Consider the following 55,638-nt stretch of genomic DNA (forward strand, 5'->3'; position numbering starts at 1 on the left):
CGGGAACCATCATCCTGGACGGCAGCGCCAACCAGGGCCGCCGCGCCATCAGCCTGGTCCCGGACCACCATATCTGCGTGGTGAAGGCCGCCGATATTACCGGGATCCTGCCCGAGGCGCTGGGCCGGATCGACGGGACCCGGCCCATCACGATGATCAGCGGACCGAGTGCCACCAGCGACATCGAGCTTGAGCGCGTGGAAGGCGTCCATGGCCCGCGCAGGCTGGACGTCATCATTGCCCGCTAGAGTCATCCCATGACCACTGCTGCTCTACGGCCTGTCTACTTCCTGTCGGACAGCACCGGCATCACCGCGGAAACCCTGGGGAATACGCTGCTGACGCAGTTCCCCGTGGACAACTTCGACCGCGTCACCATCCCCTTCATCACCACGGCTGAACAGGCCCGGTCCGTAGTGCGGACCATTGACGGCCTGGCTGCCAGTGGGCCGCAGCCGCTGGTCTTTTCCACCGCCGTCAGCAGCGAGATACGGCAGATCCTGGCCGGCTGCAGGGGTGTCATCGTGGACCTGATCGGTACGCATGTGGGGGTCCTGGAACAGGCGCTGGGGGCACCGGCCAGCGGCGAACCGGGCCGGGCGCACGGGCTGGGGAACGCCGCGCGCTACCAGTCCCGGATGGCGGCGGTGGAGTACGCGATGGAGCACGACGACGGGCAGAGCCTGCGTGCGCTGGAGAAGGCCCAGGTGATCCTGGTGGCCCCGTCCCGGTGCGGCAAGACGCCCACCACCATGTACCTGGCGCTGCAGCACGGGATCTTCGCCGCAAACTTTCCACTGGTGGACGAAGACTTCCAGCACGACGGGCTGCCCAAGCCGTTGCGGCCTTTCGTGTCGAAGTGTTTCGGCCTGTCCTCCAACCCGCTGCGCCTCAGCCAGATCCGGACCGAACGGCGGCCAAGCTCCCCGTATGCGTCGCTGCGGCAGTGCGGTTTTGAGCTGCGCAGCGCCGAGCAGCTGTACGTCTCGCACCGCATTCCATACCTGAACTCGGCTACCGTCTCCGTGGAGGAGATGGCGGCCACCATCCTGCAGCGGATGAACCTCAAGCACTAGCCCGGAATTTCACAAACGTGGCGTAGCGCACATCATGTGGAAAGTCCGCTGCAGACCTGAAACTGTTATCTGGATCTTTCTTCCGGCCGGCACTACCGTGCGCGGCCGGCGATGCCTACGCCACCCTCTGCAAAGGAGCAGTAAATATGACGACTGACGTTCTGTGGTTCTCTGAACTCGGACTCAAGGACCTGGACAAGGTGGGCGGCAAGAACGCCTCCCTGGGCGAGATGGTGCAGAACCTGACCTCTGCCGGCGTCCAGGTTCCGGACGGGTTCGCCACCACGGCCGACGCGTACCGCAGGTTCCTGTCCGATTCCGGCCTGGACCAGAAGATTGCCGACCGGCTGGTGGGTCTGGACACCGATGACGTGACGGCCCTGGCCGCCGCCGGCCAGGAAATCCGCTCCCTGGTCCGCGATACCCCCTTCCTGCCGGACTTCGAGGCGCAGGTCCGCGAGGCGTACCAGCAGCTGGTGGACAAGCACGCCGGCTCCGCCGACCTGTCCTGGGCCGTACGGTCCAGCGCCACCGCGGAGGACCTCCCCGATGCCTCCTTCGCCGGGCAGCAGGAAACCTTCCTGAACGTCCGTGGGATCGAGAACATCCTGCAGGCCATCAAGGACGTCTTCGCCTCCCTCTACAACGACCGCGCCATCGCCTACCGCGTGCACCACAAGTTCGAGCACGCCGAGGTGGCACTCTCCGCCGGCATCCAGCGCATGGTGCGTTCCGACGTCGGTGCGTCCGGTGTCATGTTCACCATGGACACCGAGTCCGGCTTCCAGGACGCCGTGTTCGTCACCTCCTCCTACGGGCTGGGCGAAGCCGTGGTGCAGGGTGCCGTGAACCCGGACGAGTTCTACGTCTACAAGCCCGCCCTGGAGGCCGGCCGCCCGGCGATCCTCAAGCGCGGCCTGGGCGAGAAGGCCCTGCAGATGACGTACACCAACAGCAGCGAGATCGGCCGCACCATCGATTTCGTCCCCGTCGAGGATTCCCTGCGCGCGCGCTTCAGCCTGACGGACGACGACGTGGAGCAGCTTGCACGGCACGCCGTGGCCATCGAGAAGCACTACGGCCGTCCCATGGACATTGAGTGGGGCAAGGACGGGACCGACGGCGGCCTGTACATCCTGCAGGCACGCCCGGAAACCGTGCAGTCACGCCGTGCCCCCGGCAGCATGAGCCGGTTCCGCCTGAACGACAGCGGGCCCGTGCTGGTGGAGGGCCGCGCCATCGGCCAGCGGATCGGCGCCGGCAAGGTCCGGATCCTCACCTCCATCGACCATATGGCCTCCTTCCAGACCGGCGACGTCCTGGTGGCTGATATGACGGACCCCGACTGGGAACCCATCATGAAGCGGGCCTCCGCCATCGTCACCAACCGCGGCGGACGTACCTGCCACGCTGCCATCATCGCCCGCGAACTGGGGATTCCCGCCGTCGTCGGCACCGGCAACGCCACTGACTCGCTGTCCGACGGCCAGGAGGTCACTGTCTCCTGCGCCGACGGCGAGACCGGCACCATCTACCAGGGCCTGCTGGACTTCAGTGTTGAGGAAACCGGCATCACCCAGATGCCTGAGGCGCCGGTGAAGGTCATGATGAACGTCGGCACCCCGGAGCAGGCCTTCACCTTCGCCCAGCTGCCCAACCACGGCGTGGGCCTGGCGCGGCTGGAGTTCATCATCAACCGCCAGATCGGCATCCACCCCAAGGCCCTGCTGAACCTGGACAGCCAGCCGGAGGACGTGGCCGCCGAGATCCGTGAGCGGATCAGCGCCTACGACAGCCCCCGCGACTACTACATCAAGCGGCTGGCCGAAGGCGTGGCCACCATCGCCGCGGCATTCGCGCCGGAGCCGGTGATCGTGCGCATGTCCGACTTCAAGTCGAACGAGTACGCCAACCTGATCGGTGGACCGGCCTACGAGCCGCATGAAGAGAACCCGATGATCGGCTTCCGCGGCGCGTCCCGCTACCTGGAGCCGTCCTTCCGGGACTGCTTCGACCTTGAGTGCGAGGCCCTGTCCTTTGTCCGCAACGAGATGGGCCTGACCAACGTCAAGCTGATGATCCCGTTCGTGCGGACCCTGGACGAGGCGCAGGGCGTCATCGAGCTGCTCGCCGAGAACGGCCTGCGCCGCGGCGAAAACGGCCTCGAAGTGATCATGATGTGCGAGCTGCCGTCCAACGCGCTGCTGGCCGATGAGTTCCTGGAGCACTTCGACGGCTTCTCGATTGGCTCCAACGACATGACCCAGCTGACCCTGGGCCTGGACCGCGACTCGGCCATCGTGGCCAACAGCTTCGACGAGCGGGATGCCGCCGTGAAGAAGCTGCTCAGCATGGCCATCAAGGCCTGCCGCGCCCGCGGAAAGTACGTGGGCATCTGCGGCCAGGGCCCCAGCGACCACCCGGACTTCGCCGAGTGGCTGGTGAAGGAAGGCGTCAATTCCGTCTCGCTGAACCCGGACACCGTGGTGGACACCTGGATCCGGCTTGCCGGGGCGTCGGAGGAGACGCCGAATGTCGCCGCCGCTGCCGGCGTATAGCGGGTAGGCCCCTTACCCCTGGGCCGGCTCGGGCAGCAGCCTGAGCTGGCCCAGGAGTTCCATCTGGTCGAAGTAGGCGTGGTGCGAGGTGATCACGCCGTCCTTCACCGTGGCGACGTCGCAGCTCCTGACCCTGAGCTGCCTTCCGGTGGGCGGCAGCGTACCGCCGGTGGGCAGGCTCAGCGGCCCGGTGTTCGTGCCAACGACGAAGCCTTCGACGACGGCCACGTCCCCGGCCTCGTGCGTGGCTGTCCGTTCGTACCTGACGTCCGGCATCGCTTCCCAGAAGTGTGAGTAATAGTCCGCGATGGCTTGTCGGCCGGTGATCGCGTCCTGGTCGGGGGTGCGGACCACGGCGTCCACGGCGTAACAGCCCGCCAGCGTTTCCCTGTCCTTTGCGTCCATGGCCGCCATCAGCCGGTCCATGACGTCGCGTGCCTGTCCCATTACAGCCTCCATTGATGTGCCGGCGCCGGGCCCGGTGCCCGCGTCCATGAAGGAAACGTACGACGGCGGAAGGCACCGTCGCGATCCCCTCGCCGGGGGTTTAGGGTCACGCCGGAAACCCCCAAATCAGGGGATTGCGGCGCTGGCTGCCGCGACGATACTGGAGGTATGTGGGAGGAGCGCGCGGAGCGTGCCCGGCGTGACATCGCCGCCATGGCCGCAGGCGGGATGGACCTGGCCGACCTCTACGCGGCGGCGCTGGCCGTCGTGCAGCGGGAGGTGCCGTTCGAACAGGGCTGCTGGGCCGCCGTGGACCCCGACTCCATGGTGATGACCTCCATCACCAACTGGCAGCCGTGGCCCGTGGCCAGCCATCAGTTCGAGGAATATTTCCTGCGCTTTGCCCAGTCCGAGTACACCGGGCGGGAGCCGAACACGTTCGTGGAACTGCTGCGGCGTCCCCGCCCCATCGCCAGGATCTCGGACGCGCCGCACCGGGAGGTGGTGCGCAGCGTCCGGATCAACGATCTGCTCAAGCCCCTGGGCCTGGAACATGAGCTGCGTGCCGCGTTCCGGGTGGACGAGGCGTGCTGGGGAGTGGGCAGCATATTCCGGGAAGGCGGCCGCGACTTCACCGACCGGGAGGTGGAATTCCTGGGCGCGGTGTCCGCCACCCTGGCTGCGGCGACCAGGGCGGCCGTCCGCGTGGCGCACCCAGCCGGGCCCGCCGCCGTCGGGCCCGTCATTGTCCTGGCCGGGCTGCACGGGGACCTGCGTGCAGCCACGCCCGCGGCTGCGTCCTGGCTGGCCGCGGTGGAGGACGCGGCGCCCGGCCGCTTCAGCCAAACGCTCCTGGGGGTGGTGGCGCAGGCGCACGCCGCAGCATCCGGGACGGCCCGGGCGAGGATGCGCGACGCCGGGAACAGCTGGGTGGTGCTGCAGGCCAGCCGATTGATCACCGGCGATGACCCGGAGCAGATGGTGGTGACCGTGGAACCTGCCACCACCCATGAACTCGCCAGCCTGCTGCTGATGGCGTACGGCGTCACGGCGCGGGAGCGGGACGTCTGCCTGGAGGTGTTGTCGGGCGGTTCCACCGCGGAGATCGCCGGGCACCTGTTCATCTCCCCGCATACCGTGCACGACCACCTGAAATCGGTCTTCGAAAAAGTGGGCGTCGGGAGCCGGGGCGAGCTGGTGGCCCGGCTCGTGGCGTGAGGGAAGGGAGGACGCATGCATGCGCTGGCGGATTCCATGCGCAGGCACCCGTTGCCGTGGTACTCCGCCGTGACCTTCCTCCTGTCCTGGGGAGCCATCGTGGCGGCCGTGTGGATGGTCACCGGCGGCCTGTCGCCCACACCCGAACAGTTCCAGCGCACCCTCCCCGCCACAGTGCCCGCCATGCTGCTGGGGCCAGCGGTGGCAGGCCTGGTCCTGACAGGAATCGTGTCGGGACGGGAAGGGTACCGGGAGCTTTGGGCGCGGCTGCTGATCTGGCGGGTCGAGGTGCGCTGGTATCTTTTCGCCCTGCTGGCCGCTCCGGTGACGCTGGCCGCACCCGTGCTGGTGCTCTGGATATCGTCCCTGGATTATGCGCCGCGGATTGCCACGGAGCCGGACAGGGTTGGAACACTCGTCACGGGATTGGTCCTGGGGCTGGTGGCCGGGCTCTTCGAGGAGATCGGGTGGACCGGGTTCGCCATTCCCAGGGCCAGGCAGCACTACAGCGTTCTCTGGACGGGGGTCCTGGTGGGGGTGCTGTGGGGCGCCTGGCACTTCTTCGTGAACTACTGGGGTGGTGGCGGGACGAACGGCGGCGTGCCGCTGGCGGTCTTCATGCCGCTGTGGGTTGCCGGTGTCCTGGCCGGCCAGCTGACGGCCTACCGGGTGCTCATGGTCTGGGTCTACGAGCACACGGGGAGCGTGTTCGTGGCGGCGGTGATGCACGCCAGCCTGGCGGCATTCCAGTTCATCCTCAACCCCCTGGCACCGGGAGTTCCCCAGCAGGTCTACCCGTGGGGGCAGGCGGCCACCATGTGGCTGCTGGTAGCCGCCGTGGCACTGACCAGCCGGGGCGAGATGACGGGTCCGCGGCGGTTCCTGCCGATCCACGTCCGGTCCCGGCACCGGCCGCCGCGCCGGCGGAGGTAGCCTACGGGGTCAGGCGGGTGGTGGCGGGAAGATGCTGCGCGGGATCAAACCGGTCGAAGGACGAAGCGCCAATCACGAAGATGCCGCGCTGGGGGATCCAGAAATCACCCAGCCTGGTCTGCACGGTGAGTGGCTGTGGGGTGCCGAGGTCCTCGCCGCCGAGGGTTGCCGTGCTGCGGGAGATGAACCACATGCGCCGGGGTTTGGCCCGGAAGCCCTGTTTGTTGGGGACGCTGCCCGTCAATCCGAGGTGTCCCGCGCTGAGCATGGGGCCGGCGGCGGAACCCATGGTCTTCAGGAATGCCTTACTGGATAAGAGCTTGTTGGGCAGCGCCGTCATGACTGCGCTCATGGCCGCGGTGATGGGCGTCGATCCGAGTTCCACGTCCCAGGTGAGGTCCACTTCCTGGCCGATGGTCACGGTGAAGGATGTGTCGCCGGTCCAGTCGACGCCGACGTCGCACTGGACGGCATCGGTGAGGCCGGCGCTGAAATAGCGGGCGCAGGAGACATCCGGTGCTGCATTCGCGTAGATGGTCCAGGAGCCGGAGGGCCTGCGCAGCCAGACCGAGGTGTAGCCCGGGCCCACGCTGGTCACGGGGAAGCGCCGCATGGCCAGGACGTGGCCGGTGCTGAACGTCAGCCCCATCACGCCGTATCCGGAGAACCGTTCGTCGTCGCCGGGAGCGAGCGTGGCCTGGTGTTCCGCTTCGAGGGCCCGCGTCCGGATGGTCTTCATGGCTATTCGCCTCCCCATGGATGGTGGGCTGAGTTTACGCCCGGCCCCGCGCGGCTACAACGGACGTCGAGTCCGGGTGAGTGTTACGGGGCGTAAGCTTCCTTTGCCTGGTCGCAGGGCTTATTTCATGGCGCCCGTGAGCATGCCTCCCACGTAGTACTTCTGGAGCAGGACGTAGATGACGATGCACGGGATGATGGTCACCGCGACGCCGGCCTGCAGCGCTCCCCAGTCCAACGTCCCAAAGGTGCCGCTGGAGAGCACGTTCAAGGCGACGGGAAGCGTGTACTTGGACTGGTCGGTCATCAGGATCAGCGCTGCGAAGAACTCGTTCCACGAGGCGAAGAAGGTGAACAGTGCGGTGCTGATTACCCCCGGAAGCGCCACTGGAAGCAGCACCCGGACCATCGCCCGAAGCACGCCGCACCCGTCCACCAAGGCGGCTTCCTCGATGCTCGACGGTAGCGCGGCGAAAGAGTTTCGCATCAGGAAAATGCCGAAGGGCAGATTGAAGGTGGTGTAGACGAGCATCAGGCCCAGAAGGTTGTTGGTCAGCCCAATCTGGTGCAGCACCAGGTACAGCGGCGTGATGACCGCCTGGAAGGGAATCATGAAGGTGGCCAGCGTGGCGAAGAACAGCAAGTTGCTGCCACGGAACCGCAACCTGGCGAAACCGTAGCCCGCAAGCGTGCTTAGCACGATGGTCAGGAGGGTGGCGCCGATGGAGACCATGACGCTGTTGCCGAGCTGCTGGATGAAGCCCGCGCCCCCGTTCTCGTTGCTGAAGAGCTTGGCGAAGTTGCCCCAGGAGAAAGAACCGGGGAACAGCGTCGGCGGAGCGGCCGCGGCCTCGGCGGGGGACTTGATTGACTGGGAGACCACCACCCAGAACGGGTAGAGGAACAGGGCCGCAAGGCTGACATTGATGATCCACCAGGCTGCGCGCGGCACCGGGCGAAGACTGGACTGCAGTGAAGTCATGAGGGGTCCGTTTCCGAAGTGGTGGACTAGTTGTGGTCCGAGTTGCGGAGAATGAGCATCTGGATGGCGCTGACGATCGCGAGCACGATCATCAGCAGGGCCGAGAGCGCGGCGCCGTAGCCGAGCTGGAAGCCCTGGAAGGAAACCCGGTAGATGTGGTAGACCGCGGTGATGGTCTGGTTGGCCGGACCGCCGCTGGTCATGATGTAGAACTGGTCGAAGGCCAGCAGGGAACCGGCCACCGAAAAGACCAGCACCAGGGCGAGAGTGGGCCGCAGCAGCGGCAGGATGATGTACCGGAACACCTGCGTCCGGCTGGCACCGTCGATCCTGGCCGCTTCCTCGAGCTCAACGGGTATGGACTGCAGCCCGGAGTTCAGCAGCAGCATCTGCATGCCGGCGACCTTCCAGACCACCATTGCGCATACGATGCCCAATGCGGTGGCGAAGGTGCCGAACCAGTTGTCCGAGTGCGATGCCAACCCGCTGCGGGTGAGTAAGTCCAGCATGGGCCCGATGTTGGGCTGGGCCATGAAGAGCCACAGGTAGCCGGCGGCGGCGAAGCCGACCACCACCGGCAGGAAATAGATGGACTGAAAGACCCTGGATGCTTTTCCAGGGCGCCGGATGAGCAGTGCCAGCGCGATTCCGATGACCAGCAGCAGGGGAGTCATGATCAGCGTGTAAAGCAGGGTAAACCCCGCCGCACGCAGGAAGTCCTGGTCCTGGAATGCGGTTGTGTAATTTCCCAGGCCGATGAAGCTGATCTTTCCCAGCAGCGGCCAGCGGTTCAGGGACATCCACAGCATCAGGACCACGGGCAGGAAGAAGAAGACGGTGAGGAGGATCAGAGCCGGGGTGACCACCGCGGCGCCGAGCCTGCTGCGCGAGGTGGAAAGGGTCCTCCGGCGCCCCCGGGGGCGCGGAGGCACCGACGGGCGTCTGATCTTGCCGGGCCGCGCCGTCACGATGGTGTTGTGTGCCAAGGTAGTTCTCCTTTAGGACAAGACGGGTGCTGCCGCGGTCTGCGGCAGCACCCGTGGAATGTCAGGGTCCGGTCTGGATAATCTGCTGGGCGGCCTGCTGCGCCTTCTGCTGCGCGGCCTGGACGTCGCCGCCGAATACGGCCTCGTTGATCATGGTGGCCCAGGGCCCGTTGTTGTCGTTGAACAACTTGTTTTCCACGACGCTGTATGGTGTCTTTCCGGTTTCGAGCGCCTTGCTGAAAATCTCGTTGCGGGGGTCCGCCGAGGCATAGACGCTCTTCACCAGGTCGGTCCTGACAGGAACGATGGAATTCTTGGCCAGCAGGGTCTGGGCCTCGTCGCCGGTGGCCCACTTCACGAAGTCCCATGCCGCAGGCTTGTTCTTCGATCCCGTGGTGACGGCAATGTTGTCACCACCCGCAAAGGAGGCCGACCCGCCGTTCTCGCCCGGGATCGGGGCGATGCCGTAGTCGATCTTCTTGTCCGTGTTCAAGGTCTGCGTGAAGAAGGCACCGAGCACCACCATGCCCACTTTTCCGGCCTGGAACAGGGCGGGCTGGGCTGTGCCGGAGTCGGTCTTCGCCGCCTCCGGCATCACGCCGGCGTCGTGCATCTGCTTGTAGAACGTCAACGCCTTGGTTACCTCGGGGGAATCCAGCTTGGCGGTCTTGCCATCGGCGGAGAGCACGTCACCACCGCTGGCCCAGACGCTGGGTGTGAACTCGAAGATGTTGCAGCCGCCGCATTGTCCGGCCATGGTGAAGCCGTAGGTGTCCGGTCCCAGTGCACGTATTTTCTTGGCTGCGCTGAGGATTTCCTCGTAGTTGGCCGGCGGCTTGGCGGGATCAAGGCCCGCCTTTTGAAAGAGTTCCTTGTTGTAGAACAGCACGGACGCTTCCGCCGTGAAGGGCAGGGCGTAGGTCTTGTCCTCCCAGGTGGAGAGTCGGGCGTGGGACGGGCTGAGCTTGTCCTTGTACGGCAGTTTGGATGCCTCGTCCGTGATGTCCTGCAAGACGCCGGTGGACGCGAAGTAGGGCAGGTAGACCAGGTCGATCGATGCCACGTCCGGTCCCGACCCGCCGGCGGTGGCGGTGCCGAATTTCTGTACGAAGTTTCCGCTGGGCACGATGGTCACCTGGACCTGGGCCTTGTGCGACTTGTTGTAGGCATCCGCAAGGATGTCCATGAATCCTTTCTGCGAATCGCGTGCCCAAAGCGTGATGGTCCCGCTGGGCTCCCCGCCGGAGGAGGCCTGCAGCGTGTCTGAGCCGGAAGGTCCGCCGCAGCCGGTGGCTGTGAGGGTGAGGGATGCCGCCAGCGCCAGTGCTGCGGCGAGTTTTGTGCGTTTCATATGCTGTTCCTCTTCATAGGGATGGTGTGGCGGTGCAGCTAGGCGACGGGGATCCAGACCCGCATGGCGGCCGGACCGCGGTTCGCCCAGCGGAAATACGGAATGGCAGTCAGTGCGACGGGCCGCTGCTCCACGGCATCAGCTCCGTGGGTTCGGTAGAGCGGTTGCTGCCCCGGGGTACGGGCCACTCCTGCGGCCTTGAGTATCGTTCGCACCCCCGGGATGCCGTCCGCGGGGATGATTTCCACTGGAGCGGCCGCGTCGATGGCAAGGTCTTCAAGTACGACGCCGTCTGCCTGGTCGTGTTGCTCCAGGCAATAGACGACAGGTCCACGCGCCAGGGCGACGGTTCCGCGGACGGCGTCAACACGTGGGTTAGCGCTAACAATACGGGCCGGCATGGGTAGTGTGAGCAGGACTGTGGTCCTGCCTTCCCAGTCGCGGTGCAACCGGATATAGCCCAGTGCGTCCGGCGCGGCCTCCACCGCGGAGCCGTCAATCACAACCTGGGGGTGCTCGCACCAGGAAGGGATGCGCACAGAAAGCGTCCATTCGCCGGCAGGGGCCGTAACCTCGATGCTGGCCGTCTCGTCCCACGGGTAATCCGTTGTGGTGGCAACTGATACTTCACCACCGAAAGGCTCGCCCGAAGCGCGCACCTCGCCGTCATGCAGCAGCTGAAGCTGCAGCCCGGACTCATCCTGCGTGGCCACGTAGTGGTGCAGGGACGCCACCAGTCGTGCCAGGTTCGGCGGGCAGCAGGCGCACGCGTACCAGGACAGGCGTTCCGACGGCGCGTCCTCGGTGGATCCGTCGTGGCCGGTGCGCAGCTGCAGCGGATTCGAGTAGAAGAAGCTGTTGCCCTCCAGGGAGGTCGAGGCGGCGATGCCGTTGTAGAGGGCCCGTTCCATCTCATCGGCATATTTGCCATTGCCTGTGGCGAGCAGCAGGCGCCAGCTGAAGTGCAGGCTCGCTATGGAGGCGCAGGTCTCGGCGTAGGCGCGGTCCGGTGGCAGCTCAAAGGTGTCCCCGAACGCCTCGTCCCGGTGGCGCGATCCCAGGGCGCCGGTCAGATAGGCCTTTTGGGAAAATATGTTCTCCCATAGCGATTCGGCGGCCTCCAGCAGGGACCGATCACCGTTTTCGAGGTAGGCATCGGCTACTCCGGTTGAGAGGTAAACCTGCCGCACCGCGTGCCCGGTTGCTTCCTGGGCTGCCTTGCGAATGGGAAGGTGGTCCTGGAAATACTGGCGGCCGAACCTGTCGTCGGGCAGGATGTCGTGGCCGCGCAGGTCCAGTTGCCGGACTGCCGTATCGAGGTAGCGTTTGTCTCCGGTCAGGCGGTAGAGCTCCACCAGTGCCGTTTCTACTTCCGGGTGGCCGTCAATCTTTTCGACGCCGCCCGGGCCGAAGGTTTCCACGACGCAGTCAGCAACACGGCGGGCCACCTCCACGATGGTTCCGTTTCCGGTGGTGCGGGCCGCTGCCACGGCGGCCTGCAGCAGGTGGCCGGCGGTGTACAATTCATGGCTCCATTGGAGCTTGTCCCAGCGCTGGCCGGGCTCGACGCCTTGCACCCACGTATTCAGGTAGCCGTCGGACTCCTGCACCTTGGCCAGGAGGGTGCCCACGGACTCCAGGTACTCTTCCCAGCGCGGGTCGGCCTGGCGGCCGGCCTCCCATCCCACCGCCTCCAGCGTCTTGTAGAGGTCTGTGTCCTGGAACCAGAAACCCCGGAAGGCCGCATCGCTCTCGCCGGCCAGGCGCCGGAAGTTGTCCAGGGCGCCGCTGGATTCCACATTCTCTATGCAATGGGGGATGGTGGCAGTCCGGTTGAGCTCCTGCCAGCTGCCCAGGTGTCCCTCCGGGCGCAGCCGCGCGGAGTTGAAGGCCAGCGGGCGAAGCGCGTAATGCCCGGACGCCGTCGCCCCGACTGGCCCTGCTGCGGTCCCGTTGCTGGCCCCCTGGCCGCTGGCCGGTGCCGGAATGTCGTGAACAGATGTCATCAATGACCTCTTCCATGGTGTGAATCGAAGGGTGATGCGACAGAATCCGGAAATCCGGAAACGGAAAATTAGGAAATCGTCTTCCGAAGCCCGACTCTAAGTGACCTGCGTCTCATGTGTCAACGGTTTCTGATAGGCTGCACAAGGATTACAGGCAGTTCGTGCAGTCGGGGGAGCTTGTATTCCCGGGTCAGGAGAGGGAGGCATGTCGGAAAATAGTTTCCGTAATTCCGGCATAGCGGCGGTAGCCGCGCTCGCGGGAGTTTCGACCGGAACAGTGTCAAAGGCCTTGAACGGCACGGGCCAGCTGCGGGAGTCGACGCGGCTGCGCGTCCGCGCTGCCGCGGAGGAAGTTGGCTGGCTGCCCAATGGCGCAGCACGAAGCATCCGCGGTGGCAGGACGTACACAGTGGGGGTGATCACCACCGACAGTTACGGACGCTTCAGCATTCCCATTCTGCGCGGGGTCGAGGACGCGCTCGGCCTCGGGGAGATGCTCTGCTTCCTGTGCGACAGCCGGGACGACCCCATCCGGGAGCAGCACTACGTGCGTACGCTCCTGGCACGGCAGGTTGATGGAATCATCGCCGTCGGGCGCAAGGTGGATCCGCGGACGCCGCTGGGGGAGCACCTGCCCGTACCGGTCATCTATGCCTTTGCGCCGTCAACCGATCCGCTGGACTGCTCAGTCACCGCGGACGAGCGCGGCGGCGCCCGCCGTGCCGTTGACCACCTGATCAAGACCGGCAGGCGTCGAATCGCCCACATCACCGGCCTGGAAAACCATGCGTCCGCCGCGCTGCGTGCGGAAGGTTTCCTTGCCGCCATGGCTGATCAGGGCCTGGAGCCAGTGGGGGACATCTGGTATGGAAGCTGGAGTGAGGAATGGGGCCACAACGGGGTCCGTGCGCTGCTGGCCAACCACCCGGACGTGGACGCCATCTTCTGTGGCAGCGACCAGATCGCCCGGGGCGCCGCCTATGAACTTGAACGGCACGGCCGGTCGATCCCCGACGATGTAGCACTGATCGGCGTGGACAACTGGTCCCCGTTCACCGATGGGTACCGGCCGCATCTTTCCAGCGTGGACCTGAACCTTTCCACGATCGGCCGCCGCGCGGGGGAGGCCCTGTTGTCAGCCCTGGACGGGGTCCCGCGTCCAGGGGTTCACATTGTGGACTGCGACCTCATCGTCCGGGAGTCCTCAGGTCCGCCGAGGTGACCTGCGGGACAAACCGCAGCGTCACGCCCGCGGGGCCGGGGGCCGCCGGTGCCGGTGGTGGAGTTCGTAGTGGTCGAACACGTCGGAGGACGTGTCTCCCACATGGCCGAACTTTCCGCGCAGCACTTCTGCCAGGTCATCCAGGGCCGCGTAGAGCATCCGCCCGGCAAACCGCAGTTCAGGGTTGTCGCTGGCCTGGGCTTCCGAGGCCAGCTGGTGGGCGTAGGCAAGGGTGGCCGGCAGCGATCCCCGCTGTTCCACCTCGTGGAAGTAGTAGGTCTCGTGGAAGGACAGGAGATCGATGCTCACGGACGCCACGTTTTCGGCCATCGCCTCCAGCAGTCCCGCCGCATGACCGGCTTCCAGCGCCGCGATGCCGGAGGTTCCCGCCGCTTCCCGGAACAGGTTGAGCCGGTGGGCAAGGGCACGCCGCCGGCTCAGCGCCGGGTAGGTCTGCAGGATCCAGGAAACCGTGGCGGTGAGCAGGCCAAAACCTGCCACGGCCTGGAACGCCATCACCAGCCGGAGGACCGGATGGATGGCCACGATCTCACCGAAACCGGCGGTGGACAGGGCCACCAGCGAAATGTAGAGCGCCTCGGCGAAGTCGGCCTGCCGGGGGATGTCGTTCGAATAGGAGAAGCCGGCCGGCAGGTGGGGGAGGTACAGGAGCGCCCAGCCCACGGCAGCCAGGGTGGCCCAGGCAGCGATGACCGCAGCCATGGCCAGCGGTGCGGCGACTGATGAGGCGCCGCCCCTGAGTTTCCTGGACAGCAGCCAGAACCCGCGCATGATGGTCCGTCCCACGGGACCCGAGCCATGCGGGTAGAGCAAGGTGTGGAAGACGTCGGCGATCATCAGCAGAATCAGCGCCGCGCCAACCGCCGTCAAAAGCACGCCCTCGAAGTCCATGCCTCATCTTAAGTGCCGCGGAGTGCCGGTCCGCTGGCTAGGCTGGCGCAATGGACTTTCGACTTCGCCAGGCCACCCCGGAAGACGCCGAGGCCGTGGTGCTCATGCAGACGCTGGCGCACGAGGAGTGCTACCCGCACCTGCTCTCGCCGGCCTTCTTCGAGCGGCGCCGGGCCGGCATCCCGGAACGGGTGGAGCGGCGACGGGCGTTCCTGGACACCCGGGAGCCGCGGATCCTCGCCTTCGACGCCGACAACCAGCTGGTGGGCTACGCGGACGCCGGCCCCGGGCGGGAGGACGACGCTCCTGAAGCGCTGGAGCTTTACTCGATCTACACCCTCAGGCGCACCTATGGGAGCGGCCTGGGGGCAGCACTGGTGCGTGCCGCCGTCGGCTCCGGTCCGACGTACCTGTGGGTGCTGGAAGACAACCCGCGCGCGCTTGCCTTCTACCTGAAACAGGGGTTCCGGCCCGACGGTAAACGCAACACCCTCCCACCCGAATGGGAGGCACTTCCCGAACTCCGGCTGGTCCGGAGGGCCAAGGAGGCAACGGAGCGTTGAGGAGGGCCTATGCCTACTTCGCCGCGCTGGTGGGCATCATCTGCGTGGCGTTCATCCTTGCCATGCTCTTCCTCCCGCTGAACCGGACCGTCCGCAGCGATGTGCTGCAGGGCTTCCTGATCGGCTTTGGCCTGGCTTTCGTCACCGCCCAGGTGTACGCCAGGATCAAAGCCGTCCGGGTGAACGGGTGGATCACCATGCCCGGCCTGGGCGATCCCGGCAACGGCGTGCTGCTGCGCGCTGCCTGCGCCCAGCTGTTCCCGGGCCCGGTGAACACACCGGAAGAAGCGGTCTACTGGTGGGCCAATTCTGACGCCTCGGGCGCCCTGCTGACCGGCCGGCACCAGTACGTCCTCCGGTTCCCGCCCGGCGGACTGCCGCCCACCAACGCCTTTTGGTCACTCACGATGGGCGACGCCCGGAACCGCTTCGTGGCCAACCCCCTCCACAGGTACAGCGTGAGCGACAGGTCCGGACTGGTCCCCGGCCCTGACGGCTCTGTTGAGGTCTGCATCCAGGCCATCCCTCCGGCAGGCCGCGAACCCAACTGGCTGCCCGCCCCGGACGGAAAGTTCATCCTCTGGCTGCGTGTCTACGAGCCCGGCTTTGCAGTCCTGGACGGAAGCTATGTGGTTCCGGCAGTGGCCAGGGCGGGAGGCGGGACGCCATGAAGCTGGAACACCTGCTCATCTTTTTCACGGTCATGGCGGGCACGTGGTTCGCTGCCACCTATTTTTGGCCCCGCATGCTCCTCTCCGTTTTCAAGCGGGCCATCGTGGTCAAGGGCTTCGGCGAAGGTCCCATTCCCGTCAACACCCTCTACACCCAGTCGCAGGCGCTCTTCGCAGACCCGCTCAATATGCCGGCGGGCACCTCCCGAGTGGCATCGGCCGGCGTCAACCGGGACACCCTCCTGACCTTGGGTTGGCTGGACCTCTCGAAAGGTCCACTGGTGCTCCACGTGCCGGACATGGGAGGGCGCTACTACAGCGTGCAGTTCACCAACCCCTCGAACAACACCAATTTCGCCTACGTCGGCAAGCGCACCACCGGAACAGGGGCAGGGGACTTCCTCATCACAGGGCCTGGATGGTCCGGTGTTGTTCCGGGCGGGATGGGGCATATCGCTTCTCCACGCCGCTCGGTGCTCCTCATCGGCCGCGTACTGGTCTACGACGACGGCGACCTGCCAGCCGCGCACAGGCTCTCGACGCAGCTTCGCCTAGCGCCCCTGCCGTAACTTCGTGAGGGCACAGCGGACGACGGCGGCACGGGGCCGGGTGCCACAGCTGACTTTGGCGCGGCCCGGGCCCTGGTGCGCCCCCGGGCTACAGCGCGGCGGCGAGCGTGCGGCCCGCGGTAAGGCCGGTGAAGATGCAGCCGCCCAGGAAGGTGCCTTCGAGCGCGTTGTACCCGTGGGCCCGCCGCCGCCGAAGCCGGCCGCTTCCCCGGCAGCATAAAGCCCGGGAATGGGAACGCCGTCCCGTCCCAGTGCCTGGCCTGTGAGGTCCGTCTGGATTCCGCCCAAGGTTTTCCGGGTGACCACGTGCAGCCGCACGGCGATCAGCGGCCCGGCTTTCGGGTCCAGGATCCGGTGCGGCTTCACGGTGCGGAAAAGCCGGTCTCCCAGGTAGCGCCGGCTGTTCCGGATGCCGGCCACCTGGACGTCCTTGGAATAGGGGTTGCGGATCTCGGCGTCGCGCTCCTCGATCTGCCGCCGGAGGTGTCCGTGGTCCAGCAGCGGCTGGTCCGTCAGGGCGTTCATCCCGCGGACCAGGTCCGCCAGGTTGTCCGCCACCACAAAGTCAGCGCCATGCTCCTTGAACGCCTCGATGGGGCCGGACGCGCCCCGGCCCAGCCGGGTCCTCAGCAGGAGCTTGAGGTCCCGGTTGGTGATGTCCGGATTCTGCTCGGAGCCTGAAAGGGCGAACTCCTTTTCGATGATGCGCTGGTTGAGGATGAACCAGGAATGATCGAACTGCTGGATCCCAGGAGTGGTTCGGAGCAGGCCGAGGGTGCCCAGGGTGTCGTAGCCGGGCAGGCCGGGGGCGGGGAGCCGGCGGCCCAGGGCATCGAACCAGAGCGACGACGGCCCGGGCAGGATCCGGATGGCATGGTCCGGCCAGATGGGGTTCCAGTTCCGGATGCCCTCCGTGTAGTGCCACATCCGGTCGCGGTTCACCAGCCTGACGCCGGACTGGTCGGCGATGTCCAGCATCCGCCCGTCCACATGCTGCGGGACGCCGGTGACCATCTTCCGCGGCGGCGTCCCCAGCCGATCGGGCCACCAGCGGCGCACCTGCCCGTGGTTGCCGCCGATCCCGCCGGACGCGATCACCACAGCCTGCGCCCGCAGCTCGAACTCGCCGGCCACGTCGCGGTTGGAGGAGACGCCACGCGGGGAGGCATCCGGTGCCAGCACTGCGCCCCGCACCCCGGTGACCGTGCCGCCGTCGTACGTTAAACCGTCCACCCGGTGCCGGAAGAAAAACCTGACGACGCCCGCCGCGGCAGCCGCGCGGGCCTTGTCGGCGAAGGGTTCCGACACCCCGGTGCCGGTGCCCCAGGGGACATGGAATCGGGGGACCGAGTTGCCGTGGCCGCCTGCCCTGCCGTCGCCGCGCTCCGCCCAGCCCACCAGCGGGGTGAACCGGATGCCCTGCTGCTGCAGCCAGGCGCGCTTCTCTCCGGCGGCGAACTCCACGTACGCGCGCCCCCACCGGGCCGCCCATTCGTCCTCCGGGTGCGGGCCGGAAAGCCGGTCCCACTGCGCCGAACCCTGCCAGTCCTGCCATGCCAGCTCAAAGGAATCCTTTACGCCCAGCCGGCGCTGCATCGGGGTGTCCACCAGGAACAGGCCGCCCAGCGACCAGAACGCCTGCCCGCCCAGGTTGGCCGCGTTCTCCTGGTCCACGATGGCCACCCGCCGTCCGGCGCGGACCAGCTCGTTGGCGGCCACGAGCGCTGCCAGCCCGCCGCCGATGATGATGACGTCCGCGTCCATGCGATCCCCGCCCTGCCTGACGATAAGTGAGAGTCCAGCATCAACCTACAGCAGGTTTGAAGCTCTCCTTCATGGTTGGTGGGAGAATGGAGCCAGGACATCTGTCACGGCGCCGGCCCGGCTCCGGCAGGTCCCACCCAGTACTTCAGGAGGGGATCCTGATGGACCCCACCACCGTCATTGCGGTTGTTGTCGTCATCCTGCTGCTCATCGTGGCGAGGATGTCCATCCGGATTGTGCGCCAATACGAGAAGGGTGTGCTCTTCCGGCTTGGCCGGGTGGTCGGCGTGCGGGAGCCCGGGCTGCGGCTGATCGTCCCGGTCATCGACCGGCTGCCGCTGGTCAGCCTGCGGATCGTCACCATGCCCATCCAGTCCCAGGGCATCATCACCCAGGACAACGTGAGCGTGGATGTTTCAGCGGTGGCCTACTACCGCGTGGTGGACGCCGTGAAGTCCATTGTCGCGATCGAAAACGTTGCCGCGGCCATCGACCAGATCGCCCAGACCACCCTGCGGAAAGTCGTGGGCCAGCACACCCTGGACCAGACCCTGTCCGAGACCGCGCGGATCAACGCTGACATCCGGCAAATCCTCGACGTGCTCAGCGTCGAGTGGGGCGTGGAGGTCACCCTCGTTGAGCTGAAAGATATCCAGTTGCCCGAAAGCATGAAGCGGGCCATGGCCCGCCAGGCTGAAGCTGAACGTGAGAAGAGGGCCAAGATCATCGCCGCCGAAGGCGAGGCCATCGCCGCAACGGCGCTCGGCGACGCGTCGGACACCATGATGGCCCACCCGCTGGCCCTGCAGCTCAGGAACCTGCAGTCCCTCGTGGAAATCGGCGTGGACAAGAACACCACCGTGGTGTTCCCCGCGCCGCTCATGAGCACCATCGGCGAACTGTCGGCTTTCCTGGCCCGGGAGGGCCAGGCGGCCTCCGCCGGTAAACCGCCCATCAAGGCCGCCTGACCGCCGCTCGCCGTAAAATCCCCGCCGTTCGGCGCGCCAACAGTACGTTTGCTGATGATTTGCATGATGATTGCCCAAGGCAAGGGGCCTGGGCTCGTCAAGGTCTTTCGCCTCTGGATCGATCAGACATCGACGTCTTCGACAAGCAAAGGGAATCAACCATGGGCTTCCTGGACCGTGACCACTCCATCGCCCCGCCGGGCTTCAACCGCTGGCTGGTCCCGCCGGCGGCGCTCGCCGTCCACTTGTGCATCGGGCAGGCCTACGCCACCAGCGTGTACAAGACCGCGCTGGTGAAGCACTTCGGTGCCAGCCTGACCGAGGTGGGCGTGATCTTCTCCATCGCCATCGTCATGCTGGGCCTTTCCGCCGCGGTCATGGGCACCTGGGTGGACACCAACGGCCCGCGCAAGGCGATGTTCACGTCCGCGATGTTCTGGGCGGGCGGCTTCCTCATCGGTTCGGTGGGCATCTTCACCCGGCAGCTCTGGCTGGTCTACCTGGGCTACGGCGTGGTGGGCGGCATCGGACTGGGCATCGGGTACATCTCGCCGGTGTCCACGCTGATCAAGTGGTTCCCGGACCGGCCGGGCCTGGCCACCGGCATGGCGATCATGGGCTTCGGCGGCGGCGCACTGATCGCCAGCCCGGTATCCCAGGCCCTGCTCAAGGCGTACGATCCCAACTCCGGTGCCCAGGGCTGGGTTGCCAGCGGTGATGCCGTGGGCAAGCTCTTCCTGACCCTCGCCGTCGTCTATCTCGCCTACATGCTGTTCGGCGCGTTTACCGTCCGGGTGCCCGCCGACGGGTGGCGCCCCGCCGGGTTCGACCCCTCCAAGGTCAAGGCGGCCAAGCTGGTGACCACCGAGAACGTCTCGGCCAAGAACGCCATCAAGACGCGCCAGTTCTGGCTGGTGTGGGTGGCGCTGTTCTGCAACGTCACGGCCGGCATCGGCATCCTGGAGCAGGCCGCGCCCATGATCCAGGACTTCTTCCGGCAGTCCGACGGCAAGTCCCTGGTGAGCGCCGGCGTGGCCGCTGGTTTCGTGGGGCTGCTGTCCATCGGCAACATGTCCGGCCGGTTCGTTTGGTCCGCCACCTCCGACGTCACGGGCCGCAAGCGGATCTACATGGTGTACCTGGGCGTGGGTGCCGTGCTGTACACGGTGCTGGCGCTGGCCGGGTCCAGTGCCACGGCCCTTTACGTGGTGCTCGCCTTCGTCATCATCTCGTTCTATGGGGGCGGTTTTGCCACCGTTCCGGCTTATCTGCGGGACCTGTTCGGGACGTTCCAGGTGGGCGCCATCCACGGCCGGCTGCTGACCGCGTGGTCCGCCGCCGGTGTGGCCGGGCCACTGATCGTCAACAGCATCCTGGATGCGCAGGGCAAGCCCGGCCAGCTGAATGCGGTGTCCTACCAGCCGGCGCTGCTGACCATGGTGGCGCTGCTGGTGATTGGCTTTGTGGCCAACCTGCTGGTCAAGCCCGTCGACGCACGGTTCCACGAATCCCGCCCCGAGCGGCACGAATCCACCATGGAGGCCTGAAATGAGCAGCACCGCACACACCCACGGCGCACACGAGCCGGTCAACAAGTCCACGGGCAGGCTGGTCCTGGCCTGGGTCCTTGTGGGGATCCCGCTGGCCTACGGCGTCTTCCAGACGCTGACCCAGGTGGCGGCCCTGTTCGGTTGAGTTCTTGAGTTCTTGCGCCGGGCCCTTGGTGTCACGCTGGCCCGGTTTTGGCGACCGAACCGCGGGGGTTGCCCGTTGCTTCCCCCGCTCGGCGCTGAAAACCGGGCCAGTCTGTGCGCCCGGGCGTCACGCAGAGCAGGGTTTCGGCGGGAGCGGACGACGGCGGCCCCGGTTTTCCGGGGGTTCGCCGCCGTTCGTGGGCCTAAAGCGTGCCGTCCGTGACGCGGGTGCCGGCGGTCAGGCCGCAGCAGGCTTCATGAGCCGCCGCCGCAGGATGCTGGCCGTGACCCAGGTGACCAGGCTGCAGGCCGCGGCGCCCCAGAGAATGTCCGTCACGGCCACCAGCGCGGTGAAGTCCTTCAGCACGGCGAACCCGGTCAGCGCCCAGGTGGCGTAGGTGAAGAACCCGAACAGCGCAGCGCCGGTGACCCGCTGCCGCAGCGTAGCCCGGGAGTCGTTGGGCCGGATGCCGTAGTGCACCATTCCCGCCACGAAGATGACATAGAACAGCACCGCGCCAGGCAGGTTGGTCTTGGCCCCCAGCAAGTGGCCGATCTGGCTCCGGTAGAGCGGGTTGGCCACCAGCAGGATCCACACCACATCCAGCACGGCGAAAATCAGGGCGCTGACAACGTAGGCGGTCAGCCAGTTCTTGGTGCGGGGGCTCATGGCGGGCTCCTTGGCTCGGGTGCGGTTCGCGTGCGGCTCGGGTGCGGTTCAGGAGTGGTTCGCAGCCACAGCCGGGTGTGGACTGCCCGGATCCGCATTCTTGCAGGAGTGAAGCCGGCGACCGTGCCGGTTCCACCCCATACAGGATGGCCGCCGCTCCGAACACTTAGTGGACAAGGCCACCAGGGCTGAGTTGTTGTTGGATATAGCCGTGCCCGGAGAGGCGCGGACGGGTACCGGCCGTGCAGCAGCGCGCGGCGGACCAGGGGAAAGGAATCTGTCCGTGAACGAAAAGAGCCGCAAGGCCCTCATCAGCACCATCATCGCCGTGGTGGTGGCGGTGCTCATCGCCCTCGCCGGAAGCCAAGGCGGGTCCAGGATCGGCGGGTTCCCTGTGTTCGCACTGGCGGTCGCCATTGCCTTCGTGATCCAGTGGCTGGTTTTCATCCCGTCCTACAAGGCGCAGACGGAGAAGTTCTACGACCTCACCGGCGCCCTGACCTACATCTCCATCACGGTGTTCCTGGTGCTGGCGTCCCCCGGCGTGGATGCCCGCGGCATGCTGCTGGCGGCCATGGTGGTGCTGTGGGCCGCGCGGCTGGGCAGCTTCCTGTTCCTGCGGATCAGCAAGCACGGCAAGGACGACCGCTTTGACGAACTCAAGCCGGACTTCTTCCGCTTCCTGAACACCTGGACCATCCAGGGCCTGTGGGTGGTGCTCACCGCGGCGCTCGCGTGGGTGGCCATCACGTCGGACAAGAAGGTGGGCCTGGACTGGTTTTTCTGGGTCGGCCTGCTGGTGTGGCTCGTGGGCATCACCATCGAGACCGCGGCGGACCTGCAGAAGAACCGGTTCAAGGACGATCCCGCCAACAAGGGCCGCTTCATCAGCACCGGCCTGTGGGCCAAGTCCCGCCACCCCAACTACTTCGGCGAGATCACGCTGTGGGTGGGTGTCGCCATCATCGCCCTTCCCGTCCTGCAGGGCTGGCAGTGGGCGGCGCTGATCTCCCCGGTGTTCGTTGCCCTGCTGCTGATCAAGGGAAGCGGCGTGCCGCCCTTGGAGAAGAAGGCGGACAAGAAGTGGGGCGGCCAGGCCGACTACGAGGAGTACAAGAGGAACACTCCTGTCCTAGTGCCCAAGCTAAAGTAGGGCTCTGCCGCAGCATGATTACGACGGCGGCATCCGGAACCGGGTGCCGCCGTCGCCCGTTGATCAGTTACGATTTAACCCATCAAGGGGAGTACTCCCGACTGTGCGTGGCCCGTCAATACGGATGCAGCGAAGCATCCCGGGCCACCGGCTCCGGTTCCCACCGGGCGGAGGAGACCTTGGCGTACATGTCAGCGCCTACCCTTTGGAGTACCCGCCATGCAGGTAACACCCCTCGTCTGGATCATCACCATTGCTGTGACCATCCTGTTCTTCGTTTACGAGTTCTTCGCCCACGTCCGCAAACCCCACGAACCGTCCATCGGTGAATCGGCGCGCTGGTCGGCGTTCTACATCGGGCTCGCGCTGGTGTTCGGCGCCGGGATCGGAATGGTGTCCGGCTGGACGTACGGCGGCGAGTACTTCGCCGGGTACCTCACCGAAAAAGCCCTGTCCGTGGACAACCTGTTCGTCTTCCTCATCGTGATGACCGGGTTCGCCGTTCCCAAGAAGTACCAGCAGAAGGTGCTGATGGTGGGCATCATCATCGCCCTCATCCTCCGCGGCGGGTTCATCGCCATTGGCGCCACCCTGATCGAAAACTTCTCCTGGGTGTTCTACATCTTCGGCGCCCTGCTGCTCTTCCTCGCGTACAAGCAGGCCTTCGGCGGCCACGACGTCAACCCGGCTGACGGCAAATTCATGAAACTGGTCCGCCGTGTCCTGCCGGTCACCCCGGACTACCACCGGGACCGGCTCACCGTGAAGCTGGACGGCAAGCGGTTCGTGACGCCGATGATGCTCACCATCATCGCGATCGGGTTTGTGGACCTGATCTTCGCCGTTGACTCGATCCCCGCGATCTACGGCCTGACCAGCGAAGCGTACATCGTCTTCACGGCCAACGCCTTCGCCCTCATGGGCCTGCGGCAGCTGTTCTTCCTTATCGGCGGCCTGCTGGAGCGCCTCGTCTACCTCGCGCAGGGCCTCGCCGTCATCCTCGCGTTCATCGGCGTCAAGCTGGTCTTCCACGCGCTGCACGTCAACGAGCTCTCCTTCATCAATGGCGGCCAGCCGCTCCTCTGGGTGCCCGAGATCCCCATCTGGTTCTCCCTGCTGTTCATCGGCGCCACGATCCTGGTGGCCACGGTGGCCAGCCTGGCCAAGACCCGCCGCCGTCCCGGCAGCGGGGGCGGACATGCAGTCACAGGTGACGTTGATGCCCGCGCAGGCGAGGACTCGGATACGCCGGCTGGGGCCCGCTAGCTGTACTGTCCCGGCAGGTTGGTGACTCGGGGACGGATTTGACGCAATAAGAGGACCTCCGGGTGTTGTGTGGTGCTTGTCGAGAGCGAACACAAACCAGGAGGTCCTCGTGTCCCACCGTAACGCGTTTTTGGCTCATTCGGGTCGTCTGCAGCTGGCCCGGTGCATTGTGGTGGATGGGTGGCCGTTACGCCGGGCTGCTGAGCGGTTCAACGTCTCCGTCCCGACGGCCGCGCGCTGGTCCCGCCGCTACCTGGAACTGGGCGAGGCAGGGCTGGAGGACCGCAGGAGCCGGCCCCTGACCTGCCCGCACAGGACCCGGGTGCGCACCGAGCGGCGCGTGCTGGGGCTGCGGGTGAACCGGCGCTGGGGTCCGGCACGGATCGCCTACCACCTGCGTCTGAACGTCTCCACGGTGCACCGCATCCTGAGCCGCTACCTTTGTCCGCCGCTGCGGTTCACCGACCCGGCAACAGGGATCAGGGTCCGTGGCCGGGACCGCGCCAACCGGTACGAATATGCCTGGCCGGGGGAAATGATCCATGTGGACATCAAGAAGCTCGGCCGGATCCCCAACGGTGGTGGACACCGCATCCACGGGCGGGTGCAGGGCGAAGCGAACTCCAGGGCCCGGAACGTCGCGGAAGGCCGGCCCAAGGACCGCGGCCAGGTTCGCGGCTACACCTTCCTGCACCACGCCGTGGATGACCATTCCCGGTTCGTGTACTCCGAGATCCTGCCGGACGAAACCAAAGAGACCGCGTCGGCGTTCATGCGCAACGCCATCGCCGCGTTTGCCGCCCAGGGCGTCAAAATCCAGAGGGTGCTCACGGACAACGGCGCTTGCTACCGCTCCCGCGCCTTCGCAGCAGTCCTGGGCGAAGCCGGGATCAGGCACAAACGCACCCGGCCGTACCGGCCCCAAACCAACGGCAAGGTCGAACGCTTCAACCGCATCCTGCAAGAAGAATGGGCCTACGCCAAGGCCTACAGCTCAGAAGCCGAACGGCAATCCTGCTACCCCGACTTCATCGAGTACTACAATCAGCGCAGGCCACACACTGCACTCAAAGGCGCCTCACCCGCCAGCCGTGTCACCAACCAACCGGGTTAGTACAGCTAGCCGCCGGCCGGCTCGCAGGGCAGGACGTACGACGGCGGCACTCCAGGAGGGTGCTGCCGTCGCCCTGATGACAGGCAACCGAGCGAGTGGGGAGGATTTACGTGCCGGAGGGCAGGGGGCTGCAATCCCTTTTCAACGCGGCTTGTCCAGTGAGATGGTTTCCATGTGCTCCGGGACGCGGACCCTCCAACCGAGCTGACGTTTGATCCTGGCCCGGAGGGCATCAGAGGCATCCGGCTCTCCGTGGGTGATGTAGGTCATTGCCGGCGCTTGGGGCGCGGCCTTCATCCACTGGATCAGTTCGTCGGAGTCCGCATGAGCGGACAGCCCTTCCATCTGGATGACCTCCGCCTCGATACTGACGTCCTGGCCGTAGATCCGGAGGTGCTGTTGGCCTGCGGCGAGGGAGGCGCCCCGGGTTCCCCCTGCCTGGTAGCCGCTGAGAATGATGGCGTTGCGCCTGTCAGGTCCATAGGCAGTGAGGTGGTGCAGGATCCTGCCGCCGGTGAGCATGCCGCTGGCGGAAATGATGATCATGGGGCCGCCGCGGAGATTGAGCAGTTTGGACTCATCAGGGCTGCGGACAGGCGTCGCCACCTTGTACATGGCCTCGAATTCGTGTGGCTTGAGCCGGTGTTCTTCGCGGTGGCGCTGGTACATGTCGGAAGCATCGATGGCCATCGGGCTGTTGAGGTAGACCGGGATGGAGGGGATTGCGTGTCTCGCCAGGAGGCGCGAGATGTGCAGCAGCACTGTTTCGGCCCGGCCCACAGCGAACGCTGCGATCAGGATGACTCCTTGCCGCTTGGCCACCCTGGTAATGATTTCCCCCAGTTCAGTCTCAGGATCTCCTGCCGGGTGTGCACGGTTCCCGTAGGTGGATTCCGTGACCAGCACATCCACGGGCTCAAGGCCGCACGGCGCGTACATCAGGGGGTCATGGGCGCGCCCGAGGTCTCCCGTGAAGTGGATGGTGCGTCCGGCCACTTTGAGATGCACCTGTGCGGCGCCGAGGATGTGGCCGGCGGGAAGGAATGATGCTTCGATTCCTCCGGGCAGGGGGAACGGGCGGTCAAAGTCCCGGGTCTTGAAGTTGTTGAGTGAACGGACGGCATCTTCGGCGGTGTACAGGGGCCTGGGGGGATGGTGGGATGATGACGCCCTGTGATCTGCGTAGCGGGCTTCCTCTTCCTGAAGGTAGCCGCTGTCAGGAAGCAGCAGGGTACACAGTTCTGCGGTACCAGGTGTTGCATAGACGGGACCGTGGAAACCGTCGCGCACCAAGGCAGGGACATACCCGCTGTGGTCCAGGTGGGCATGGGTGAGGACGACTGCATCGATGTCGGCCGGCGTGACATGGAACGGTATGCGGTTACGGTCGCGGAGGAGCTTGTAGCCCTGGAAGAGCCCGCAATCGACCAGGACCTGGTGTCCTTGTGAACGGACCAGGTACCGGGAACCCGTCACCGTGTCCGTGGCGCCGAGAAACTGCAGCATCGGGGAATGCTGTTCTCCCATGCCTGCTCCTTGTTATCGCGCTGTGGCGGTGGAGGGAAAAGTACCCGCGCTAGCCACGGGTGATGGGAAGCTTCTTCGGTTCTGTGGCCTGCGCTTCGTCGGGAAGCGGCGCGCGGACTTCCAGGACCCCGTTCGTGTAGGTGGCCTTGATGTCTTCTTCCTTTACTCCGTCGGGGAGCGGGATGTTCCGGCTGAAGGATCCGTAACGGAACTCTGAGCGGTAGCGGCCCTTCTCTTTGTGCTCTTCCTTTTCCTGGCGCTCGGCGCGGATCCGGAGGTAGCCCTCGTCCATGGTGACTTCGATGTCTTTGTCAGGGTCTACGCCGGGCATTTCGGCCCGCACCACCAGGGTTTTACCGTCGACATACTCATCGACGCGGATGGGGGCGGGCCCCGCTGCGGAGTCGAACATACGCTCCACGGAGTCCAGCAGGTCAGAGGGGGACCGCAATACGGCGGTGAACGGGGAGGTCCTCCGGGAGCTGGAGAACGGGGACCATTTGAGCAGATCAGACACGGCAGTTTCTCCAAATTCGATGCAGCGGAAGGCACTCTTGAGGTGCCGGAGTCAGTCCAGTTAATACCCGCGAACGTTGGGCTGATAGAGACAAAAGGCCCTCCTGCCGGAGCCCGTCACGCACGGCTGCATGCAGGTTTTTGCCGTGGAAAACAGGGGTTTCCGCCCCTGCCGGCACACGGGCAACACGCTGTACTCTGTGGTCGGGACAGGTGCCCGACCATACGGATGCGGCCCGTACCCACCGTCCGCCCCCAGGACCATGAACGGATCTTCAGCATCCGTGGGACAGTGAAAGGAAGCCACATGGCCGGCACCGGTTCGTTCTTGATAATTGTGGGTTTTGACGGTTCCGAACATTCCCAGGCAGCACTGGCCTGGGCCTTGGACGAGGCACCCCGGCGCAACGGGCAGCTCCGCCTGATTACCGCCTGGAACAAGCCGGCGATGGCGTGGTATCCGGCTGTCCTGGAAACGGCGGCGGGTGAAATTGCGGCCGAAGCGTCTCCGGAGCAAATCGCCCGGACACTCCAAAATGAGGCGCTGAAGTCCGCCGAAGATGCAGGCGTACCGGCAGCAGGGCAGCTGGTGAACACGCATTCACCGGCGTCGGCAATTCTCGATGCCGCCAATGACGCGGACCTCATAGTCATCGGTTCCCGGGGGCATGGAGGATTTCCCGGTTTGCACATGGGTTCTGTCTCAGCCCAGGTGGTCAACTACGCCCAATGTCCTGTCCTGGTGGTCCATACCAGGGCATGATTCCTGGGAAGGCACTGGCCGGTCCTGGCGGTCGGTTCAGGTGGGGCCGTTCGAAACCCAGGAAAGTTTGGCGGAATGGTACTGCCCCCTGTTGGAAGAGCGGGTCCGGTCCTAAACTTAAAGCGCCTGCAGGTAACCATCAGATGACGCCGGGTTGTTCAGGACATGAGGATGTCCGAGCCTTCTCTTAGCGAGATCGCGAAGGTACCTGCAGGTTCTGTGTGTGGAGACTGGTGGGCTTCCCCCTTTGACTGCCACAGTGTGCCGTATTTGGAGGCCCCGGGTCGTGCCCAACCGCAGGGTTGGCGCAGGAGTCGGGAAGGATTGCCCGACTTCCGCCGGAACCGACCAGCTGGGAGGTTCGCCGCCGCTAAGCTCTTGCGTGGCGTCAGCGGTAGTGGGGGGCTGACGCACCAAACTCTTCCTGAACACATCCTCGGGAATCTCCATGTCCGGCCACACGTTCCTGCCTGAAGCGACGCCGGCTTTCGGCACCCGCTGGGCAGCTCCGCTATATGCCGGCAGCCCGGGGTGCCGCGCAGGGCGAAAGGGTGACCGGCCAGCAGGAGTATGAACGGCGTTTGGAGAATAGGGCCCAGGAACGCGAAGCCCGGGGGCGGTTCGGGTCGTTCAGGCCTTCCCCGGACGGGCCGCAGATGGCAGATTGTTCCTTGGCGCCGGGATAGCCGGACACGAAAAGATACGCTTAGGGGGTACCATGGCTCACGCCGAGAACCAGATCACCATCAGCCGTTCGCCCGACGAGGTATATGCGTTCCTGGCCGACGGGCTGAACAACACGGCCTGGCGTGCAGGCGTTCAGTCGATCTCGCTGAAGAGCGGCACTCCCGGAATGCTTCGCGCGGTATACAAGCAGACGCTGAGCGGACCCGGCGGCCGGCCCATCGACGGCGACTACGAGATCACCGCCGCCGAACCCGGCAGGCTCCTCGGCTTCCAGGTGGTGGCCGGTCCTGCCCGCCCGTCCGGCGCCTACCACCTCGGGCCATCCGACGGCGGGACAACGGTCCGCTTCACCCTGGACCTGCACCCCAAGGGACTGATGAAACTCGTCGGGCCGATGGTCCAGCGCACCATGGACCAGGAGGTAGCCCAGCTGGCACAGCTCAAAACAGTCCTCGAGGCGCAGTAGGAGGCCGGCACCCAAGCCAATGCCTTGCGGGACGAGCACGCAGGGGAGGACTCCCCATCCCGCGCCCTGTCATTTCATCCAATCGGTGTGCTTATATGGCCCTGCGTTGCAGCGCGCCAGCTGCATCGAGCCACCCACCACGTTGGAGAAATCATGAAGGTCCCGCAGGGCAAATTGAAATTCAAAGGCTTATCGGCGCTTGTCGCCGTCGCACTGACCGCCGGGGCATCCCTGGTGGCGGCGGTTCCTGCCGACGCCGCGAACCTGTGCGGCACGGGCTACACCTATATCGGGTCGCACCCCATCACCGTGCCCAGCTACAGCAAGGACTACCGGTACGGAAAGCCGGGTACCAAAACCGGGTCCATTGACGTGTACTGGAACTCCACAGCACGCAAGAACTGCTCAGTGGCCTACGCCTATGGCCCCACCTACGGGGTAAGGATGTACCGCGAGAACATGATCGGCAGGTACCCTTCCTACGGCCCGGACGATGTTTCGCATGACTACTACTCCTACTATGCGGGACCGGTCTACACGGACACCCAACCGGTCGGTGGCCAGTGCATCACACTGGACGCGAGCTTCGGGCCTAACTCGACCGACAAATTCAGCTGGGGAGCAGCGTTCTACAGCCCGGTGCACTGCTGAGCCATTGAATGACGACGGCGGCATCCACGGCTGGGTGCCGCCGCTGCTGTTTGGTGCCCTAGCGTGAGGCAGTCACACTGGAGGCTGCACCCCCCAACGAAAGCAGGACCCCGTGATCACTCTCCAGCAGGACGCCGACGGTTTCGTCCGCATGAACCGCCACTACCCGGCCAGTGTCCGGATCCGGATTGCCTTCAACGATGGCAGCACCGGCGAGTTTTCCGGTCGGGTCCTCAACAACGCCTACGACGCCGCGCTCGCCGAGTTCCGCGCCCAGAACGGCCTCGACGCGAAGGGCTTCAACCGGACTCCGGCAGGCCGTACCAACTCCGGCAACAAACTGGACTTCGTTCCCGTGCACCCGGGCATGGGGGAGTAGCCGGAGCGACAAGCCTGCGGGTGGTCACACGGCAAGTGCATCGGCATGCCGGTGAGCAACCTTCCACTGCCCGCCCTCGCGCCGGTAGACCTGCGTGGCCCGGAGCGTGAGGCCGGTGGGCTCGCCGTCCCGGCGGAATGAGATGCGTTCGATGCCGGCGGTGTAGGCCATGTCTCCTATGACGTCGCATGCCTGCAACTCGAACTCGTACGATGTGCAGTTGGAAAAGCTGTTTTCCAGGAACCTGAAGATTTGCTCTACTTCTGCCAGCCCGTAGGCGTTGCGGAAGGCTCCCAGGATGCTCACCGGCTCACCTTGCGACCAGATGGCGCGCCGGGGGTCCGCGTCGCCGTTGTGCAGGGAGACTTCCGCGTCGTGCAGGGTCGTTTTGACCCACTGAATGAAGTCTTCGCGGTCACTCATGGCGTCAAGGTACCCGTGCCGTGCGGGCCCGGCAAGGGGGAAAGCACCGGTGCAGTAACCGGTGGTTACGCCTGCCCGGCGCTGTCCTGGTGGGCCGTCACCACAAAGTGTTCCACCCGCCGGTCCGGAACCAGCCAGATCAGCGCGACGATGGTGAAGACCGCGACTCCCAGCAGCGGCTGAACGAAGGTGAGGGCGATGCCGGTGAGGTAGATCAGCGGCGAGGCCTTGCCCTTCCAGTCCTTGCCTACGGCCTGGGCCAGGGCCCCATCCTTGCCCTGCACGGCGATCAGCCGCCGCTCCAGGATGAAGTAGGCGATCGCGGCGCACAAAAGGTTGACGCCGTACAGCAGCACGGGAACCTGCAGGAAACCGGACTCGTCCATCCACCGGGTGGTAAACGGGAACAGGGACAGCCAGAAGAGCAGGTGGAGGTTGGCCCAGAGGATGCCCCCGCTCACCCGGCTGGCGAGGTGGATCATGTGGTGGTGGTTGTTCCAGTAGATCCCCACATACACGAAGCTCAGGAGGTAGGTGAAGATCGTGGGCAGGATGGCGGCGACGCCTGCCCACGTGGGTTCCTCGGGCGTGTGCAGTTCCAGCACCATGATGGTGATGATGATCGCCAGTACGCCGTCGCTGAAAGCCTCAAGCCGGTTTTTATTCACCCGAACATCATGCACGCAAAGTCACGTGGACAGGGGCCTCACACGACGATGGTGACGGTGCCCGCGTCGCCGTCCACGCTTACCTTCTGTCCACCGGCCAGCCGCTGCGTCGCCACCCCCGTGCCCAGGACGGCCGGGATGCCGTACTCGCGGGCCACGATGGAGCTGTGGCTCAGCGGCCCGCCCACATCGGTGACCACAGCAGAGGCCATCGCGAACAACGGCGTCCAGGCCGGAGTGGTCATGCGTGCCACCAGCACTTCGCCGGGCTGCATCAGGCCGAAGTCCTCGGGACCGCGCAGCACGCGGGCAGGCGCAGTCACCCGGCCGGAACTCGCACCCGCGCCCTTGATCACGTCGCCGGACTGGCGCTGCGATCCCGCCGGCATCATCGAGCCGAAGGCCTTCTCCATCCACGCTTTTTGCGGCAGCATCTGCGGGGCTTCGGCCTTCGCCTGGCCGCGCCACAGTATCCTGCGTTCCTCGACGGCGGCGGCCCGGACCGGCCGCGACGCACCGGCCAGGGAAACATTGGCCTCCACGTCCGCCAGCCCAAACTCCACCGCACTCTGAAGTTCCTGGAAGCGCAGCCAGAACACGTCGTCGGGTGCGGCGATGACACCCGACAGCACCAGGCGCCGGCCGAGTTCCCGCAGTATCCGCCGCAGCAGCGGCCAGGCGAGTCCGACGTCGGCCAGGGCATCCTCACGCACCGGCGCTGTCTCCTGCGCCCATTTCAGTACCCGGAGAAAGAGGGCCCGGCGCCGCGGGCCCAGGCGCGACGCCACCTCCCGGGTCAGTGCCTCCCGCCGCTCGGTCTGCAGCCGCTGCCGCTCATGCGGGTCGGTGCCCTGCCCGCGCAGGTAGAACTTCACCGTTTCCAGCTGCGCGGACGGGTTGTCCGCCGGCACGGGGGTGGCGAAGTCCAGGTTGTAGACCGCGTGCCCGTAGAGGTCCAGATGTTCCTGGAAGGTGAACCGCCATTCCTGCCACAACACGTCCTCCACGCCCTCCGGCGTGGAACCTGTCCGCAGGCACTCGGCGAGTTCCGGCGTCGGCCGTTCAAGCAATGCCTTCACCAGGGAAGGATCGCTGCGCGCCCAGCCCGCGAGGTCGTACAGGGACTTTTCCGCCCGGATGGGCTCGCTGTCAAAGCCCAGTAGGAACTCCTGGGCCGCGGGATCGCCTTCGCGCCGGACAGCCTTGTAGCAGGCCCGGAAGGACAGTTCGCTCATGTCGGCCATCGGGATGATGGACTGCACGGCGGTGTAGTACACGGTTCCGGCGTCCAGGAGGGCCCGCACGCCCGCCAGCAGCTCCTCTCCCGAAAGCTCCGTTGGTGGCTTCGCTGACCAGTCCTTGATGATGCGTTCGTAGCGCGGATGCGAGTAGTCGCGCCAGCCCGCGACGCCCATATGCGCCTTGCCGCCGAACAGTGCCCCCATGGCCGGCACCGTCCTGCCCGTCATCCGCAGCATGGGCCAGGTGCGGTAGTAGTAATAGGCGTAGCCGTTGACGGTGGGGAAGCGGACGTCGCCCTCGCGGAGGGAGCCCGGCCCCAGCGCCTGGTTCATCAGGGCGGACAGCGAGCGGGACACCGAGCCGTCGACCAGGTCGGCGAAGAGCGGGGTGAGCGGTTCCGGCATTTGCTCCACGATGCTCGCCCGGAAGTAGAGGCCCTTGGGGTAGGGGACAGGCCATTCCGTGGGGACGTCCGCCGCGGGTCCGGGCAGCGCGGTGATGGGGCGGGACTGGAGCAGGAAGAACGTGCCGTCCGCCCTGGCCCACTCGATGTCCTGCGGGGCCCCGAAGTGGTCGGCGATCCGCTGTCCGTGGGCGGCGAGCTCGGCCGCCGCGGCATCGTCCAGGACCGGCGCACGACGGCGGGCTTCCGCCACCTTTTCCTCAGCCGTCCCGTCCTCCGTCAGGACCGTCATGACCTCCTTGTCGGCTGTCTGCCGCGTGAGGACTGTGCCCGTGTGGGCGTCCACGGTCAGGTCGTCGGTGGTGACCTGACCGCTGACCACGGCCTCGCCCAGGCCCCACGCGGCGCTGATCACCGTCTGGTCGCGGCGGCCGTTCGCGGGGTTGGCCGTGAACATCACCCCGGCTGCCTCGGCCTCCACCATCTGCTGGATTACGACGGCGAGACGCACCTGGCCGGGCAGCACGCCTTCGCGGGCACGGTAGGCCATGGCGCGCGCCGTCCAGAGGGAGGCCCAGCAGTTGATGACGGCCTTGGCCAGGGCGTCCAGGCCGCGGATGTTGAGGTAGCTTTCCTGCTGCCCGGCGAAACTGGCGGAGGCGAGGTCCTCGGCCGTGGCGGAGGAGCGGACCGACACGGCGGTGTCCCCGCCGCCGAGGCGTTCATACGCTGACTCAAGTTCGGCCTGGATGGCGGCAGGCATGGAGCCTTTGCGGAACAGGGTCCGGATCAGCGCCGACGCATGCTCATACTCCTGCGGCGACGCATCAGGTGGCAGAGCGGCCAACTCCTGAATGGCCGCCCCGAGGTTGTTCCCGGCAGTGAAATCAGCGTACGCGGCGGTGGTGAGGACCACCCCCGGCGGGACCGGCAGCCCGGCCCGGATAAGGCCGCCCAGGCCCACGGCTTTGCCACCCGCCCCGGCGATGTCGCTCCGGTCCACGTCGCCCAGGTCCATGACGTAGGTCATGACGATGCCCCCTTACTGTCGGCCGCCGTCGGCCGTTTCCAAAGCACTGCCGCCAGGACCGCAACCCATAGCAGGAACGCCCCGATGCTGATGCGCTCGCCGACGCCCAAGACGAGGTTCGGTCCCGGGGCTGCCATGAACGCGACCATACCCATGAGGGCTGACAGTGCGAGCGAGACGATCGAGTAGGCGCGCATCCGGCCGTGGAATCCTGCCGCGACGAAGCACATTGCTGCGACCATGAGGGCCAGTTGCACGTTGGTGGCCACGATGTGCGCGGGGATGGAGGAGTCGTCGCCCAGGCGCAGCGGGAAGAGTGCGCCGATGATGTTCCAGAGCCCGTAGGCGGTGAGCAGCCCGGCGCCGATGCGCAGGGCCTGGTTCCCGCGGACCGAGTTCCAGGCGCCCACCCCGAACGCGGTGAACAGCACCGTGTAGAGCCACGTGAACGGGACCAGGACCGGGTAGCCGGGGGAGCCCACGGCGAACAGTTCGCTGACCATCTGTTCCGTGCGGCGGTAACCGGCCCATTGGGAGGCCGCGATGCCGTCGGTGAACACCACGTAAAGCAGTGATGACAGCGGTCCGGCGGCAAGGAGGGTGATGCGCAGGGCCTCACTGCGGTGGCCGTTGAACAGCAGAGCCCGCCCGCGCCCGGGGAGCCGTCCTCCTGCAACTGACATGGTGGGATGTCCTCAGAGCCCGCGCTCCAGCAAGCGGCCCGGCGCAGGGCACGCGGGCGTTGGCCCCGACGCCTACCTGTTCCAGATTGTTCCCGGCCGCCGTGCCCCGCTAGGGCCGAACGGCCTTGGGGCTGCGGTAAGCGCCGGAGCCCTTTCCCCTACTCCTGTTATTGGGTATCCCGGGATATTGACTGCCGCTGTTCCGGGGAATACGTTCCGCCTTATCGGCGCCGGTCCCGGCAAAGCACGGAACGAGGCGCCGCGGGACAGGCCAGGAGGAAAGACCATGCCGAAGTATCCGTTTGAAGCCACGTACGTGGGCCAGGGCATTAAAGGGCTTATGCAGGAAGGCGGAACCGCGCGGCGTGATGCCCTTGCGGAGGCGCTGAAATCCGTGGGCGGAACGCTGGAAAGCTTCTACTACGCCTTTGGGTACTACGACGTCCTGGGCGTTTTTGAGGCGCCGGACGACGCAAGTGCTGCCGCGCTGTCGCTGCTGATCAATTCGTCGGGGACCGTCAATGTCCGGCTGAAGCCGCTCCTCACCGTGGAGGACATCGACGCGGCCGCCAAGAAGACCCCGTCCTACCGGGCACCGGGACAGTAGGGGAGTGACGCGCCTTGGCCAGCGGGCCGCCGTCGGAATTTACGACGGCGGCCTGCCGGTCCAATGGGAAAACTGTCGCTCAATTTTTCGACAATAATGCAGCCAGATAACCGCAGGTACTTTCCACAACAGGAACGCGGACGTATTCTGGGTCTCCCCCTGCCGTATGAAGCACGGCATCACTCCACTCCCACTCTCAATGCGCATCTCTTGCGTTACTTGTTTCCATTTTTTAGCAGCCAAAGACGGCTGCCGAGTACACGGAGAATCAGATGAAATTCACAAAGGCTCATATTTTTGCGCCATCTGCCATGATTGTTGCCGCACTGCTCACCATGTCACCATCAGCAGTTGCTGCACCCCCGGAAAAAGGGCCGGCACCCGGCGACTTCTCCGCGGATTTGCTCGCCGGAGAAGCATGCCCGGACTTTCCCCTGCGCGTCGAAGCGTCCGGCTCGAACGTAACTGTCAGGACCTTTTACGACAGGCAAGGCGATCCCGTTCGCATCCTGCAGGCGGGGAGGGGGTACACCCTGACCTACACGAACCTCGACACAGGTGAGTCCTTGACAATAAGGCCCACTGGTTCCAACCGGACCATCGTGGACAATGGCGACACCTTGACCATCACAGAAACGGGAACTGCCGGGATCATTCTCTTTCCTTCAGACACGCCCAAAGGCCCCAGCAGCACACAGTTCTATGGCCGCATTGTCTACACCGTCGTCGACGACGGCTCATTCACTCTGACGTCCCTAAAAACGTCCGGGACCAGCATCGATATTTGTGCCAGACTCGCATAAAAGGAAGCCGTAAAACGGACCAAAAGCGCTCTACTTGATTAACGGAAAGAGGAGACCCGCCCGCAGGTAGATTCGGTCATTCGTGGCTGGCGGGCCGCCGTCGGAATTTACGACGGCGGCCTGCCGCTGCTTGGGCGGGTTACTGCGGACACTGCCTGGCGGCGAGAAGCGCGAGATCGTAGATCAGCTGCTGGACTTCGCGCTCGCGGCCGCTGACCCTGGGGACCGGCGTCTGGGTGGGTGCGGGTCCGTTGCGAGGCGGCGCAGGAACGGGCCGGTGGGCTGCGGGCAGACCAGTTGGGCTGGCGGGCTCAACGTTGCCGGCCCTGTCAGCGATATTGCTTGTAGATGCGTCCGTAGTGAGCAAGATTGTTCCCCCTGGTCGAGCTTGTGAACACCTTAGGAAGCAGCAACCGGCATTCGGTAGGGCTTTTGTCCATTGAGGGGATTTATTGTCCCAATCTTGAGCGAAAACCCGTCCTTGGGCCTCACCACGCCACAGTTCCGGCGGCCCCGTCCACGGTGACGCTCTGGCCGTCGCGCAGCCGCTCGGTGGCGTCCGCAACACCCACCACGGCGGGGATGCCATACTCGCGGGCCACCACCGCGCCGTGCGAAATGACCCCGCCCATCTCCATCACCAAGGCACCTGCCGTCATGAACAGCGGGGTCCAGCCGGGATCGGTGGAGGGGGCCACCAGGATTTCGCCCGGCTCAATATGGGCACCCACAGGATCCAGGACCACCCTGACCTTTCCGGTGGCGGTGCCGGCGGACGCCGGCGTTCCCGTGAGACGGTCCGCGGCCGCCGGGCCCGGCTGCGCGGCGGAGGCTGCCATCATGGCAGCCTCGACGTCCGTGCCGTCCGAGAGCAAAAGGCGCGGGACGTGGCGGCGCCGCAGCTCGACGTCGTACATCCGGCGGCGCTCAGCCACCAGCTTCCTGACGTCCGCCCCGCGAAGGGCCACGCGCAGTTCGCCGAAATCGAGGAAGAAGACGTCGCCGGGATGGGCAATGGAGCCGGTCTTCGCCAGTTCGTCGCCGATGGCGTCGAGCTGCCGGTGCATTTCCGCCAACACCAGCACGATGTAGAACTTGGGCAGTTCCCGCAGCCCGGAGAGCTGCCGCACCCGGCGCAGGCACAGCGCAACCAGTCGTCCCCGGAGCCGGCTCCTGGCCGCCGCCCGTCCCACGAGCTCCTGCACGCGGTCATCCGCGTGTTGGGCGGCGCGGGCAAACTGGCGGTCCGGGGCCTGCTCCGGATCCTCCACGCGGAGATAGTTGGAGATGATCCCCAACAGGTGGTCCGGTTCCTCGGCCCAGCGCGGCATCCCCAGGTCGATTTCCGCCACGGCACGGTGGCCGTACCTGGCCAGGAACCCACGCAGGCTTTCCTGTGCAATCCCCGGCAGGGTGCCTGCCCTGTAGCGCCGGGCAAGCTGGTCCGGCCGCTGCTCCATCAACGCCTTCCGTGCCTCCAGGTCCTTGCCAATGTCCGCCGCCACGCGCCACAGTTCCAGGTCCATCTCGGTGGTCACGTTGTGCGGCAGCCCGCGCAGCACTGCCTCCAGCTCGCGCGGCTTCGCGATCCCGCGCAGAAGCCTGCGGGCGGCGGCCAGCATTACATAGCCCGCGGAGGGGGCCGGCAGGGAGGACTGGATGATCCCGTCAACCGTGCTGCCCAGGACGCCCTCCGCGTGCTGCAGCCGCTGCGCTGCCGTGGCCGGTCCGGGCAGTTGCAGCAGGGTGTCCAACTGGTCCTGGTACCGCCGTGCCCGGCGCAGTTCCGCCTCCGGCCGCAGCACGGCCCGGGCCATGGCCGGGAAAAGGGCCACCACCGTCCACACGCTGCTGATTCCGGCGTTCGCGTTCGCCTTCGCCGCCGATGCCGGGGTCCCGCCGCGGCGGTGTTTCCTGCTCCGTCTGCCGGGCGCGGACCGGACAACGCTGAAGCGCGGGTCATCCAGCAATGCGGGAACGACCGCCGCTGACCTGCCGTCCGCCAAGGGCAGCACCCGCAGCAGCCACCGGCGTCCGTACGCGTTGCGGATCGCGGGCGTCAGGTCCACGTACAGCCGCAGCCCCGGGGACGCGTATTTCCATGGCCCCTTGGTGTTCCTCATGATCCCCAGGACGGACAGGCCCATGGGTGTGATGGGGCGGGTTAGTCCCTGCAGGAGGGTGGCACACAGGTAGGCACGGGCCTGCCCATCAGCGGCGGGGCCGGCCCCGGCTGGTGCTTCCTCGGGCAGCGGATACAGCGTGGTGATGGGCCGCGACTGGGTGAGCCAGGCCGTGCCGCCGGCGTCGATCACCCACTCCACATCCTGGGGCGCACCTAGCAGCCGCTGGGCCGCGTCACCGAGGGAAGCCAGTTCCCGGAGCTCTGCGTCCGTCAAGCCGGACGCACGGACCTGCGGTGCCTGCAGGACCCGGCCCGATGCCGTCTCCACCCTGAAATGGTCCGGATTCACCGCGCCGGACACCACCGGCTGCCCCGGCCCGTGGCCGGCATCGATGACGGTTTCCGTCCGTGTGCCGGTCACCGGGTTGGCGGTAAACAGCACGCCCGCGGCTGCGGCGTCCACCATGCGTTGAACCACGACGGCGAGACCCACCTCCCGCTGGCTGATCCCGTTGGCTGCACGGTAGGCCACCGCCCGGTCGGTCCAGAGCGAGGCCCAGCAGCGACGGACGGCCTGGACGACGGCGTCGGCGCCGGCTACATCCATGAAGGAGTCCTGCTGCCCGGCGAAGCTGGCAAAGGGCAGGTCTTCGGCGGTGGCGGACGAACGCACCGCCACCGGCCCGCCGCCCATCGCGGCGTACGCGTCACGGATGGCGGTCTCGACGCCGGGCGGTACCGGCGCTGCCGCCATGGCTCCGCTGGCCTGGGCCGCGAGCTGGTTCCGGTCTTCGTCCGGAAGGCCGCGCCCGCCGTCGTACCCTGTTTTCGTGTCGGTGCCGGCGGCCCCGTGCAGCCGGGCGGCTATGGCGTCCACGTCCTTGGGGGTGGCCTCCCGGTAGGCTGCGGTGGTCAGGCAAAAGCCCGGCGGAACGGGAAAGCCCGCCGTGGCAAGCCGGCCCAGGTTGATCGCCTTCCCGCCCGCGGTGGCCAGCGACGCTGAGGCCACGTCAGCGAGCTTGATGACCAGTCCCGTGCCGTCGCCGCCCCGGTCCGGACCGGGAGCCAGGGAAGCCATGTCCGGCTGCTAGGCGTTGCCTGCACCTTGCCCGGCGTCCTCCCACAGGACATCCAGGTTGTGGAAGATCACGGGCCCATCGCACAGCGCGGCCATCCGGGCAGCGAACTCGGATGTTTCCGGACGGCCGGAATTTTCCATGGCCGAGTCGAATGAATCGAAGTCCACGATAGTGAAGTAGTGCCCTGGATGGTCCCGGTCAGCGGTGGCAACGATGTGCCGGAAGGTGGGCGGAGTGGTTCCCTCGGTTCGGGAGGGGCGGCCCAGCTCTTCGATCTCCTTGATGCGGGAGGACGTGAATTCGATGATCTGCACAAACCCGGCCATGATGGCTCCTCGACGGCGGTGGACGCTGATGCGGATCACCGTAAACCCGCCGGCGGCTTGCGCACAGGGGGAGAAATACCCTACTTTGCGTGCCTCAGTGCCGCGATCTATTGCCTGCGGCCCATTTGCTGCCCGCTGCCTGCAGGACGAAGCGGGAGGAGGCCGTTGACTGTTGAGGGAACGTTAGGGGCCTACCCTATGTCCTAATAGGGGGACCTATTTCTTTATCTCCTGGTTCACAGTCCAGGAACCAGCGGTCTAATATCCGAGCACCTAGTAATACCTGCTACTTGATTCAGCAGCCGAACTTACGTCAAGTAAGGAATGATGCGGTAAAAGGCAGACGCTTTGCGTCCCGCACCGCAATTTATCTGCGGACCCACCTTCGTTGGGGCCTACCGCCGATACCGAAAATAATCCCCGAGTAATCGCACCCTCCCCCTGAACGCAGCTCAAACGAATTTTGTGCGCGCTCAAATAGATTCTTGAACGGAGTTTCGATGAAGAAACTGTTAGCTATGTGCGTCGTGTTCTTTGCCATGATCACAGGCGTTGGCCCCGCAACTGCCGCCTCAGGCGATGTTCTTCTGGATGTGACTTTCAAAGCCAACCAACTATGCAAGTACCCTGTCGAGTTGCTTGTGACCGGCAAGTCAAAGTTTATAGAGCTTCCAGGCGACCAATTCGTGATCGCCTCCCCGGGGCAGAGAGTCACCGTAACCAACCTCAAAACCGGAGAGTCAGTGACCTACTTGATTACCGGCACTACGCACGGCGAATTGCAGGCTGACGGCACAACAGAAGTCACGGTGACGGGACTCAATGTTGTCCTCAACGCCCGGGAGGCAAAATCGGAGAAACCTGGCCTTTACTTGTTGGAGGGAAACTTCAACTTTGCCCTCAACGCGGACGGGACTGAAGCGAGAGTCTTCAGTGGTACCGGGGATGTGACGGATATCTGCGCACTGCTCGCGTAGGGAGCCCACGCTTATTCTGTGACCACCTGACCGTCTGCTTCAGAAGGAATGCCTGCTCTGTCTGCACCCCCTTAAACTGCTCGCGCCGTAGCGTGGATGAGGGCGGGGAGGGGAAGCATCACGGCGGACCTGACCAGAGGAATTCCAACGGTTATCTGGAAGGCCCCTCCCAGGAGGGGCCTTCCCTCCGGTGTTATCAACACCTACGCGGTCTAAAGTGACTTTGGGCGTAGTACGAACGCAGGCCGTGGGCGCCGGCCTGCGCTCAATGTCGGATCACACCGAGGCTTTGCGTACGGGGTGCCGCTGCCCGTCAGCGGTTGGCGCCCAGTGCCGCCCAGGCCTTGGTCCGGCGTTCGGCAAGATCCCTGCGGGCAGCCAGCGCATCAGCCAGGCTGACAGCGGCAAACCGGGTCGCCGTTCCCGGCGCAGCCCGGGCCACCAGGTCCATATCCGCGCTGATCACGGTGCCCACCATCGCGTAGCCGCCGCCGGAGACGGCATCCCGGTGCAGGATGATCGGCTGGGTGCCACCGGGAATCTGGATGGATCCCACGGCATACCCCGCATCCACGATGTTGGAAGGGTCCGAGCCGGCGCCGAACGGCTGTTCCCGCTCCTTCCATTTGACCCCCGGTCCGGAGTAGCGAAGACCCATCCGGTCAGCCACGGGCGTCACTTTCCACTCCTCGTTGAGGAGATTGCCCAGGCCTTCCTCGGTCAGGCGGTGGTCGTACAACCCCAGCACGATCCGGACTTCCTGCTCCTTGGCGAAAACAGGCCGGAATTCATCCGGGACGCTTTCGGCCTGGGGGAGCCTTCCCCCGTTGAGGGGAGCGCCCACGGGGACAACGTCGCCCGCTTCGAGCTTGCGGCCCTTGAATCCGCCGATGGCACCCAGGCTGTACGTGGACCGGCTGCCCAGCACCTCCGGGACGTCGATGCCGCCCTGGACCGCGATGTAGTAGCGGGTGCCGCCCTGGATGACGCCGAAGGAAAGCTGGTCCCCGGCCTTCAGGACCAGGCGGCTCCACTGGGGCCGCGGCTCCCCGTTGACCTTCACCTCCACAGGGGCGCCGGTGACGGCGATGACGGCGTCGCTGTCGGTGGTCAGCACCGGGCCCAGGTAGGTGCACTCAAGGACCGCTTCGCGTGCCGTGTTTCCCACCAGGGCGTTTCCCAGCTCCGCGGAGTACTGGTCCATGGAGCCGCTTTGCGGGATGCCCACGTTGTAGTGGCCCGTGCGCCCCTGGTCCTGGACCGTGGTGGCCAGGCCGGGGTTTCCAATTTCAAATGCCATTGAGGGCCTCCATGAGTTCACGGTTGTAGCCTTCCGGGTCGGCCAGCGCCCTGGACAGCTCGAACGTTACCGGCGCTTGCCGGTAGCGGAAGGTGCCGGCGGAGATCTCCGCCTGGATGGCGTTGTATTCCGCTTCCGTGACCGGTTTGAATTTCACGATGTCCCCGGGGCGGAAGAACACCATGAAGTCCTTGAAGTCAGCCAGGGCCTGGTCGGGGTCGAAGATGGGGGCAGCGGCCACGCCGAACATCTGGTACCCGCCGGCACCCCGGACGGAATAGATGCAGCCGAAGCATCCGCCGTGCCCCACGGTCAGCTTGGGGGTGTCGGTCCGCGGGCTCAGGTATTTGGGGACCTCCAGCTGCTTGTCGCGGTCCACCAGCTGGAACAGGAACGGCAGCCCGGCCACGAAGCCCACCATGGACACCAGCCACGGCTGTTCGTGGTGCCGCTGGATGAACTCCGCCGCGTCCTTCAGGTGGTTGACCTTGGCCGCGTAGTCGATGTCGCTGCCTTCGGGCTCCTGGTGGAACCCTTCGCGGAACCGCTCTGCCACTTCTGCGGTGAACGGGTCCTCGTACCAGACCGGGACTTCAACGATCCGGGTCTCCAGTGCCCGTTCCTGGTGGGACGCCAGGTCCCGCTCGATGCCGCGCACAGCTGTTTCCAGTTGTTCCGGAGGCAGGACGTCGGGGTCGAAGCGCACCAGCAGGGATGCGTTGGCCGGGCAGATGTCCACGATTCCCGGAAGCCCGGCGTCGGATAGCCTGCCGGCGATGGACATGACCTTGAAGTTCGCGGGCAGGCTCATCGCTTCGGAGACTTCCACGAACAGGAATTCGTCCCCGCCCCAGGTGTAGCGCGCACCCGGGAGGACGGCGGCTTCGGTGGTCATTTTGCCCCCATGAGGTCGGCTGCGGTTTCAATGAACTTGGAGTGGTGGCTGACCTCGGCGAATTCGGGCCGCACCAGCAGTGCCAGGTGGACGGGGACGGTGGTCTTGACGCCTTCAATGTGTGTTGCCTCCAGCGCCGCCAGGGTGGCCGCGATGGCGGCATCCCGGTCCGGGGCGTGGACGGCCAGCTTGGCCAGAAGGGAGTCGTAGTAGGGGCTCACCACTGACCCTGCTTCCACCCCGGTGTCCACCCGGATCCCCTCACCGGAAGGCCAGTCCAGGGAACGGATGGTTCCCGGGCTGGGGAAGAAGTGGTGGCTGGGGTCTTCCGCGTTGATGCGGCATTCGATGGCGTGGCCGCTGAAGTGCACATCGTCCTGGGAAATGGACATGGATCCGGTGGAGGCAATCAGCAGCTGCTCGCGCACCAGGTCCACGCCGGTGATCTGCTCGGTGATGGGGTGCTCCACCTGGATGCGGGTGTTCATTTCAATGAAGGCGGCTTCGTGGTTGACGGGGTCGTAGAGGAACTCGACGGTGCCCGCCCCGTGGTAGCCGCACTGGCGGGCAAGGGCCACGGAGGATTCCCTGATGGTGGCACGGACGGCGTCAGGAAGGTTGGGGGCCGGGGCTTCCTCCAGAACTTTCTGGGATCGGCGCTGCATGGAACAGTCGCGGTCGCCGAGGTGGATGAAGTTGGTCCCGTCGCCCAGGACCTGCACCTCCACGTGGCGGGCGTGCTCCACGAACCGTTCCAGGTAGACGGTGGCGTCGCCGAAGACGGCGGCGGCCTCGCCCCGGGCCATCTCGATGGTTTCCAGGAGCTCGCTTTCGTCGTGCACGAACCGGATGCCCCGGCCGCCGCCGCCGGCGGAAGCCTTCACCACCAGCGGGTAGCCGATGGCACGCGCAATGTCGACGGCGTCGGCTTCCGGATCCAGGGGGCCGTCAGACCCCTTGAGCACGGGGACGCCGGCCTTGGCTGCCGCTTCCCGGGCCAGGGATTTGTTGCCCATCATGGCGATGGTGTCCGCGTTCGGGCCCACCCAGGTGAGGCCGGCCTCTGCCACCTTCCGGGCGAAGCCGGCGTTCTCCGAGAGGAAACCGTAGCCCGGGTGCACGGCGTCGCACCCCTGCTCGAGGGCCGCGGCCACCAGGGCGTCCTGGTTCAGGTAGCTGGCGGTTGCCTGGGCCGGGCCCACCACCACGTAGTGGTCGGCTGTCCGGGCTGCCAGTGATTCCGCGTCGGGCTCGCTGACCCCCAGGACGGTTTCGATGCCCATGTCGCGGGCGGTCCGGGCGATCCGCACGGCGATCTCGCCGCGGTTTGCGATGAACAGTTTCATGGGCTGCCTTTATCCTTCCCGGATGACGACGATGGAGTCGCCCGGGTTGACCATGTCGCCTTCGTTGACTTCAAAGGATTCCAGGGTCCCGGCGACGTCGGACTGGATCTCGGTGAACTGCTTCATGATTTCCACGATGCCGATGGTCTGGCCGACTTCGATGGTGTCGCCTTCATTGGCGAACGGGGGTTTGCCCGGCCCGGGCTTGCGGTAGAAGACGCCGGGAAGGGGTGAAACGATCGTGGCCATGTGCTGCTCGCTTTCAGGAGTGGGTGGATCGGGATGAGTCGAGTGCCTTGCGCACGGCGGAGGCGACGGCGACGGCGTTGGGAGCATCCGAGTGGACGCAGATGCTCTGGAAAGCGATGTTCAGGGGAGTGCCGTCGACGGCGGGAACGGGCCCGCCTGCCACCGCCCGGCTGACGCGTTCCGCGGCGGCCTCAGGGTCGGTGGGTGCAGGGCGTCGCTGGATTAGGAGCTCGCCGCCGGGGCCGTAGTTGAGGTCCACGTAGAGCTCCGCGACGAAGTCCACGCCCACGGCGCGGCACACGGATTCATGGGCGGTCCCGGCCAGGCCGTAGAACGGAACACCGAACTGTTTGGCGGTTCCGGCCGCCGCCTGCATGAGGTCTTCGTCGCCGGCGAGCATGCCGTACAGCGCGCCGTGGGGTTTGATGTGGTTCAGGGACAGCCCGTTCTTCGCCAGGAAGGCAGTCAGTGCCCCGGTCTGGTAGAGAATGATCGATTCGACCTCCTCGGGGGTGAGCACCATGCGGCGGCGGCCAAAACCCATGGGATCGGGGAGCCCCGGGTGGGCGCCCACGGCCACGCCGTGTTCCGCGGCCAGGGCCACCGTCCGGTTCATGACGTCCGGGTCACCGGCGTGGTAGCCGCAGGCGACGTTGGCGACGTCGATGATTTCCATGAGGGCGGCGTCGTTGCCGAACTCGTGCAAGCCGAAGCCTTCACCCATGTCCGAATTCAGGAGCACCCGGGCAGGCGTGGTTTCTGTCACGTTTTTTTGCATGCAGGCAACGGTACAGAGGCGGGGGCCCGGCCGGAATCCGGCGGATCGCCGAATGTGGCCACGCGGATTATGCTTTTTGCACTAACCAGGAGGGCCTGCCATGCGTGTTGCCGATCTCGCCGCGGATTCCGCGCTGAACATCCGCCTTGCCGTGCCGGGAAGTCCCGGACGCCTGGCCCGGCCCATCGCCTGGTGCGCCCCCACGGAGCACATGGACCCAACCCCCTTCCTCAGCGTCAACGCGCTGCTGCTCACCAATGGGATGGGCCTGAACGTCAAGGACTACCGGATCTGGGATGCCTACGTGGAGCGGCTGATGTCCGTGCCCGTCTCGGGACTGGTCTTCGGCCTGGGCGCAGCGCACCGGGAACTGCCGCCGGGGCTGGTGAAGGCCTGCGAAGCGCATGGCCTTCCGCTGCTTGAACTGCCTCCGGAGGTGCCGTTCATCCAGGTGATGCGGCACGTGGATCAACTTATCGCCGCCGAACGCTATGCCGAGCTGCGCGCGGGGTGGGACCTGGCGGATGAGTGCACCAGGCTGGCGGCGGGCGGCCACTCGCTGGCGCAGGTCCTGGAACGGGTGGCCACGACCATCCGGGCGCGGGTGGCGGTCCTTGACCACAACGGGTTTGAACTCATGGCGGCAGGTACGGCCGGGGGCGGGACGGCCCGGACCATCCTGAGCCTGCCCAGCGGCGGAATCCTCCGGTTCAGGCTGGCTATCGAGGGAATCAAGAGCAGCCTGGTGCTGCAGCCGCTGCTGGGGCCGGTGGCTGCGGTGATTGCCATGCAGCTGAGCTACACCCTGGGGTCCCGGTCGCCCCTGCATTCGCGGGAAGCTGCCCGGTTGATCGAGGCGCTCTACGAGGCTCGGGGGACTCCGGCGCCGGCCCTGCGGCGCTACGCGGCGGAGGCCGGGTTCGAGCCGGACAGGGAGTGGGGAGTCGTGCTGATCGGCGGTGCGGGGGAGGTTGCGCCGGCCAAGCTGCGGACCATCGCCTGGCGGGTGCGGGTGGGCCTGCAGGCTGAATTCGTGACCGTGCGGTTCATGGAGGAGGCCGGCCTCACCACGGTGCTGGTGCAGCGCGGGGAAGCCGGGATGGAGCTCATGGAAGCCGTCCAAAAGTCCTTCCAGGACGCGCCGGAACTGTCCGCCGTCGTCTCCGGGTGCGGGAACCTGGACGAACTGCCGCTGGTGCTGCAGCTGGCCCGCCGCCGGGTGGGCGAGCCGGGGCTCCATCAAGCGCCGGTGGCTGACCTTGCCGGCGTGGTGGAGGGCCTGCCCGGCGCCGGGCTGGTGGCCATGTCCCGGCGCCTTCTGGCCCCGTTGATGTCCGACGGCGGCACGGCCTTGCGCGAAACGCTTGAGGTTTACCTGCGGTACAGCGGGAATACGCGCGAAACCTGCACGGAGCTCTTCATCCACCGCAACACCCTGACGTACAGGTTGCGGAAAATTGAGGAGCTTCTCCGGGTTGACTTGGATGACGGCGAAGTGCGGGCCACGTGCCTGCTGGCACTGCGGATCGTCGCCGCCGGAACCTAGTTGGCCGCCATTTCCGCGGGCGCCCTGGCGGCGCTGCTTTCGCGGACCAGCAGGGTGGGTTCCAGCTGTACGGGTTCGGGTTTTTCGCCCCTGAGCACGGCCTGGATGAGCTGCACCGCCGTCCGTCCAATGTCCGCCATGGGGGAGTGGACCGAGGTCAGCGGAATGGGAAGCTCGGCAGCCAGGGAGGTGTCGTTGTAGCCCACCACGGCCACGTCCTGTCCCACGGTGAGGCCGTGGGAGCGCAGGGCCCCCATCGCGCCGATGGCCGCGAAATCGTTGACCGCGAAGATGGCGGTGGGGCGCGGTTTGCCGCTGGTGAGGATCTTGTCCCCGGCCTCCCGGCCGCCGGCGGTATCGAATTTGGACCACACCACGTCGTCGTCGGAAATGGTGCCGCCAAGGGACCGCCAGCGGTCCAGGAAGCCGGCGGTGCGGTCGACGGCGGTGCTTGCGTAGGGCTCGCCGGCAATGACCGCCACCTGCCGGTGGCCCATCTCCCAGAGGTGGCTGGCCACGAGTTCACCGCCCACGACGTCGTCGCAGGTGGCGGACGGGTAGCCCGGCACCCGGCGGTTCATCAGCACGAACGGGACCTTCCGGTCCGTCAGTTCCTGCAGGAGGCTGCCGTCAAGGTGGGCGTCGCCAATGATCAGGCCGTCCACCCGCCGGGCCAGCATGAGGTCGATCTTCCGCCGCTGTTCGTCGGGGTCATCGCGGGAGTTCATTACGAACGCGGAGTACCCCACCTCGGCTGAGGCTTCGTCGATGCCCTCGTACATGATGGCCAGGACCAGGTCCGAAAGGCGGGGGACGATGACGCCGAGCAGTTTGGTGCGGCGGGTGCGGAGGCTGGCGGCCTGGGGATCGGGGGAGTAGCCCAGCTTGCGGGCCAGTTCACGGACGCGCTCGGCGGTGGCGGCAGAGGCCGCTCCCTTGGCCACGTCGGAACCGGAGTGCAGGACCCTGGAGACGGTGGACGGATGGACGCCCAGCTCCCGAGCCAAATCCTTGAGCGTGACTGTTCCGCCGCCGTCGGCCTTTTCTTTCATGTCCTTCTCCTGCCCACCGGGGCCACTGTAGCCCAGGTCCGCCCGCGGTGCCCGGAAGGGCACCAAGGCAACCCTTGACGTGACCCGCTTCACATCCTATAGTCATTCATCAGCGCTACCCAAACGTTTGGGTAGCTGCGCATCACAAACCTTCCCCGGCGCCCCCACCCCCCGGCGCCGCCCCTCGTGTCCATCGCAACTGCCCGTTCTGCGGAAAGTTACCCAATCGATTGGGTTGCGGATTGCGCAGCAAACCACCGGAGCTGAAATGACTGTTACCGACTCCCACGTCGTGCTGCTGGCTACCGGAGGCACCATCTCGTCGCGTTCTTCCGAGGCCGGCGGCGCGGTCGCCTCCGATACCGGCGAGCAGGTGTTCAAAGCCCTCGGCCCGCGGGTGTCACACCCCGTCCGGGTGCTCGACGTATTCCAGAAGGGGTCCTACCTCCTGACGTTCGACGACATGCTGAGGATCTGCGCCACCATCCAGGAAGTCCTCAAGGACCCTAACGTCCTGGGCGTGGTAGTCACCCACGGCACGGACACCATGGAGGAGACCGCCTACCTCGCGGACCTGACGCACACGGACGAGCGGCCGGTGGTGTTCACCGGCTCGCAGCGGGCAGCAGACTCCGACGCTCCCGACGGGCCGGACAACCTGGCCCGGGCCATCGCCGTCGCCGGTTCCAAGGACGGGCGGGGCAAGGGGGTCATGGTCCACTTTGCCGGCACCATCTTTCCGGCCGCCGGCGTCCGGAAAAGCCAAACTCTTCGGCTGAATGCCTTTGCGAACCCCGATTTTGGGGTACTGGGCCAGGTATCAGCCCAGGGAGAAGTTGCCATGGACGGCAGCGGCGGCAGGCTCGAGGCCCTGCCCCTGCCCCAGCCGGGCGGCGGCTCCCCGCGGGTGGACCTGGTTGCCGCCTATCCCGGCGCCGACTCCACCCTGATGCATGCCGCCCTTGAAGCAGGAGCGGAAGGCATCGTCCTGCAAGGAACCGGAAGCGGCAATGCAAACGCCAGCCTCTGCGCAGAGGTGGCCGCCGCCGTCGCGTCCGGCGCCGTGGTGGTCACCAGCACCCGCGTGGACGCGGGACCGGTGGTGCCCATCTACGGGGCCGGCGGCGGTGGCGAAGACCTGCGCGTTGCCGGTGCCATCAGCTCCGGCCACCTCCGGCCGTCACAGTCGCTGATCCTGCTCAGCCTCCTGCTCAGGATCAATCCTGACCGGGACCGGATCACCGAAATTTTTGCCCAACGAGGGAGGCCCCCTGAACCTTCCGCCTGACACCCAGAACACCCCGGTTTTGAACGAATTGAAAGGAAAATCTCATGGCTAAGGACATTCAAGTCGCCTTCGGCGTGGACGTAGACGCAGTGGCAGGCATGCTCGGCTCCTACGGAGGAGAGGACTCCCCGTGCGACATCAGCCGAGGCCTGTTCAGCGGTGAAGTCGGCGGACCCCGGCTGATCCGGTTGTTCCAGAAATACAACCTCCCGGCCACCTGGTTCGTGCCGGGCCACTCGATCGAAACCTTCCCGGAACTGACCCAGATGATCGTGGATGCCGGGCACGAGATCGGGGTGCACGGATATTCCCACGAGAACCCCATCGCCATGACCCGGGAGCAGGAGACCGCCATCCTGGACCGTGCGATCGAACTGATCGAAAAGGTGTCCGGCCGCCGGCCCACCGGCTACGTTGCGCCGTGGTGGGAATTCTCGCCCGTCACCAACGAGATCCTCCTGGAGCGCGGCATCAAGTATGACCACTCCCTGATGCACCGGGACTTCGAGCCGTACTACGTCCGGGTAGGGGACTCCTGGAAGAAGATCGACTACACCAAGGACGCCCAGACCTGGATGGAGCCGTTGAAGCGCGGGCAGGAAACCGACCTGGTGGAAATCCCGGCCAACTGGTACCTCGATGACCTGCCTCCCATGATGTTCATCAAGGCATCCCCGAACTCGCACGGGTTCGTCAACCCCCGCGACATCGAAGAGATGTGGCGGGACCAGTTCGACTGGGTCTACCGCGAAATGGACCAGGCCGTCTTCACCATGACCATCCACCCGGACGTCTCCGGCCGCCCGCAGGTGCTCCTCATGCTCGAGCGGCTCATCGAACACATCAACTCCCATGAGGGCGTCACCTGGTGCACCTTTGACCAGATCGCCGATTCCTTCCTCGCACGCAGCCCCCGTAAGGACAACAAGTCATGAGCATCCAAGAACCGGTTGTCGACCTGTCGCAGCCCCGCCCGGACGAGAAGCGCCGCTTCCCGGTCTTTTCCAAGCGCCACACCACCACCGCCACCGTGCTTGCCCTGCTGGCCTGGACAGTGGCCGTCTTCGACTACGGCCTGTTCGGCACCCTGCTGCCGGCCATGCAGCAGGAATTCGGCTGGTCTGCGCCTGAGGCGTACGCCATCAACACCTGGATTGCCGTCGGCACCGCCATCGTCTGCTTCGGCATCGGGCCCGTCATTGACCGCCTGGGCCGCCGCAAAGGCATGATGACCACCATTGGTGGGACCGCCGTCGTCTCCGGCCTCACGGCACTGATCCCCACGGGGATCCCGTTCCTCAGCAACGCCATGCTGGTGGTGGTCCGTTCCTTCGGCGGCCTCGGCTTCTCCGAGCAGGCCGTGAACGCCACCTACATGAACGAGGTCTACCAGGTCACCGAAGTCGCGGACAAGCGCAAGCGGCCCGGCTTCCACTACTCCTTCATCCAGGGCGGCTGGCCGCTCGGCTTCCTGCTGGCCAGCGCCCTGGCCCTGGCCTTCCTGCCCTCCCTGGGGTGGCGCGCCCTGTACCTGATGGCCACCATCCCGGCCGCCGTGATCGTCTGGGTCATCGCCAAGAAGCTCAAGGAAACGCCCCAGTTCGAACTGCACCACAAGCTGACCGAGCTCGAAAAGAGCGGCAAGACGGCGGACGCGCACTCCCTGGCCCACGCGTACGGCGTCGAGCACTCCTCGTCAGCGCCGCTCAAGCGCATCTGGGAGCCGCACCTGCGCCGGAACACCATCGTGTTCTCCATCGCGTGGATCGTGAACTTCTTCGGTATCACCATCTTCAGCGTCCTGGGCAGCTCCGTGCTCAAGAACGCCAAGGGCGTGGAACTCTCCGACGCGTTCTGGATGCTGATCGTCATCAACCTGCTGGCCTACTTCGGCTATGTGTTCCACGGCTGGCTCGGGGACAAGATCGGCCGCAAGCGGACCATCATCGGCGGCTGGATCCTCTCCGGCATTTCCTTCGCCATCATGCTCAGCCCGCTGGCCAGCGACCCGTTCACCATCATCCTGACCTACGGCGCCGGCCTGTTCTTTTTGGTGGGTCCGTACGCGGCCATCCAGTACTTCATGGCCGAGTGCTACCCCGTGAGCTGCCGGGCCACCGGAACCGCGTTCATCGGCGCCATGAGCCAGCCCGGAACCATCATCGGCGGCGCCATCTTCACCGCCATCGCCGCGGGGAGCGGCACCGGCAGCGCAGCCCTCTGGGTCGGTGCTCTGGGCACCTTGGTCTCCGGGCTCCTGATGATCGCCGCCAAGCCCCCTGCTGAAGCCCTGATGGAGGACCACCCCCATGACGTCGCCTAACAGAGTCGCCATCATCACCGGCGCCGCCAGCGGCATCGGCCGCGCCCTCGCCGTCCACTACGCCCGCCAGGGGGTGGTGTCCGTCATCGGCACCTTCCCGGGCGATCCCCACGATCCGGAGGAAACCCTCCGGCTGGTCAAGGAGGCCAACGGTGAGGCGGTGATCCACGAGGTGGATGTCCGCACCACCGCGTCCGTGGATGCCCTGGCGCAGCGGGCCGTGGACGAGTACGGCCGGCTGGACTACGCGATCGCCAACGCGGGCATCCTCCGCAATTCCCCGCTGGGGGAGATGACGGATGAGCGCTGGCACGACATGCTCAACGTGGACCTCACCGGCGTGCTGCGCACGCTGCGTGCCGGGGCGGAGAGAATGACCGACGGCGGCGCGCTGGTTGCGGTGTCCTCCATCGCCGGCGGGGTGTACGGGTGGGAGGAACACGCCCACTATGCCGCTGCCAAGGCAGGGGTGCTGGGCCTGGTCCGCAGCGTGGCCGTGGAACTGGGTCCACGGCAGATCCGGGCCAACGCCGTGATCCCCGGCCTTATTGAGACCCCGCAGTCCCTGGACCCGGTGAATTCCCTGGGCCCCGAGGGGCTGCAACGTGCCGGGAATGACATCCCCTGGGGCCGGGTGGGAAAGCCGGAGGAAGTGGCCAGCGTGATCGGGTTCCTCACCTCCGACGACTCCCGCTACATCACGGGGCAGGCGCTGGTGGTTGATGGCGGCCTCACCGTGAAGATGCGCGCCTGACGGCGCCCTGACAGCCCGCCTCACAACGAAAGGACACCATGAACACATCGACTGCTGACCAAGCGTCCGGAAACGCCCAGGCAGGAAACGGCCGCCGGGTGGTGGTCACCGGCGGTTCCAGCGGGATCGGCAAAGCCATCGCCGAGGCCTTCCTAGCCAACGGGGACCGGGTGGCGGTGCTGGACCGGGCCGGCGGGGACGGTGCCATCCGCGTGGACGTGGCCGATGAAGCCAGCGTGCAGGCTGCCTTCGCCGAGGCCCGGGAGAGGCTGGGCGGCATCGACGTCCTGGTCAACAGCGCCGGCCTGCTGACGGAGTCGCCGCTGGAGGACATGTCCCTGGCCATGTGGAACGAGACCCTCACGGTGGACCTGACCGGTGTGTTCCTGTGCTGCCGGGAGGTGGTGGGGGAGATGCGGCAGCGCAAGTGGGGCCGCATCATCAACATCGCCTCCCAGTTGGCCATTAAGGGCGGCGTGGGGCTGACGCATTACAGTGCGGCCAAAGCCGGTGTCGTGGGCCTGTCCAAAGCCCTGGCCCTGGAAACCGCGGCGGACAATGTGCTGGTCAACTGCATCGCCCCGGGCCCGATCGAGACGCCGCTGGTGGAGGGCATCTCGGAGAGCTGGAAGGCCGCGAAGCGCGCCGAGCTTCCGCTGGGAAGGTTCGGGACGCCGGAGGAAGTGGCGCCCGCCGCCGTGCTGCTGGCCAGCGACCCCGGCGGAAACCTGTTCGTCGGGCAGACGCTGGGGCCCAACTCCGGCGACGTGATGCCGTAAGGAAAGGGAACAACATGTGCGGTGCCTGCGGAAGGACCACCGTGGCGGACCCTGCCCTGGGGCCGGTGCGGACCATGCGGCAACACCTGATCGTGGCAGCCACGGTCAACGCCGTCTGCGCCGGCCTCCCGGGCGCCCCGAAGGTGACCGCATTCAAGGACGGCTGGCTCATGACGGGCCCCGCCGGTGCCTCCAGCCAGTGCCATACCGTCGAGGAACTGTGGTCCGCCGTGCTCGGCTGTTTCACCGACGCGTCGGTTCTGGACCGGCTGCGAAGGCGCCGGCAGGCGTATGCGGCGGATCCAGACAATGCGGGCCTGCCCGCACGGGCTGCCGGTCTTGCCGGACCCCAAACACAAGGAGATTGTGCATGACTGATTATTCCCCGCTCTGGTCACCCATCCGGATCGGTGCCACCGAGCTGGAGAACAGAGTGGCACTGGCTCCCATGACGCGCATCAGCGCCACCGAGGACGGACATGCCACCGAGAGAATGGCGTCCTACTATCGGAACTTTGCGCGCGGCGGCTTTGGGCTGCTGATCACGGAAGGCATCTACCCGGACACCGCCCACAGCCAGGGCTACCACTTCCAGCCGGGCATCGCGACGGAGGAGCAGGCCCGGTCCTGGGCGAATGTGGTGGACGGCGTGCACGCGGCGGGCTCGAAGATTTTCGCGCAGCTCATGCACGCGGGGGCGCAGAGCCAGGGGAACCGGTATGTGACCTCCTCGGTGGGGCCATCGGCGGTGGCACCCAAGGGGGAGCAGCTGGGATTTTACCGCGGCGAAGGCCCGTATCCTGTTCCTTCCGCGATCACGTTGTCCCAGATGAAAGAGGTCCGGGACGGGTTCGTCACGGCAGCGCTGCGGGCGCAGCAGGCCGGGTTCGACGGCGTGGAGATCCATGGTGCCAACGGGTACCTGCTGGACCAGTTCCTCACGGACTACCTGAACCAGCGCGACGACCGCTACGGCGGGTCAGCGGAAAACAGGGTGCGGCTTGCCGCTGAAATCTGCCACGACGTCCGCGAGGCCGTTGGTCCGGATATGACGGTGGGGATCCGCATCTCCCAGTCCAAGGTCAGCGACACCGAGCACAAGTGGGGCGGGGGAGTGGCGGAAGCCGAGGTCATCTTCGGCACCCTGGGTGCCACGGGGATCGATTTTGTCCACACCACCGAGTACCGTGCCGCTGAGCCCGCGTTCGCGGATGCGGAGGAAACCCTGGCTGCGCTGGCCAAGCGGTACTCCGGGGTGCCGGTGATCGCCAACGGCAAGCTCGATGATCCGGATACGGCCGCTTCAATGCTGGCGGACGGCTCAGCTGACGTTGTCGCCCTGGGCAAGGGAGCCCTGGCCAACCGGAACTGGCCGCACCTTGTCCGCAACAACCTGGAATTCGGGGAGCTCGACCCCGCCGTCTTCGCTCCTTTGGCGGACGTCAAGGACTGGGAGCTGGAGGATCCCGCATAAGCGGTCCCTAACGATTGGCGGTGTGACACCCGGCGCCAGGCCGGGTGTCACACGGTTCTCACCCCACCGGCCGGGTCAGACGGCCGAGCAGCTAGCCCACCAGGCGCAGGCGGAAGCACGAACTGGACGTGCGTGAGGTCGGTCGGGGCCAGTGCCGCCGCGCCCTCCCGCTGCCAGCGCAGCGTGGCGCGCGAGAGTAGGAATCCGGGGCTCTCGCCGGGGTTGAGCGGCATCAGCCGCCTGCTATCTTGACCAGCGCGGCCGCGGTCTGGAGCCAGTCGGCGGTGATGGCGGGCCGGACCTGATGCCACAGACTCTCTTTTGTCCAGAGTGCCGCAGTCTGTGGCGGCGGTCCTACGGGCTGGTGAGTCTTGCCACGTTATTTCGAATAACTCGTAATAAGCGGGTAAATTTAACTACAGGTCACCGCCGCCCTTGAGTGCCGCACCGGTGAACATTCCCGGGCCAGCAGGGCATGCGATTTCTTCGCCACCGCCCTTCCTGTTTGAGCGACACAACAACCCGAATGGCCCTCATCCCAAATCCCGAGGAGAACCCATGACTACGCTGGCCGAACGACCCGCAAAAACCTTTCCCACCAACCAATCCGCCCCAGCCCCGCGCGGAGGCAGCTACGTCACCCTTCCCGCCGGCAGCGTGACCGTCGGCCGGGGCAGCTATGTCACCGTACCCGGCAGCCGAAACGTGTCCCGCCCCACCCGTGGCAGCTACGTTACGGCGGCCGGCGCACTCGTCGTCCCCGCCGACACTGTCGAGGGCAGCTACCTCACGCTCCCGGCGGCCTAAAGCCCTAGTTCCGCGGCGGCTTAGCCCACCACGGAGGCAAAAGGAGGCCGACGGCGACACCCAGTGTCGTCGTCGGCCTCCTTTTCTGTGCTGACGGGAAAGGAGCCCTGTCCAGCCCCGTCCAGCTCCGTCCGGGGTGGCCGGTGGCCGGGTTCAGGTCGTTGTCGAATCCGCTTCTCAGTGACGCTCAATGTGTCGGGGTGCGTGCGGGACCCTTGCTTGGATTACCACCCTTCTATCAAAGTCAAGCTTGTTTGCTCTTTCTGACCCCAGTCTCCGTCAAACGGTAAAGCGTTCGCTTACGCAGAGTCGACGGTTTCGAGCCACTCCAGGAACGTTTGGCGTCCGACGGCGGATCCCGGCGCCGGGATTAGGGAGCCGTTGCGCATGGCCTTGCCCATGGGGCCGGGAAGGGGCAGCGGAACGATTCGTTTCTTCTGATGCGTCTTGGCTAAGTAGGCAGCGACCAGGTCTTTCAGCTGTTCGGCCCGCGGCCCGCCGAGATCCGGGAGGCGTCCCTGCGGTCCGGCCACCGCCGCGTCCACCAGGGCCATGGCTACTTCCTTGGCCGCCACCGGCTGGGTGGACATCATGGGCACGAAGACCAGCGGGCCTACTGACGCGGCTTTGATGGACATCGGCACGAACTCGTGGAATTGGGTGGATCGGAGGATGGTCCAGGGAATGCCGCCGTGCCTGACTTCGTCCTCCTGCACCAGCTTCCCGGCGTAGAGTCCTGAGTTGGCTTTGTCGATGCCCACAATGGACAGCGCCACATGGTGCTTTACGCCGGCCTTTTTCTCGGCCGCCAGCAATTTCTGGGTGGCGTTG

Annotated in this window: 54 protein-coding genes and 1 pseudogene (2 of these 55 cut by a window edge); 31 read left to right on the forward strand and 24 right to left on the reverse strand. The window is 66.1% G+C overall.

Going from position 1 to position 55,638, the window contains the following annotated elements:
- The 3 genes from LDO22_RS18890 to ppsA all read left to right on the forward strand — a co-directional run.
- Nucleotides 1-248, forward strand: partial view of a lactate utilization protein C gene (locus LDO22_RS18890; protein WP_224025248.1) — the final stretch only. 388 nt of this gene lie to the left of the window's left edge; the window shows 248 of its 636 coding nt (coding positions 389-636); the start codon falls outside the window, past its left edge; it ends in the stop codon at nt 246-248.
- A 9-nt stretch (nt 249-257) separates the two neighbouring features.
- Nucleotides 258-1,076: a pyruvate, water dikinase regulatory protein gene (locus LDO22_RS18895; RefSeq protein ID WP_224025249.1), complete on the forward strand. Its 819-nt coding sequence runs from the start codon at nt 258-260 to the stop codon at nt 1,074-1,076.
- A gap of 146 nt (nt 1,077-1,222) precedes the next feature.
- Nucleotides 1,223-3,634, forward strand: a complete 2,412-nt coding sequence (gene ppsA / locus LDO22_RS18900) for a phosphoenolpyruvate synthase (protein ID WP_224025250.1) — start codon at nt 1,223-1,225, stop codon at nt 3,632-3,634.
- A 12-nt stretch (nt 3,635-3,646) separates the two neighbouring features.
- Here the strand turns inward: ppsA and LDO22_RS18905 are convergent, their stop codons facing one another.
- Nucleotides 3,647-4,081, reverse strand: a complete 435-nt coding sequence (locus LDO22_RS18905; RefSeq protein ID WP_224025251.1) for a nuclear transport factor 2 family protein — start codon at nt 4,079-4,081, stop codon at nt 3,647-3,649.
- Between the two features lie 168 nt (nt 4,082-4,249).
- Between LDO22_RS18905 and LDO22_RS18910 the strand changes: the two genes are divergently transcribed.
- Nucleotides 4,250-5,299, forward strand: coding sequence for a LuxR family transcriptional regulator (locus LDO22_RS18910; protein WP_224025252.1), 1,050 nt, complete (start codon nt 4,250-4,252; stop codon nt 5,297-5,299).
- 15 nt (nt 5,300-5,314) lie between these two features.
- A complete protein-coding gene (locus LDO22_RS18915; RefSeq protein ID WP_224025253.1) occupies nt 5,315-6,232 on the forward strand; it encodes a CPBP family intramembrane glutamic endopeptidase in 918 nt (305 codons plus the stop codon).
- A 1-nt stretch (nt 6,233) separates the two neighbouring features.
- Here the strand turns inward: LDO22_RS18915 and LDO22_RS18920 are convergent, their stop codons facing one another.
- The 5 genes from LDO22_RS18920 to LDO22_RS18940 form a co-directional block, all read right to left on the reverse strand.
- Nucleotides 6,234-6,971: a hypothetical protein gene (locus tag LDO22_RS18920; RefSeq protein ID WP_224025254.1), complete on the reverse strand. Its 738-nt coding sequence runs from the start codon at nt 6,969-6,971 to the stop codon at nt 6,234-6,236.
- A 120-nt stretch (nt 6,972-7,091) separates the two neighbouring features.
- Nucleotides 7,092-7,952, reverse strand: coding sequence for a carbohydrate ABC transporter permease (locus LDO22_RS18925; protein ID WP_224025255.1), 861 nt, complete (start codon nt 7,950-7,952; stop codon nt 7,092-7,094).
- 26 nt (nt 7,953-7,978) lie between these two features.
- A complete protein-coding gene (locus tag LDO22_RS18930; protein ID WP_224025256.1) occupies nt 7,979-8,938 on the reverse strand; it encodes a sugar ABC transporter permease in 960 nt (319 codons plus the stop codon).
- Nucleotides 8,939-8,999: 61 nt separating this feature from the next.
- Nucleotides 9,000-10,289 (reverse strand): sugar ABC transporter substrate-binding protein, encoded by a 1,290-nt coding sequence (locus LDO22_RS18935; protein WP_224025257.1) that lies wholly within the window; start codon nt 10,287-10,289, stop codon nt 9,000-9,002.
- Between the two features lie 38 nt (nt 10,290-10,327).
- Nucleotides 10,328-12,295 (reverse strand): beta-L-arabinofuranosidase domain-containing protein, encoded by a 1,968-nt coding sequence (locus LDO22_RS18940; RefSeq protein ID WP_224025258.1) that lies wholly within the window; start codon nt 12,293-12,295, stop codon nt 10,328-10,330.
- 205 nt (nt 12,296-12,500) lie between these two features.
- Here LDO22_RS18940 and LDO22_RS18945 point away from each other — a divergent pair, with 205 nt between their 5' ends.
- The gene (locus LDO22_RS18945) at nt 12,501-13,517 is read left to right on the forward strand and encodes a LacI family DNA-binding transcriptional regulator (RefSeq protein ID WP_224025259.1); all 1,017 of its coding nucleotides are present in this window, start codon (nt 12,501-12,503) and stop codon (nt 13,515-13,517) included.
- Between the two features lie 21 nt (nt 13,518-13,538).
- On the opposite strand, the gene LDO22_RS18950 is transcribed toward LDO22_RS18945, so the two are convergent.
- Entirely contained in the window at nt 13,539-14,429 is an 891-nt protein-coding gene (locus LDO22_RS18950; protein ID WP_224025260.1) for a potassium channel family protein, read from the reverse strand.
- Nucleotides 14,430-14,479: 50 nt separating this feature from the next.
- Here LDO22_RS18950 and LDO22_RS18955 point away from each other — a divergent pair, with 50 nt between their 5' ends.
- The 3 genes from LDO22_RS18955 to LDO22_RS18965 are packed head-to-tail and all read left to right on the forward strand — an operon-like array spanning nt 14,480 to nt 16,232.
- The gene (locus tag LDO22_RS18955) at nt 14,480-14,992 is read left to right on the forward strand and encodes a GNAT family N-acetyltransferase (protein WP_224025261.1); all 513 of its coding nucleotides are present in this window, start codon (nt 14,480-14,482) and stop codon (nt 14,990-14,992) included.
- Nucleotides 14,989-15,663 (forward strand): DUF1214 domain-containing protein, encoded by a 675-nt coding sequence (locus tag LDO22_RS18960; RefSeq protein ID WP_224025262.1) that lies wholly within the window; start codon nt 14,989-14,991, stop codon nt 15,661-15,663. Before LDO22_RS18955 ends, LDO22_RS18960 begins: the two co-directional genes overlap by 4 nt.
- Nucleotides 15,660-16,232 carry a DUF1254 domain-containing protein gene (locus tag LDO22_RS18965; protein WP_224025263.1) on the forward strand — a complete coding sequence of 191 codons (573 nt, stop codon included), beginning with the start codon at nt 15,660-15,662 and terminating at the stop codon, nt 16,230-16,232. The genes LDO22_RS18960 and LDO22_RS18965 overlap by 4 nt, the downstream gene beginning before the upstream one ends.
- An 88-nt stretch (nt 16,233-16,320) precedes the next feature.
- Here the strand turns inward: LDO22_RS18965 and LDO22_RS18970 are convergent.
- A pseudogene (locus LDO22_RS18970) lies at nt 16,321-17,996 on the reverse strand (FAD-binding dehydrogenase).
- A 161-nt stretch (nt 17,997-18,157) separates the two neighbouring features.
- On the opposite strand from LDO22_RS18970, the gene LDO22_RS18975 reads away from it, so the two are divergent.
- The 3 genes from LDO22_RS18975 to LDO22_RS18985 all read left to right on the forward strand — a co-directional run bounded on the left by LDO22_RS18975 (nt 18,158) and on the right by LDO22_RS18985 (nt 20,659).
- Nucleotides 18,158-18,964, forward strand: coding sequence for an SPFH domain-containing protein (locus tag LDO22_RS18975; protein WP_159632720.1), 807 nt, complete (start codon nt 18,158-18,160; stop codon nt 18,962-18,964).
- A gap of 161 nt (nt 18,965-19,125) precedes the next feature.
- A complete protein-coding gene (locus LDO22_RS18980) occupies nt 19,126-20,511 on the forward strand; it encodes an OFA family MFS transporter (RefSeq protein WP_224025264.1) in 1,386 nt (461 codons plus the stop codon).
- A gap of 1 nt (nt 20,512) precedes the next feature.
- Entirely contained in the window at nt 20,513-20,659 is a 147-nt protein-coding gene (locus LDO22_RS18985) for a hypothetical protein (RefSeq protein WP_224025265.1), read from the forward strand.
- A 237-nt stretch (nt 20,660-20,896) separates the two neighbouring features.
- On the opposite strand, the gene LDO22_RS18990 is transcribed toward LDO22_RS18985, so the two are convergent.
- Nucleotides 20,897-21,328 carry a DUF2177 family protein gene (locus tag LDO22_RS18990; protein ID WP_224025266.1) on the reverse strand — a complete coding sequence of 144 codons (432 nt, stop codon included), beginning with the start codon at nt 21,326-21,328 and terminating at the stop codon, nt 20,897-20,899.
- Between the two features lie 283 nt (nt 21,329-21,611).
- Here LDO22_RS18990 and LDO22_RS18995 point away from each other — a divergent pair, with 283 nt between their 5' ends.
- The 3 genes from LDO22_RS18995 (at nt 21,612) to LDO22_RS19005 (ending at nt 24,861) form a co-directional block, all read left to right on the forward strand.
- Nucleotides 21,612-22,481: a DUF1295 domain-containing protein gene (locus LDO22_RS18995; RefSeq protein WP_224025267.1), complete on the forward strand. Its 870-nt coding sequence runs from the start codon at nt 21,612-21,614 to the stop codon at nt 22,479-22,481.
- Nucleotides 22,482-22,700: 219 nt separating this feature from the next.
- On the forward strand, nt 22,701-23,747 hold the full coding sequence (locus tag LDO22_RS19000; RefSeq protein ID WP_224025268.1) for a TerC family protein: 1,047 nt from the start codon (nt 22,701-22,703) through the stop codon (nt 23,745-23,747).
- A 109-nt stretch (nt 23,748-23,856) separates the two neighbouring features.
- A complete protein-coding gene (locus LDO22_RS19005) occupies nt 23,857-24,861 on the forward strand; it encodes an IS481 family transposase (RefSeq protein WP_224025269.1) in 1,005 nt (334 codons plus the stop codon).
- Between the two features lie 141 nt (nt 24,862-25,002).
- Here the strand turns inward: LDO22_RS19005 and LDO22_RS19010 are convergent, their stop codons facing one another.
- A complete protein-coding gene (locus tag LDO22_RS19010) occupies nt 25,003-26,388 on the reverse strand; it encodes an MBL fold metallo-hydrolase (RefSeq protein ID WP_224025270.1) in 1,386 nt (461 codons plus the stop codon).
- 49 nt (nt 26,389-26,437) lie between these two features.
- A complete protein-coding gene (locus tag LDO22_RS19015; RefSeq protein ID WP_224025271.1) occupies nt 26,438-26,905 on the reverse strand; it encodes an Hsp20/alpha crystallin family protein in 468 nt (155 codons plus the stop codon).
- 306 nt (nt 26,906-27,211) lie between these two features.
- Here LDO22_RS19015 and LDO22_RS19020 point away from each other — a divergent pair, with 306 nt between their 5' ends.
- From LDO22_RS19020 to LDO22_RS19035, 4 genes are all read left to right on the forward strand, one after another.
- Nucleotides 27,212-27,667 (forward strand): universal stress protein, encoded by a 456-nt coding sequence (locus LDO22_RS19020; protein WP_224025272.1) that lies wholly within the window; start codon nt 27,212-27,214, stop codon nt 27,665-27,667.
- A 718-nt stretch (nt 27,668-28,385) separates the two neighbouring features.
- Nucleotides 28,386-28,820 carry an SRPBCC family protein gene (locus LDO22_RS19025; protein WP_224025273.1) on the forward strand — a complete coding sequence of 145 codons (435 nt, stop codon included), beginning with the start codon at nt 28,386-28,388 and terminating at the stop codon, nt 28,818-28,820.
- Between the two features lie 153 nt (nt 28,821-28,973).
- Nucleotides 28,974-29,471 (forward strand): hypothetical protein, encoded by a 498-nt coding sequence (locus LDO22_RS19030; protein ID WP_159632714.1) that lies wholly within the window; start codon nt 28,974-28,976, stop codon nt 29,469-29,471.
- A gap of 112 nt (nt 29,472-29,583) precedes the next feature.
- Nucleotides 29,584-29,850 carry a hypothetical protein gene (locus LDO22_RS19035; protein WP_224025274.1) on the forward strand — a complete coding sequence of 89 codons (267 nt, stop codon included), beginning with the start codon at nt 29,584-29,586 and terminating at the stop codon, nt 29,848-29,850.
- A gap of 24 nt (nt 29,851-29,874) precedes the next feature.
- On the opposite strand, the gene LDO22_RS19040 is transcribed toward LDO22_RS19035, so the two are convergent.
- From LDO22_RS19040 to LDO22_RS19055, 4 genes are all read right to left on the reverse strand, one after another.
- Nucleotides 29,875-30,273, reverse strand: coding sequence for a nuclear transport factor 2 family protein (locus LDO22_RS19040; protein ID WP_224025275.1), 399 nt, complete (start codon nt 30,271-30,273; stop codon nt 29,875-29,877).
- Between the two features lie 65 nt (nt 30,274-30,338).
- Complete coding sequence (locus tag LDO22_RS19045; protein WP_159632711.1) at nt 30,339-30,941, reverse strand: TMEM175 family protein; 603 nt, start codon at nt 30,939-30,941, stop codon at nt 30,339-30,341.
- 38 nt (nt 30,942-30,979) lie between these two features.
- Complete coding sequence (locus tag LDO22_RS19050) at nt 30,980-33,616, reverse strand: PEP/pyruvate-binding domain-containing protein (RefSeq protein WP_224025276.1); 2,637 nt, start codon at nt 33,614-33,616, stop codon at nt 30,980-30,982.
- Nucleotides 33,613-34,299 (reverse strand): DUF998 domain-containing protein, encoded by a 687-nt coding sequence (locus LDO22_RS19055; RefSeq protein ID WP_224025277.1) that lies wholly within the window; start codon nt 34,297-34,299, stop codon nt 33,613-33,615. The genes LDO22_RS19050 and LDO22_RS19055 overlap by 4 nt, the downstream gene beginning before the upstream one ends.
- A 286-nt stretch (nt 34,300-34,585) precedes the next feature.
- Between LDO22_RS19055 and LDO22_RS19060 the strand changes: the two genes are divergently transcribed.
- Together LDO22_RS19060 and LDO22_RS19065 are read left to right on the forward strand one after the other, a co-directional pair.
- Nucleotides 34,586-34,906: a GYD domain-containing protein gene (locus LDO22_RS19060; protein ID WP_224025278.1), complete on the forward strand. Its 321-nt coding sequence runs from the start codon at nt 34,586-34,588 to the stop codon at nt 34,904-34,906.
- A gap of 272 nt (nt 34,907-35,178) precedes the next feature.
- Nucleotides 35,179-35,709, forward strand: coding sequence for a hypothetical protein (locus tag LDO22_RS19065; RefSeq protein WP_224025279.1), 531 nt, complete (start codon nt 35,179-35,181; stop codon nt 35,707-35,709).
- A 488-nt stretch (nt 35,710-36,197) separates the two neighbouring features.
- Here LDO22_RS19065 and LDO22_RS19070 read toward each other — a convergent pair whose 3' ends face one another.
- Nucleotides 36,198-38,912 (reverse strand): PEP/pyruvate-binding domain-containing protein, encoded by a 2,715-nt coding sequence (locus tag LDO22_RS19070; RefSeq protein ID WP_224025280.1) that lies wholly within the window; start codon nt 38,910-38,912, stop codon nt 36,198-36,200.
- A 9-nt stretch (nt 38,913-38,921) separates the two neighbouring features.
- Nucleotides 38,922-39,239, reverse strand: a complete 318-nt coding sequence (locus LDO22_RS19075; protein WP_224025281.1) for a hypothetical protein — start codon at nt 39,237-39,239, stop codon at nt 38,922-38,924.
- Between the two features lie 500 nt (nt 39,240-39,739).
- On the opposite strand from LDO22_RS19075, the gene LDO22_RS19080 reads away from it, so the two are divergent.
- Entirely contained in the window at nt 39,740-40,216 is a 477-nt protein-coding gene (locus LDO22_RS19080; protein ID WP_224025282.1) for a hypothetical protein, read from the forward strand.
- A 313-nt stretch (nt 40,217-40,529) separates the two neighbouring features.
- On the opposite strand, the gene LDO22_RS19085 is transcribed toward LDO22_RS19080, so the two are convergent.
- The 5 genes from LDO22_RS19085 to pxpA are packed head-to-tail and all read right to left on the reverse strand — an operon-like array spanning nt 40,530 to nt 44,772.
- Complete coding sequence (locus LDO22_RS19085) at nt 40,530-41,516, reverse strand: biotin-dependent carboxyltransferase family protein (RefSeq protein ID WP_224025283.1); 987 nt, start codon at nt 41,514-41,516, stop codon at nt 40,530-40,532.
- On the reverse strand, nt 41,506-42,411 hold the full coding sequence (locus LDO22_RS19090) for an allophanate hydrolase subunit 1 (RefSeq protein WP_224025284.1): 906 nt from the start codon (nt 42,409-42,411) through the stop codon (nt 41,506-41,508). Before LDO22_RS19090 ends, LDO22_RS19085 begins: the two co-directional genes overlap by 11 nt.
- Complete coding sequence (locus LDO22_RS19095) at nt 42,408-43,757, reverse strand: acetyl-CoA carboxylase biotin carboxylase subunit (protein ID WP_224025285.1); 1,350 nt, start codon at nt 43,755-43,757, stop codon at nt 42,408-42,410. The genes LDO22_RS19090 and LDO22_RS19095 overlap by 4 nt, the downstream gene beginning before the upstream one ends.
- Nucleotides 43,758-43,766: 9 nt before the next feature.
- Complete coding sequence (locus LDO22_RS19100) at nt 43,767-44,006, reverse strand: acetyl-CoA carboxylase (protein WP_018770516.1); 240 nt, start codon at nt 44,004-44,006, stop codon at nt 43,767-43,769.
- Between the two features lie 13 nt (nt 44,007-44,019).
- Nucleotides 44,020-44,772, reverse strand: a complete 753-nt coding sequence (gene pxpA / locus LDO22_RS19105; RefSeq protein WP_346347075.1) for a 5-oxoprolinase subunit PxpA — start codon at nt 44,770-44,772, stop codon at nt 44,020-44,022.
- Nucleotides 44,773-44,884: 112 nt separating this feature from the next.
- Here pxpA and LDO22_RS19110 point away from each other — a divergent pair, with 112 nt between their 5' ends.
- Entirely contained in the window at nt 44,885-46,330 is a 1,446-nt protein-coding gene (locus LDO22_RS19110; RefSeq protein WP_224025287.1) for a helix-turn-helix domain-containing protein, read from the forward strand.
- Here the strand turns inward: LDO22_RS19110 and LDO22_RS19115 are convergent.
- The gene (locus tag LDO22_RS19115; RefSeq protein WP_224025288.1) at nt 46,327-47,382 is read right to left on the reverse strand and encodes a LacI family DNA-binding transcriptional regulator; all 1,056 of its coding nucleotides are present in this window, start codon (nt 47,380-47,382) and stop codon (nt 46,327-46,329) included. The genes LDO22_RS19110 and LDO22_RS19115 overlap by 4 nt on opposite strands.
- A gap of 268 nt (nt 47,383-47,650) precedes the next feature.
- On the opposite strand from LDO22_RS19115, the gene LDO22_RS19120 reads away from it, so the two are divergent.
- The 8 genes from LDO22_RS19120 (at nt 47,651) to LDO22_RS19155 (ending at nt 54,807) form a co-directional block, all read left to right on the forward strand.
- Nucleotides 47,651-48,670, forward strand: coding sequence for an asparaginase (locus LDO22_RS19120; protein WP_224025289.1), 1,020 nt, complete (start codon nt 47,651-47,653; stop codon nt 48,668-48,670).
- A 44-nt stretch (nt 48,671-48,714) separates the two neighbouring features.
- Nucleotides 48,715-49,605: a polysaccharide deacetylase gene (locus LDO22_RS19125; RefSeq protein ID WP_224025290.1), complete on the forward strand. Its 891-nt coding sequence runs from the start codon at nt 48,715-48,717 to the stop codon at nt 49,603-49,605.
- A complete protein-coding gene (locus LDO22_RS19130; protein WP_224025291.1) occupies nt 49,602-50,993 on the forward strand; it encodes an MFS transporter in 1,392 nt (463 codons plus the stop codon). The genes LDO22_RS19125 and LDO22_RS19130 overlap by 4 nt, the downstream gene beginning before the upstream one ends.
- Nucleotides 50,980-51,747, forward strand: a complete 768-nt coding sequence (locus LDO22_RS19135) for an SDR family oxidoreductase (RefSeq protein ID WP_224025292.1) — start codon at nt 50,980-50,982, stop codon at nt 51,745-51,747. Before LDO22_RS19130 ends, LDO22_RS19135 begins: the two co-directional genes overlap by 14 nt.
- A 38-nt stretch (nt 51,748-51,785) precedes the next feature.
- The gene (locus tag LDO22_RS19140; RefSeq protein WP_224025293.1) at nt 51,786-52,526 is read left to right on the forward strand and encodes an SDR family NAD(P)-dependent oxidoreductase; all 741 of its coding nucleotides are present in this window, start codon (nt 51,786-51,788) and stop codon (nt 52,524-52,526) included.
- A gap of 41 nt (nt 52,527-52,567) precedes the next feature.
- The gene (locus tag LDO22_RS19145) at nt 52,568-52,900 is read left to right on the forward strand and encodes a hypothetical protein (protein ID WP_224025294.1); all 333 of its coding nucleotides are present in this window, start codon (nt 52,568-52,570) and stop codon (nt 52,898-52,900) included.
- The gene (locus LDO22_RS19150; RefSeq protein ID WP_224025295.1) at nt 52,897-54,000 is read left to right on the forward strand and encodes an NADH:flavin oxidoreductase; all 1,104 of its coding nucleotides are present in this window, start codon (nt 52,897-52,899) and stop codon (nt 53,998-54,000) included. Before LDO22_RS19145 ends, LDO22_RS19150 begins: the two co-directional genes overlap by 4 nt.
- 558 nt (nt 54,001-54,558) lie before the next feature.
- Nucleotides 54,559-54,807: a hypothetical protein gene (locus tag LDO22_RS19155; protein WP_224025296.1), complete on the forward strand. Its 249-nt coding sequence runs from the start codon at nt 54,559-54,561 to the stop codon at nt 54,805-54,807.
- Between the two features lie 299 nt (nt 54,808-55,106).
- Here the strand turns inward: LDO22_RS19155 and LDO22_RS19160 are convergent, their stop codons facing one another.
- A protein-coding gene (locus tag LDO22_RS19160; protein ID WP_224025297.1) for an NAD(P)H-binding protein crosses the window boundary here: on the reverse strand, nt 55,107-55,638 show its 3' portion. The gene runs 218 nt beyond the window's last position; only the last 532 of its 750 coding nucleotides appear in the window; its start codon lies beyond the right edge, outside the window; it ends in the stop codon at nt 55,107-55,109.

The sequence above is a fragment of the Arthrobacter sp. NicSoilC5 genome, assembly GCF_019977395.1.
Classification (GTDB): Bacteria; Actinomycetota; Actinomycetes; order Actinomycetales; family Micrococcaceae; genus Arthrobacter.

Bases quoted from the DNA above. Each gene is read 5' to 3' on its own strand.
- LDO22_RS18895 (WP_224025249.1), top strand. From the start codon at position 258: ATGACCACTGCTGCTCTACGGCCTGTCTACTTCCTGTCGGACAGCACC.
- ppsA (WP_224025250.1), top strand. From the start codon at position 1,223: ATGACGACTGACGTTCTGTGGTTCTCTGAACTCGGACTCAAGGACCTG.
- LDO22_RS18905 (WP_224025251.1), bottom strand. From the start codon at position 4,081: ATGGGACAGGCACGCGACGTCATGGACCGGCTGATGGCGGCCATGGAC.
- LDO22_RS18910 (WP_224025252.1), top strand. From the start codon at position 4,250: ATGTGGGAGGAGCGCGCGGAGCGTGCCCGGCGTGACATCGCCGCCATG.
- LDO22_RS18915 (WP_224025253.1), top strand. From the start codon at position 5,315: ATGCATGCGCTGGCGGATTCCATGCGCAGGCACCCGTTGCCGTGGTAC.
- LDO22_RS18920 (WP_224025254.1), bottom strand. From the start codon at position 6,971: ATGAAGACCATCCGGACGCGGGCCCTCGAAGCGGAACACCAGGCCACG.
- LDO22_RS18925 (WP_224025255.1), bottom strand. From the start codon at position 7,952: ATGACTTCACTGCAGTCCAGTCTTCGCCCGGTGCCGCGCGCAGCCTGG.
- LDO22_RS18935 (WP_224025257.1), bottom strand. From the start codon at position 10,289: ATGAAACGCACAAAACTCGCCGCAGCACTGGCGCTGGCGGCATCCCTC.
- LDO22_RS18940 (WP_224025258.1), bottom strand. From the start codon at position 12,295: ATGACATCTGTTCACGACATTCCGGCACCGGCCAGCGGCCAGGGGGCC.
- LDO22_RS18945 (WP_224025259.1), top strand. From the start codon at position 12,501: ATGTCGGAAAATAGTTTCCGTAATTCCGGCATAGCGGCGGTAGCCGCG.
- LDO22_RS18950 (WP_224025260.1), bottom strand. From the start codon at position 14,429: ATGGACTTCGAGGGCGTGCTTTTGACGGCGGTTGGCGCGGCGCTGATT.
- LDO22_RS18955 (WP_224025261.1), top strand. From the start codon at position 14,480: ATGGACTTTCGACTTCGCCAGGCCACCCCGGAAGACGCCGAGGCCGTG.
- LDO22_RS18965 (WP_224025263.1), top strand. From the start codon at position 15,660: ATGAAGCTGGAACACCTGCTCATCTTTTTCACGGTCATGGCGGGCACG.
- LDO22_RS18975 (WP_159632720.1), top strand. From the start codon at position 18,158: ATGGACCCCACCACCGTCATTGCGGTTGTTGTCGTCATCCTGCTGCTC.
- LDO22_RS18980 (WP_224025264.1), top strand. From the start codon at position 19,126: ATGGGCTTCCTGGACCGTGACCACTCCATCGCCCCGCCGGGCTTCAAC.
- LDO22_RS18985 (WP_224025265.1), top strand. From the start codon at position 20,513: ATGAGCAGCACCGCACACACCCACGGCGCACACGAGCCGGTCAACAAG.
- LDO22_RS18990 (WP_224025266.1), bottom strand. From the start codon at position 21,328: ATGAGCCCCCGCACCAAGAACTGGCTGACCGCCTACGTTGTCAGCGCC.
- LDO22_RS19000 (WP_224025268.1), top strand. From the start codon at position 22,701: ATGCAGGTAACACCCCTCGTCTGGATCATCACCATTGCTGTGACCATC.
- LDO22_RS19010 (WP_224025270.1), bottom strand. From the start codon at position 26,388: ATGGGAGAACAGCATTCCCCGATGCTGCAGTTTCTCGGCGCCACGGAC.
- LDO22_RS19020 (WP_224025272.1), top strand. From the start codon at position 27,212: ATGGCCGGCACCGGTTCGTTCTTGATAATTGTGGGTTTTGACGGTTCC.
- LDO22_RS19025 (WP_224025273.1), top strand. From the start codon at position 28,386: ATGGCTCACGCCGAGAACCAGATCACCATCAGCCGTTCGCCCGACGAG.
- LDO22_RS19030 (WP_159632714.1), top strand. From the start codon at position 28,974: ATGAAGGTCCCGCAGGGCAAATTGAAATTCAAAGGCTTATCGGCGCTT.
- LDO22_RS19040 (WP_224025275.1), bottom strand. From the start codon at position 30,273: ATGAGTGACCGCGAAGACTTCATTCAGTGGGTCAAAACGACCCTGCAC.
- LDO22_RS19050 (WP_224025276.1), bottom strand. From the start codon at position 33,616: ATGACCTACGTCATGGACCTGGGCGACGTGGACCGGAGCGACATCGCC.
- LDO22_RS19055 (WP_224025277.1), bottom strand. From the start codon at position 34,299: ATGTCAGTTGCAGGAGGACGGCTCCCCGGGCGCGGGCGGGCTCTGCTG.
- LDO22_RS19060 (WP_224025278.1), top strand. From the start codon at position 34,586: ATGCCGAAGTATCCGTTTGAAGCCACGTACGTGGGCCAGGGCATTAAA.
- LDO22_RS19065 (WP_224025279.1), top strand. From the start codon at position 35,179: ATGAAATTCACAAAGGCTCATATTTTTGCGCCATCTGCCATGATTGTT.
- LDO22_RS19070 (WP_224025280.1), bottom strand. From the start codon at position 38,912: ATGGCTTCCCTGGCTCCCGGTCCGGACCGGGGCGGCGACGGCACGGGA.
- LDO22_RS19075 (WP_224025281.1), bottom strand. From the start codon at position 39,239: ATGGCCGGGTTTGTGCAGATCATCGAATTCACGTCCTCCCGCATCAAG.
- LDO22_RS19080 (WP_224025282.1), top strand. From the start codon at position 39,740: ATGAAGAAACTGTTAGCTATGTGCGTCGTGTTCTTTGCCATGATCACA.
- LDO22_RS19085 (WP_224025283.1), bottom strand. From the start codon at position 41,516: ATGGCATTTGAAATTGGAAACCCCGGCCTGGCCACCACGGTCCAGGAC.
- LDO22_RS19090 (WP_224025284.1), bottom strand. From the start codon at position 42,411: ATGACCACCGAAGCCGCCGTCCTCCCGGGTGCGCGCTACACCTGGGGC.
- LDO22_RS19095 (WP_224025285.1), bottom strand. From the start codon at position 43,757: ATGAAACTGTTCATCGCAAACCGCGGCGAGATCGCCGTGCGGATCGCC.
- LDO22_RS19100 (WP_018770516.1), bottom strand. From the start codon at position 44,006: ATGGCCACGATCGTTTCACCCCTTCCCGGCGTCTTCTACCGCAAGCCC.
- LDO22_RS19110 (WP_224025287.1), top strand. From the start codon at position 44,885: ATGCGTGTTGCCGATCTCGCCGCGGATTCCGCGCTGAACATCCGCCTT.
- LDO22_RS19115 (WP_224025288.1), bottom strand. From the start codon at position 47,382: ATGAAAGAAAAGGCCGACGGCGGCGGAACAGTCACGCTCAAGGATTTG.
- LDO22_RS19120 (WP_224025289.1), top strand. From the start codon at position 47,651: ATGACTGTTACCGACTCCCACGTCGTGCTGCTGGCTACCGGAGGCACC.
- LDO22_RS19125 (WP_224025290.1), top strand. From the start codon at position 48,715: ATGGCTAAGGACATTCAAGTCGCCTTCGGCGTGGACGTAGACGCAGTG.
- LDO22_RS19130 (WP_224025291.1), top strand. From the start codon at position 49,602: ATGAGCATCCAAGAACCGGTTGTCGACCTGTCGCAGCCCCGCCCGGAC.
- LDO22_RS19135 (WP_224025292.1), top strand. From the start codon at position 50,980: ATGACGTCGCCTAACAGAGTCGCCATCATCACCGGCGCCGCCAGCGGC.
- LDO22_RS19140 (WP_224025293.1), top strand. From the start codon at position 51,786: ATGAACACATCGACTGCTGACCAAGCGTCCGGAAACGCCCAGGCAGGA.
- LDO22_RS19150 (WP_224025295.1), top strand. From the start codon at position 52,897: ATGACTGATTATTCCCCGCTCTGGTCACCCATCCGGATCGGTGCCACC.
- LDO22_RS19155 (WP_224025296.1), top strand. From the start codon at position 54,559: ATGACTACGCTGGCCGAACGACCCGCAAAAACCTTTCCCACCAACCAA.